Consider the following 57,671-nt stretch of genomic DNA (forward strand, 5'->3'; position numbering starts at 1 on the left):
CACCTGTTTGTGCCTCATTAGCAAGCTCACCTTTTTTTACGATGACAGAAAGCATTGTATCCGCACTAAGCTGATCGTATCCTATAAAGCTGCTTTCAGTACGGATTTCTCCAAGCACACCAGATTGAACTTGCATGGAACTGGAGTCTTGACGTGCAGAACGGGCACGGTCACGCTGCATTTCCATTTCTTTTTCGAATCCTTCGTGATCAAGCGTCATGTTCTGTTCTTCCACATATTCTTCTGTCAGTTCTACAGGGAACCCGTACGTATCATACAGTCGGAATGCGTCAGCACCGGAAACTACTGTACTTCCATCCTCTTTAGCTTTTGCAATGACAGTGGAAAGAATCGCCAAACCATCATTTAATGTTTCATGGAAACGCTCTTCTTCGGTTTTCACTACACGCTGGATAAAATCTTGTTTTTCTTTTACCTCAGGGTAGAAATCAACCATGATTTCCGCTACAACTGGCACTAATTCATACATGAATGGACGGTTGATGCCAAGTTGCTTAGCGTAACGCACTGCTCTTCTTAATAGACGGCGTAGTACATATCCGCGTCCTTCATTAGATGGTAAGGCACCATCACCAACTGCAAATGTCACGGTACGAATATGGTCTGCGATAACTTTGAATGCCGTGTCTTTTTCTGCGTTAGTACGGTATTTTTCACCGGACACATTTTCAGTCGCTTCGATGATAGGAATGAAAAGGTCGGTATCAAAGTTTGTCGGCACATCTTGAATAACGGAAACCATACGCTCAAGCCCCATACCTGTATCAATATTTTTCTTAGGAAGCGGTGTGTAAGTATGGTCTGGGTTGTGGTTAAACTCAGAAAATACAAGGTTCCAAATTTCAAGGTAGCGCTCGTTTTCTCCCCCTGGATATAGTTCTGGGTCATTTAAGTCGTTCCCATAACTTTCTCCACGGTCATAGAAAATTTCTGTATTCGGTCCACTAGGGCCTTCCCCGATATCCCAGAAGTTACCCTCTAAGCGAATGATTCTCTCAGCAGGTACACCTATTACTTCATTCCAGTACGTATAAGCCTCTTCGTCTTCTGGATGAATGGTAACGGATAATTTTTCAGGTTCAAAGCCAATCCATTTTTCGCTCGTAAGGAACTCCCAAGCCCAGTCGATGGCTTCTTTTTTGAAGTACTCTCCAATAGAAAAGTTACCAAGCATTTCAAAGAAAGTGTGATGACGCGCTGTTTTTCCAACGTTTTCAATGTCGTTGGTTCGAATTGATTTTTGTGCATTACAAATACGAGGATTTGCCGGGATGACACGGCCATCGAAATATTTTTTCAAGGTTGCTACGCCACTGTTGATCCATAGTAGGGATGGGTCTTCGTGCGGGACAAGGGATGCGCTTGGTTCTACAGAATGTCCTTTCTCTTTGAAGAAGTCTAGGAACATTTGTCGTACTTGAGCGGATGTTAGATGTTTCATTAGATTTTCCTCCTTTAAGTGTTACTGTTTCATACTCCTGTTTCCTTCCGTTCAGATGATCGCTTTCCGCGGGGCGTTGCTTGAGCCTCCTCGCTGCGCTGAAGGCCACTGAAAAAGTCTTGGATTAAGATATTGTTCAAACACGGCTATAGATTTCCGCAAATGGCTTCGCTTTCCTAAGGCTGACGTGAGCCTCCTCGGCTACGCCTGTGGGGTCTCCACCTAGCACTATCTCCCTCAGGAGTCTTCGCCTTTTGCTCCAATCCACAGCTCGAAATTACCAAATACAATATCATATCAGTTTTAACGTGACCTCCAGCGGGGTCTCAAGTCTACCGCTACCTCCCGCCGGAGTCGACCACCTTGCACTTCAGTCAACAGGGAAATTTGAAGAAAACAAAAAACTCCCGTCCCTAATAACAGGGACGAGAGTGTTCTCGCGGTACCACCCTGATTATGACAGAATAATTCTGTCATCTCTCAGATTGCTTTAACGGTGCAAACCGGCAGGATTTTACCCTGCTCTCTGGATTAGCTTTCCATTACCCTTCACCCTGGAATTCTTGCAGCCGCGGAATTCCTCTCTATGTGAGCAAATGCTCGTCTGGATGGTCTGTAACGTACTTAGATCCTTCTTTGAATTAGTTTATGTAGCTTGTATGCTTCGATTATATGCAACAGGAAGACCGTTGTCAATGTTTGATAAAATGAGCGGTAAGATGAGTTAAGGTAACTTTCATCACAGCGAATACTGGTACTGCCAAAATTAATCCTACCACCCCTGCCACCTCTCCTCCGATCAATAGCGCCAGTATAATGAACACCGGGTGGATATGGAGACTTTTCCCCACAATCAATGGCGATAAAATGTTCCCTTCAATAAATTGCAGACCAAAAATAATGATGATCACAAACAGTACCATTTTCACAGATATCGTCGCAGCAATGATTACTGCCGGAAAGGCTCCAATAATTGGGCCAAAATAGGGGATGATGTTCGTGATTCCAATGATTACACCGAGTACCAGTGGATATTTCATGCCAACCATCCAGAGGCTAGCGGTTGCCAATAAGCCTATTAATAAACAAACCGTCAACTGACCTCTTATATAACTACCCAGTGAGATGTCTACATCCTTTAAGAAGGCAATTCCTGGCTCCCTCCATTTTCGGGGCGTCAAGTACCAAACCGTTTTTTTCACCTGATCATAGTCCTTCAACAGGTAAAACACGATAAAGGGAATGACAATCAAAATAAAAAAGGAGTTCAACAAACCTTTTAATCCAGCTACAACTTTTGACAGGAGATTTGAAAGCATTGCTTCAAATTCACTAAATGTCTGATCTACCCTATCATGAATTCCATCCGGCCAACCAGATGTAGAACTATGAATCTGTTTGATCCAACCGCTGTATGTCTGGGCTAATCGGGGGAAGTTGTCTGAGAGCTCCCAAAGTTGATCAATGATAACTGGTATCCCTTTGTACCCTATGAGACCGATTCCACCAAAAAATAAGAGATAGATGATGAGGATAGCAATTGGTCTAGGCATCCCTCTGTTGTGTGTGTATTCTACAACAGGGTGTAATAGGTATGTAATGAAAATGCTGATAAAAAATGGAATACTAATAATAAACAAAACCTTCAAAACAGGCGCCCACAATGGACTTAATTTCATAAACACATACAAAATAATCATAACGAGTAGAAGTGTACCTAGGCGTAACAGCCATTTCTTCTGATTTTCCAAGAGAAACGCCTCCTACTCGTTATTCTCTATTTAGTTATCATTATTTATACAGGCCTTTTACTTCAACTCGGAAATGGCGTCTGCCACTGTTCTAATCATAAATTGCAGGTCTTCATCACTGATGCACAGCGGCGGTGACAAAGTGAGCACATTGTTAAAACCTGCGACTGTGGCTCCGTTTTTGCCAACAATTAAGCCTTTCTTTTTACAAGAGGCAATGACACCATTTATTCTATCTATTTCAATCGGCTCTTTTGTTTCCTTGTTTTTTACAAGTTCTAATCCTATTAGGAGGCCTTTTCCTCTAACATCTCCAACAAACGGATGATCAGATAGCCGGGATTTTAGTTCGCTTAATAAAACTGCCCCTTTTTCTGCAGAGCGCTCTATCAGCTTTTCATTTTCCATTATTTCAAGGTTTTTCAGTGCCAAGGCACATGAGGCAGGACTTCCCCCAAATGTATTAACATGACGCAAGTAGTCGTACTCCTCTGATCCTTTGAATTGGTCATAGATCTCTTTTTTTACAGCCGTGGCTGAAAGCGGCAAGTAGGCACTTGTAATACCTTTGGCCATGGTGATGATATCTGGTTTTACGCCATAATTCATGAATCCAAATGGCTTTCCCGTTCTCCCAAAACCGCAGATCACTTCATCGACGATTAATAGGGCACCATGCTTTTTACATATTTCAGAGACTGCTCCCATATAGTTGTCGGGCGGAGTAAGGATCCCTCCCCCTGTAATGATAGGTTCCATGATCATCGCAGCAATGGTTTCACTGAGCTCCCAAGTCATTACTTGATCCACATCTTTCACACATCTCATTCTCATAGGATCTTCTGTCTGAGGATCTTCCATTCTATATGTGTCAGGAGGCGGGATGTGTACAAACCCTGGAGCGAGGGGTTCATATTTATATTTCCGTTGTGCCTGCCCTGTTGCTGCTAGGGAACCCATTGTGTTTCCGTGATAGGAACGGTATCTGGAAACAATTTTATACCGGTTGCTATTTCCACGTTGCGCATGATACTGCCTAGCAATCTTAAAGGCTGTTTCATTGGCTTCCGATCCACTGTTGGAAAAGAAGATGACATATTCTTCTCCAAGCCACTCGTTTAGTTTTTCGGCAAGTTTAATGGCCGGGACGTGACTTTGTGTGAGTGGAAAATAAGCCAGTTCTTTCAGTTGCTCGTACGCAGCTTCTGCAAGTTCCGTTCTGCCGTAGCCAACGTTGACACACCACAGTCCTGACATACCATCCAAATAGCGGTTTCCATCAATATCCGTAATCCAAGCACCTTTGGCTTCTTTTACAACCATGGTAGAGGATGGATTGTAAGGCTTCATAGAATGCCATAGATAGCGATCATCTTGAGCCAACATGCTTTGGTCTTGCGTTTGATTTATTTTACCCAACGGAAACACCCTTTCTATGTGAGGAGCATTGCTAACCATTCACACTTAGAAATCTTTAAAACACCGCTGGTGATTTCCGCAAATGGCTTCGCTTTCCTAGGGGCGCTACTGGAGCCTGCGTGGTCTCCATCTAGTGCCATCTTCCTCAGGAGTCTTCGCCTTTTGCTCCAATCACCAGGTAGAAATCATCTCTATACTCTACACCTTATTTTAAAAATCGAATCTTGATGTGATCATTTTTTTCCGGGTGAAGAAATTGACGCCGTCTTTTCCGTTTACGTGAAGGTCGCCATAGAAAGAATCTTTCCAGCCGGAGAATGGGAAAAATGCCATCGTTGCAGGGACCCCTACATTGACACCAATCATTCCGGCATCTGCCTCTTCCCTGAACTGTCGGACTGCTTTGGCGTCTTTTGTATAAATGGTGGCCCCATTACCGAATCGTGATTTCTCAATATGCGACAATGCTTCATCAAGATCTTTTGCACGCAAAAGGCTTAGTACCGGTGCGAAAATTTCTTCCTTGGCAATCGTCATTTCAGGGGTAACATGATCAAAGATGGTTGGTCCCAAATAATGGCCTTCTGTCATTTCGTCCATTTCTTTTCGACCGTCTCGGATTAATGACGCCCCCTCAGAAACACCCTGTTTAATGTAACCGAGTACTTTTTCTCTATGACTTTCTCTAATAACAGGTGTTAATAAAACTTCCTCATCCATACCGTTTCCGATTGTCAGGGAGTTTGCTTTGTTTTTCAGCTCTTCTACAAATTGATCGTTATCTCCGACTACTACGACGGCACTGCATGCCATGCAACGCTGCCCCGCACTTCCAAAAGCAGATGTCAGAATATGCTGTGCAGCTTTTTCAATATTCGCGTCAGGCATCACGACATGATGATTCTTAGCACCAGATAAAGCCTGAACCCGCTTGCCATTCTTCGCCGCTGTCTCATACACATATTTTGCAACAGGCTGAGACCCTACGAAGGAGATCGCTTTAACATCTTCATGATCTAGTAAACCATTTACCACATCATGTGCACCGTGGACAATATTTAACACCCCATCCGGCGCTCCTGCTTCTGTAAAAAGTTCTACTAAACGATTAGCAAGCATCGGCGTCCGTTCCGAAGGCTTTAGGACAAATGTATTTCCGCATGCGATAGCGAGCGGAAACATCCAAAGTGGAACCATCATCGGGAAGTTAAAGGGAGTAATCCCCCCGACCACTCCGAGTGGATATCTATACATGCTAGAATCAATGTCTTCCGCTATGTTTGATAAAGTCTCTCCCATCATTAATGTTGGAGCACCTGCTGCAAATTCTACACATTCCAACCCTCTTTGTACTTCTCCATGCGCTTCTTTAAAAGCTTTTCCGTTTTCAAGTACAATCAGCTTTGCCAGTTCGTCATGATTTTGTGTTAATAAGTGATGGTAAGCATACATAATGCGTGCACGTTTAGGAACGGGTGTATCTTTCCAAGTTTTATAAGCAGTTTTGGCCGCCTTGACTGCTTCCACTACATCTTGTTTAGTTGAAATCGGGACCTTTGCCAAACATTCCTTTGTAGCTGGGTTTATGACTTCCATCTGTTCCGAACCTTTAGAATCCACCCATTTTCCATCTATGAAATTTTGCAATACCCTTGTGTCTTTTGAAGTAATTGTCATGTAATGTCCTCCTCATCCTTTAATAGAATTTTTAGAACTTATGACTATTATCTGACAAAATAGAAAGGCTTTCATTAGACAAAATGTAAAATGGATAAGGTTTCAGTCCTGACATTTTGCCAGAAAAAAATTGGCTCCCTAAGGAAACCAACTTTTTCCGCATATTATAGACTATACGTTTTACTATCTCCGTCCAAATAAGAATTGGTCGTATTCAAATATTCATACACCATAACCATAAATTCGATCACCAGTCTTTTTTCAGCAATCATGAAGTCTTCCCCCAGTAAGCTTTCCAGTTTTTGAATCCGGTGATAGAGAGTCTGCCTAACAATATAAAGCTTACTTGCCGTCTCTTTTTTTGAACCATTGCAGGAGAGATAGATTTTTAAAGTTTCTAAAAGCTTACCGTTATGTTTTTGGTCATATACAATAACAGGCTCCAAATATTCCATAACAAAATCACGAAGATCATGATGTTTTTGCATGAACGAAATCAAGCGGTAAATATGAAGGTCCTCAAAAAAAGAGAAAAATTCTTCTTTTAACAGTTGTTCCTGAATTTGCATAGCCTCCCAGGAAGATTGATAACTTTTGGAAAGCTGATCAAGTGGCAGCACATATTTCCCAACAGCAAAACGGAGTGAATAATTTCCTTTGTTGTCTTTATGTTTATCAATAATGCTTGCTACTCCTTCCGTTAACCTTTCCTTCCAGCCCCGTTCCTCCCTTCTATTAATGAGAATGACCGTTAGCGTATTTTTCATCTCTGTAAAGAATATCGAAAAACCATGTTGTTCAAAAATGGAGCGAAATAAAAGGGTTAGATAGGTTTTATCAAGTGCGGGGGCCTGCTGATTTTTCTTTTTACAAAGAAGTACAACTCCCCCTTTATGAAACACCGCATCATTACGACCAAGGAAATCCCTAATGGATTCTCTTTGCTGACCACCTTCAAGCCAGCTGCGGATCCATTCGCTTTCTTCTAGTCTCCTTTTCTCTTCCACATACAACCCTCTTAAAATATGCTGAGCCAGTGCTGTGATGGTTCGATCTAAAAGTAAATGATCAAACTCACTCAGTATTCGGTCTTTGGAAAAAATATGTATGATACCATGTTGCTTATCCAGTACCTGAACAGGCTCCATTAAATATTTTTCTTGAACGGAATCAGTTTTCATTGAACAAATAATTTTTTTCCGGTCATGGATAGGAACGTCAGGAATAAAGAACCTCTCTCCTGTTTTATTTTCGTAAATAATCTGAGATTCCAGGTGTTCTTGAAGATAGTGAAGTATTTCGAATTCGTGGGTAATGGTCAACAGTTTTTTGTTTAAGGTTTGAGAGTAGTTTTCTAGTTGAGAAATCATTTGATATTGCTGGTTAATCAACACAGTATGAATATCTTGCGTAATATCTACAAATGACACTTCGTGATGAAAGAGAATAAGAGGGAATGCTCTGGCATTAGCTAGATCAATGATTTCCTGTGGGATAGAGGGGATATAGGCACCTTTTTCAATACATAATCCTGCTGCCTGACAGTTAATGAGTTGCTGGACAAACGACTTGAATGTCTTGGTATTATTTCCAAAAGATACTCCGGTGGATAAAATAAGTTCTTGTCCATTCAGAAGCTTTTCGATATTGGTTATTTCCACAACATGTACCCATTTTACTTGGCGGTGTATACCTTTTTCTCCTGCTACTACTTCGGATTTTTCAAAATGTTTCCGATTCATGATCTCCTGTAGAGACAATATGGTTTTCATGTATTCACCTCTTTGTTCAAGATGGATGATCCAATTATGTACGACTAGGTCCTAAAACGATACCTTTATTATAACGTAAGCAGAACGTTTATTTAATTAAATATTCTGACAAAAACACACAAAAGAAGACATGTTGAGTACATATCAACATGTCATCTTCTTTTCTCTTAATTGTTTATTGGAAAATATAGTTGAATCTCTTGAACCATTTCCTGAAATTCACCTTCATCGTTGAAATCACTTGAATCCCAATTCTCCAAAATCCAATTTACCAGTTCTTCAGGGGAATTAAAGAACTCTCCACTTGAATCTGCTTTACGGATAGTAAACCTGTTGTTGTCCTCATCAATTGTTACTTCACAAGGATAGGCGCTTTCTTTGCATTTCAGTTGATATTCCATAAAATTCTCCTTTCACGATGCAGTTTACCAAATTTTATTCCTAGTTCATTCAAACTATGAAGCTTTCGTTAATTTTCTTGCTGTTGATGTTGCTTAATCAATAGGGAGGCAAAGTACTTCCTTGAATCAGCATGTTTAATATGCAGGGTCTCTTCATGGGAAATTTCTTTCTGGCTATCTCGTCGTTCCAGAACAAGAAAGGACCCCTCTAGATTCTCTTCTACTTCTTTAATACGAAATCCTTTATGGATGAAAAAGTCTATCTTTTCTTTTTCTGCTATATATTGTTGATAATCACTCAAAATATATTCCCTCCTTACTAATTTAGCTCGAAAGCTCTTTAGGTTCCTCAAACGCTTCTGCATCCTCCAAAATAACCCAGTCTCTTCCAACTGTAATGCCTAGGTACTTCTCATCATCTGGGTCATCTATTTCCGCCTGCTGATACTTTTTGAAGTACCAAAATTTTGCCAGGATGTAATATAATCCTCCACCAACAACAAAGCCGACAATAAAGGAGTAGTTTGCAAGATAGTAAGCGGCCGCCCCCCCTATAAACCAAGAAATAAATCCTGCTACATTGAAGCCATTTGTATACCTGAATTGCCCATTGTTCTCATAAAGGTCGTGAACATTCACACGACGTTTTCTTAAAAGATAGTAATCTGCAAACAAAATCCCCACAATAGCGGATAGAATTCCACCTACAACCAATAAAACGGGAATCAATATTCCGAACAAGTTCCACGGTTGAACAACAGAACCTACGATCCCTGCAATGACAACTCCAGCCCAGAACGGAACCTTAGGGCCTCCGACATTAGAGAAGATGGTGGCAGCCGGGATAAGATTGGCTGAAGCATTGGTGGACCACTGAGCAAAAATGATCATTAATAACAAAACACCTAGAACAATACCGCTAGCTGCCTCCTGCAGTGCGACAACAGGATCATAGTTTGATACAGCAATATATGAAACACCACCAATGGCCACCATAAACGTCTGTGTAATTGGTAAGGCAATGACGCTTCCAACAATGCTAGATTTGTTCCGTTTTAACCAGTTACGTTCATATTTAGGTGCTTTAATGAAGCGTGAGATAGATGGAATATCCGCTGCCAATGTTGCCCAAAATCCCATGTTACTGAATATTACAATTAGGAAAGCCGTTACTGCAGCACCACCTGTTACTGGACTTTCAATCCAAGACCAAACTTCCCTGCCTTGTTCCAATGCTCTGTCAGAAAGGGTGGTGTACATCCAAGCAGATATGATGATAATGATAGGGGCCGCAAGATCAGCGAAACGCTCTACCGCTTTAATGCCAAGAGCTGTATTAAGTAATTGAACAGCTGCAAAAATAAGAAAACACACAAACCAGTTATTAAATCCCGTCAAGGTAAAAAGTATGGCATTCATGGCGGTGGCACCGAAATAGGTGTTAATACCAAACCAGAAAGATGCAGCTAGGCCCCGAATAATGGAAGGGATATGTGTCCCTATCGTTCCAAATGGAGCCCTCATGTAGACCGGGAATGAGAGTCCGTGTTCAATTCCTATGTCTCCTGTAATGGTCATGAACAACCCAATGGCTACACTTCCAATAATGGTAGCAAGTATGACCCAACCTAGGGATAAGCTTTGTACGCCTGCTCCTCCTATGGCAAAAGCAGCAAGTACTACTGCCATGCCTACCCACATGACTGCAAAGCCTAGTGTGCCGATTTTTCTGTTCGAGTGAGAGATTGGCAGCAGGTCTGGCGATTTTAAGTAACTTTCATTCTTTTTCATCACAACACCCCATTTTAAAAAATTTAGTTATCTATCAACTCTTGCAGATCTCCGTTTCGGGTGATCGATTTCCGCGGGACGTGAGCTTGAGCCTCCCTCACAACGTTTTAAAGCCACAGAAAATGTCTTTGATTTAAGTTATTGTTAATACACCGCTGTTGATTTCCGCAAATGGCTTCGCTTTCCTAGGGGCGCTGCTGGAGCCTCCTCGGCTACGCCTGCGGGGTCTCCACCTAGCGCTAGCTCCCTCAGGACAAGGAAGGCATCGGCAGCGATTCATCGCTCGAAGAAAATGCGTAGCATTTTCGAGGAGTCTTCGCCTTTTGCTCCAATCAACAGCTAGGGATCATTAAGTTCATGAGATTTCCATTTTTCAGTGGCCTATAACGCTTCAGGGGTTGGTCTTAACCTACCGCTGGAGTCTCTCCCCCTGCACTCCGAACTGCAAGGGAATAACGCTTATTTTTGATATAACAAATGCTTGACCTAGGGTGATTTTGTAGGTCAAGCATACGGAGGTTGGTTGAATAGAATTGTTAGGTAAGTTGGATTAGATGGACAAGGTCTCGTTCTGTTTTAGTTGGGATGTTGCTCCATATTTGTTGCGTTTAATATACTGCCCGTTTCCTGCTTTCCCGACGAATTGCTTATCTCGAACGACAAAGTCACCACGCACCAAAACAGAAACTGGTTCACCGGTTATTTTCATTCCTTCAAATGCATTATAATCAACAGCCATATGGTGGGTAGACGCTGATATCACCCGTTCAAGGTTCGGATCAAAAATGACGATATCTGCATCAGCGCCAACAGATATAGTTCCTTTTTTCGGAAACATCCCAAAAAGCTTTGCGACTCTTGTAGAAACAATGTCAACGAACTGATTGATGGATATCCGGCCTTTTTTCACACCTTCTGAAAACAAAATGCTGACTCTGTCTTCAATCATTGGCCCACCATTTGGTATTTTGGTAAAGTCACCTTTTCCAAGCGTTTTCTGCCCTTCAAAATCAAACGAACATTGATCAGATCCCAAGGTCTGAAGCTGACCGCTCTTTAAGGCATTCCATAATACTTCTTGATGCCATTTATCACGCAATGGCGGGGACCAGACGTATTTTGCTCCTTCAAAGTTCGGTTTCTCCAAATAGCTTTTATCAAGAGCGAGGTATTGCGGACAGGTCTCGCCCCAAATTTCCACCCCTTTATTTCTTGCTTCGGCAATTTTCTCTACTGCTTCCGCACAAGATACATGAACGACATAAAGTTGAGAATCAGCTAGAGAAGTTAGTTGTGCAGCCCTTCCGGTTGCTTCTCCTTCCACTTCTGGAGGTCTTGTTAGGGCATGGTAAATTGGGTCTGTATTCCCATTTTCTAACGCTTCCTTAGTTAGATAGTCAATTACGTCTCCATTTTCAGCATGAACCATGACAAGTGCTCCGAGATCCTTTGCTGCCTTTAAGGTATGGAAAAGAGTTGCATCATCTGCCTGAAATACATTTTTATAGGCCATAAATACTTTAAAAGATGTGATACCTTCTTTCTCAATTACTTGTGGAAGCTCCTTCAACACCGTTTCGTTCATTTCACCAATCATCAAATGAAAACTGTAGTCGATAACCGCTCTATCCTTTGACTTGTCATGCCATGTTTTAATAGCATCTTGAAGGGGGCGGCCCTTTTCTGTCAGACAGAAATCAATGATGGATGTCGTTCCTCCAAAAGCTGCAGCCATTGTTCCACTTTCAAAATCATCCTTTGTCACCGTGCCTCCAAAAGGCATATCCAAATGAGTGTGAGGGTCAATTGCACCAGGAAATATATAACAGCCTTTTGCATCGATCACTTCCGCATCTGTTGAGGAAAGGTTGAGCCCGATGGAAGAGATTGTTTCTCCATCAATTAAGATGTCCGCTTCATACTGATCGCTTGCTGTTACTATTATTCCGTTCTTTATTAATTTTTTTGCTGCCATTTGTTCCATTCCCCCTTATTTAACCGTATCCACTTCACATTGCTTCAATAAACCAAGAGCTGACTGCCTGTCATTCCATGTCATCGGCGGCTGTTCATGCGGAAGCTCCACCATAGTGATAGCATCATCCACGGGACAGACTATAGAACATAGATTACATCCAACACAATCTTCTTCTCTTACCTGTAAGTATGGGTTTCCTGAAGAATCTTTCAGCATATCAATACACTGATGGGAAGTATCCTCACAGGCAATATGACATTTATTACAGTTGATACAGGTATCCTGATTGATTCTTGCTACAATTTTGTAGTTTAAATCAAGATTCCCCCAATCTGAATATTTCGGTACAGACTTCCCAACAAGGTCCATGACCCTCGCAATTCCTTTTTCATCTAAATAATTGTTCAATCCATCCAGCATGTCTTCTACAATTCGAAATCCATGATGCATTGCTGCAGTACAAATTTGAACACCTGTTGCACCCATTAACATGAACTCCACTGCATTTTGCCAGTTTGATACACCGCCCATACCGGAAATTGGCACATTTATTCTAGGATTTCGTGCACATTCTCCCACCATATTAAGGGCTATCGGTTTTACAGCAGGTCCGCAATATCCCCCATGGGCACCTTTCCCACCTACATGCGGTATCGTGTTCCAGCTATCAATATCCACACCAGCCAGGCTGTTGATCGTGTTAATCATACTGACAGCGTCCGCTCCTCCTCTGACTGCTGCTTCTGCCGTCACCGTGATGTCTGTGATATTTGGGGTCAATTTAACGATGACAGGAGTATTAGCCGCTTCTTTCGCCCAATACGTTTGCTTTTCCACAAGTTCAGGGACCTGCCCAGAAGCAGAACCCATTCCTCGTTCCGCCATTCCGTGCGGACAACCAAAGTTCAACTCTAGTCCATCCACACCAACCGCTTCCACTTTTTTCACAATTTCATGCCACTTTTCCTGTTTTGGTTCTACCATCAAAGAGGCAATGACGGCTCGATCTGGAAACCTCTTTTTTGTTTCTGCTATTTCCTTTAAGTTTACTTCCAATGGTCTGTCGGTAATGAGTTCAATATTGTTGAACCCGGCTACTCTCTGTCCATTAAAACTTACCGCTGCAAATCGAGACGACACATTGATGATTGGATCCCCAAGCGTTTTCCAAACAGCGCCTCCCCACCCTGCTTCAAAAGCACGCTGTACCTGATAACCAGAATTTGTTGGCGGTGCCGAAGCAAGCCAGAATGGATTAGGTGCTTTAATACCTGCCAAATTTATTGATAGATCTGCCAAATGCTTTCCCCCCTCTTTTACCTATTTAAGCCGTCTCCACCTTGTTTTTCACCAGTTTTTCATACAATGCATACGCCGTAAGCTTTCCTTGTTCCGCAGCAGTTACCACCATTGCCTCTCCTTGGCCCTTACCGAACACGACATCCCCGCAGGCAAATACTTTCGCATTGGATGTTTGATGTGTATGCTTATCAATCTTTACTACTCCACCATCGTGAATGAGACCAAATTCTTCAATGAGACTTGTATATCTTGTTTGACCTATCGCTTTAATTACTGCGTCTACTTGCAGTGTAAATTCGGAACCTTCCACTTTCACAGGCCTTCTTCTTCCGTCAGCATCTGGGGCACCAAGTTCCATCCTTATACATTCAATAGCCGTGACATCACCATTTTCGTTTCCGATAATTCTACTCGGTGCTGTAAGCCAGCGGAATTCTACACCATCCTGTTTTGCAAACTCATATTCAAAATCATAGGCAGTCATTTCTTCCTGGGTTCGTCGATATAATATTTTTACATTATCTGCGCCAAGCCTTACCGAACAGGTAGCACCATCAATGGCAGTATTACCTGCTCCAATGACCACGACATTTTTGCCTTTGAATTTATCTGTAATGCTATTGGTCTTTGTTTCTTTTACAAAGTCAATGGCATCAAATACTCCAGTCAAATTCTCCCCGTCAATTCCTAGCATCGGAACACTGGCCATGCCAATCGCCAAAATAACACCGTCATAGTGAGTCAGAATTTCTTTTACTGAAATGTCCACTCCCACTCTTGTATTAGTACGTATCTCCACATCCAAGCTTTTAACCTGTTCAACCTCCCAATAGGAAACACTCTTAGGTAAACGAAAGGAGACTATCCCATACGTATTCAGTCCGCCCGCTTCTTGCTCTGCTTCAAAAACAGTGACTTGGAACCCAAGTAGAGCCAATTCGCGAGCTGCAGAAAGCCCAGCTGGTCCACCACCCACAATCGCTACTTTTTTTCCATTGTATTTTCCTTTTTGGAAAAGAATTTGCTCGTTTTTGATGGCCCAATCTGTAGCATAACGCTGAAGATCACCAATGATAATCGGTTTGGTATGGTGATTCAGAACGCATGCCCCTTCACAAAGCTCCTCAGTCGGACAAACCCGCGAGCAGCTCGCTCCGACAGGGTTGGCACTCATAATTGTTTTAGCTGACCCTTTTAAATTACCGGAAGCAATTTTTTTTATAAAAGAAGGGATATCAATACTTGTCGGGCACGCTACAATACATGGTGCATCGTAGCAATATAAACAACGGTTGGCCTCTTCTACTGCTTCCCTGTCTGTTAAACCCGGTTTTGCTTCCATAAAGTTAACCGTTAAATTTTCTACATCAATTCGTTTCATGGCCCCTTTCACATACCCACTCCCCTTTATCCATTTCTCGCAAGAAAAAAAGGTAATCCATATCGACGGATGTGCCCAATATAAATACTGGTATCAGGTTCACAAACTGCGAATGAATTACCTCTTGTCCATTACGGCAAAAGTGCGGTCATTTCTTCATATGTCTCCGGTCGTCTGTCACGGTAAAATTGCCACACATCTCTCACTTCACGGATTAATTTTTTATTCATTTCACCAATAATGACTTCATCTTTGTCTCTGCTACCAATGGATACAAACGAACCTCGTGGATCAACTAAATAAGACTGTCCATAGAATTCGCCCATTTTCCAAGGGCCTTCCACCCCTACCCTGTTGATAGCACCAACATAATAGCCATTAGCCACTGCATGAGCAGGTTGTTCAAGTTTCCACAAATATTCTGATAAACCAGCCACAGTAGCGGAAGGATTAAAAACAATCTCCGCACCTTTCAAACCAAGCAGCCTTGCTCCTTCAGGAAAATGTCGGTCATAGCATATGTACACACCTACTTTGGCATATGCTGTATCAAAAATCGGATAACCAAGGTTACCAGGTTTAAAATAGAATTTCTCCCAGAAACCGTGCCCTTGATCTCCTACCCCAACTTGAGGAATATGTTGTTTCCGATATTTTCCCAGATATTTGCCGTCCGCATCAATAACAGCTGCAGTATTGTAGTACGTCGCAATTCCTTCTCTTTCATAAATGGGAAGTACAATGACAACCCCAAGTTCTTTAGCTAGGTCTTGGAACAGTTTGGTTGTGGGACCATTTGGAATTTCTTCGGCAGCCTCGTACCACTTGGCATTTTGTTCACTGCAAAAGTATGGACCGTAGAAGATTTCCTGAAGGCAGATAATTTGGGCACCTTTTGCTTTCGCTTCCCTTACAAGTTTAATGTGCTTTTCAATGGCTGCTTTTTTATGTAATTCAACAGCCTCTGAACCATCCACATCATTGGAAGCTTGAATCAAACCTATCATCACTTTGTCGGACATATATGAACCTCCTTTTGATGATTGCATGCAAAAAATAAATTATTAGAATAATTAGAACTTTATGTATATTCTACTGTCTTTAGGCTTCTATTTCACTATACATAATGTTAAATGATACAAGGGTAGGACTGTCCACAATGTAAAACGGAAATTAACTGTTTACATGAAAAAACCCGCTCCTGTTAAAGGAACGGGCTCATTTTAAGAAAACAATCGCTTGGCTTGCTTTCTCATCTTCTTCATATTGCGTTTGGAAGTCATATCTCCCAAAAAATTTTGCACATTATTATTTCGGCTTAGTCGAGTGGCAGCGGCTCCAAGGCCAATCATTAACAAGGATGTCATAGCTCTGTTCATGCGACTCACTCCCAAGTTTTAGTTACATACTAATTTGTCGATCGTCTTCATGAAATAAATCATCCAAAGAACTTAACGTCCCGTCCTCTTCCACCTGATGAGTATGGACCATTCCTTTGGATACGGACAGCTCAATAAAACAACCCCAACAATAATACTGATTCACACCGATTTTACCGATATCTTTACTTTTGCAATTAGGACAACAAAGGACCATCATTGACACCTCGCGTTAAGATAGTACAGAAACGACGACGGTATCTTTTCCAATGATAAGATCAGAAGGATTCTTTACAATTTTCTTTCCTTCCGACAAATCTGCAAAAAAACCGTCCGTTACCTCATATCCTACGATTGTGCCCGTTTCCTCTTCGAAATATACATCATCCAACAGCCCAAGCTTATCACCTTCTCCGGTTATAAAGGATTTCCCTTTTATACCGTGAAAATGATGATAATACACTTGTCCATCTTTTCTGGTTATCGGGGTAAGAGCATGGTCTCCCACCATGATCCCTTCATCACCAAAGGAGTGAATGTATGAAAAGGGTAGAAACTTCGCCCGGTGGAATATCCCTTTTCCATCGATGATCAGCCCTTTGATGCGTCCTGGTTCTTCAATGCAAAGATCCTTTACTCGGCCAACCTTATTACCAGATGCCATATCGTAAATTAGCATCCCAATTACTCGAGAAAATGTTCTCAAAGAATCCACCTCTTTTCGAACATTACTAGCTTTTGTTTGATTGGTTCTCCTAATACCGCGAAAGGTTTTCCATTTTGAAAATAGGTGTTTACATGCAAAAACAGGCCAGGTTTCTCCACCTTTGACCAAGCAGTATTTCGCAAATCGAATAGTATGTATAGAATTCGTTGGAGGGAGGTGAACATCAATGCCAAAACATTATTATTATATGAGTGAACACAAAATGACTATGGAAGAAAACGCTGCAGAATACGATTATAAACATGATAAAAAAGATCAGTGTAAGAAACATGACAAAAAAGACCGCAAGAAAGATCGTTCTAAATTAGTGGAATTTGCTTATGAAATATCAAACCCCATCGTAACATCGATACCTTTAACCTTCCCGCTAAGCACGCAGCCACAAGTCGTTGCTACAGCGACTCTAAAAGATGTTGAAAAAGGGAACGTAGTATGGCTAAATGGCCTTTACCATGTTAACAACAACTCACCGGAATTTGCAGATCTCTATACAAGAATTTATCGTGGTACCATCTCACCTGGAAACCTAATTTATCAAAGCATTGTAGAAATTGATGCAGAAGGAAACGACGATGCAACAGAATCTGTTACTCAGTTTGTGGATGTAATTCCTGCTGATGCACAGAATGTGACTTATTTTCTAACTGCTCAAAAAGGTCCGTTTTCTGAAGACCTGAATGTATTTGCATACGGCCCTATTACCTTCACTGCTACAGAAATCAAACAAGAAGACTAACTCTAAGTAAACTCCAAAGAAGCTTGCCCATAGGTGGACAAGCTTCATCCATTTACATTTTTTCGGACTAATCTTCATCCATAAAATCATATGGACTGACATTTTCCATGCCAATGTTGGCATCTCTCCAAAACGGAATCTCTTGTAGAACGGGATCTATGACGTCGTTGTCTGGTAAAACATCGGACTGTTTTATTTGTAGCCTTTCTTTTAAGGATGTTTGCCTTGCCATTTCATCCGCACGTTGCACGCCAAGCTTTAATGCTTCTTCTTCTCCACACAGAATTAAAAAGCGCTTAGCACGTGTGACAGCTGTATAGAGTAAATTCCGTCGTAACATCCTATAATAGCTTTTCACTATAGGCAATACAACAATTGGGAATTCACTTCCTTGGGACTTATGTATAGAACAGCAATAGGCATGAGTTATCTGTCCGAGATCTTGTTTGGTGTAAGTTACTTCATTTCCATCAAAGGAGACAATGACCATGTCTTGTTTTTCCGTATTTTCTTTTGCATAAAAGATGGAAACCACTTCTCCGATGTCTCCGTTGAAAACATTACTTTCTGGTTGATTGACAAGTTGCAGTACTTTATCACCCGTTCGGTACACTACATTCCCAAAACTCAATTCTCGCCGTTGGTCACTTTTGGGATTAAAAAGTTCCTGAAGCATTTCATTTAGTTTATCTATACCGGCAGTTCCTCTATACATAGGAGCAAGCACCTGTATATCACGCGCCGTATAGCCCTTGCTTTGCGCGTTTGCACATACTTTTTTTACAACGTCTAATAATTGCGACTGTCCACATTTTATAAAGGATCGGTCCTTCTGACCAGATGAAATGTCTGCTGGCACTACACCGGCTTTCATGTCGTGGGCCAACTCAATGATCGATGAACCATCTGCCTGTCTGTAAATGTCAGTCAGCTGCACGGTAGGGATTACTTTAGATGCTAGTAAATCCTTTAACACTTGTCCGGGACCAACGGAAGGAAGTTGATCTTCATCTCCCACCAATACGACCTGTATATCCTCAGGTAGTGATTTAAACAGTTGATTGGCAAGCCATATATCCACCATTGACACTTCATCCACAATGAGTAGCTTTCCTGATATGGGGTTTTCTTCGTCATGTTGAAACCCTTCAGAGCCATTCCAACCGAGTAACCTGTGAATAGTCAAAGAAGGAAGCCCAGTCGCTTCGCTCATTCGTTTGGCAGCACGGCCTGTTGGGGCGACAAGCATAATCGGAAAAGGATCATCTTTGCTGTAATCATTAGGTTCCAAGGAACAACCATGAAGGTCTGCGTACAATTCTACGATTCCTTTGATAACGGTCGTTTTACCTGTCCCTGGTCCACCCGTTAAAAGAAGCATGGGCGTCATTAATGCTTGCTGTATGGCTTCTTTTTGCGAAGGAGCATACTGAACCTTCAGTCTGTCTTCTAACTCCCCTAAAGCAAGTAAGAACTCTGACTCGGGAAATTGGTCAGCATATTGCGTCTGCTCCATTACCCTTTTAATATTCGTAACCACCCCTTGCTCTGAAAAATAGAGACTAGGTAAATAAACCTTTCCTTCTTCCGCTTTAAGTTTTCCTTCTTCTGTTAGTTGCATAATTTCCCGAGAAATGTCAGACTCTGCGACTAGGCCATGCTGCTTTTCGTTTAAAAGTCTGACGACCGCTTCCGTAAGCTGGTCTTCATGCACGTAACAATGACCTTCTTGCATGGAATGTTGTTCGAGCATATACAAGCAGCCGGCCCTGATGCGATCTGGATGATTTCCAGATATACCGAAGTGATTTCCGAGTTCATCTGCTCTGGCAAAACCAATACCCTCTACAGTTTCCACAAGCTCGTACGGGTTTTTCTGCAGCGTTTCAATCGTTTGATCCTTATAGGCCTGATAAATCTTCATCGACAATTGCGGGCCAAAACCAAACTGTGACAGGGCAATCATGACCTGTTCTAACCCTTGATGCTCCATCAACGTATCATACAGCAGTTTCGCTTTATCACCGGCAAGCTTTGGAATAGAATCAAGGACAGAAGGATTCTCCAGTATTTTGGAAATGGCATTTTCTCCAAGCCCATCTGCAATCTTCTCCGCCGTCTTTCTACCAATTCCTGAAAACAAATCACTTGAAAGATACTGGACAATACCGTGTCTTGTTTGTGGAATGTCTTTACGAAAGTGCTCCACATGAAACTGAAGACCAAACCGAGGATGTTCCTTCATCTGTCCGAAAAATATGTATGTCTCGTCTTCATGAATGCGAGGGAAATAACCAGTAACGACCGCTTCTTTTTCTTCATAGGCAACATTCGTCTCCGTCACTCTGATCCGCACTACAGAATACATATTAGATTCATTATGGAAGATAGTGACGAGATGCGATCCTTTAATAAACTTTTCATGTTCCTCGAATAAATCGAGAGAGGATTGTTGCTTTTGGTCCTTCATGGGATTTCCCTCCGTTCCCTAGTTTTCTTCTGTCAGAATTTTTTTCGCATGTGCAGCCAGCATGTGATCTGCCTGTACGTCCAATGCTTTATCCAGATTCTTCAACGCTTTTTCCCTGTTTTCTTGGTAAGCATAAGCAACACCCAAGTTGTAATAAGCATCCGCGTGCATTGGATCTAATTCTACTACCTTTTTGAACTCCATTGTCGCTTCTTTAATCAGACCTTGTCCTGCTAAGCAAAGTCCATATTGAAATCTTGCCTCTGCATCTTCAGGTTTTAGTTCCGCTGAACGCTGAAAATATGGCAGCGCAAGCTTTGGCTGTTCAAATTGCAATAAGGTCATCCCTAACATAAAGAAGATATCACTGTCATTAACTCCTTTTTTCATCGCTAGTTCAAACTGGTCTTTTGCTTCATTCCATTTTTCAAGCTGATAATAGACATTTCCAAGCCCATAATGAGCAGTTCCGATTCCATCGTCTTTTTCCAGCGCACGTTCAAAAAACTTCATCGCTTTCTCAAGTTCACCAACCGCACTTAAAACATTTCCAAAATTCACATAGGCTACCGCATTATCCGGATTTTCTTCAATCTCTTTTGAAAAAGCTGAAAGTGCCTCCTCGTATTTTCCTTCTTGAAGGTATTGAATACCTAATGCATTATTATCTTTCATATGTAATACACCTCATCCATTTAATCAGTCTTTTTAGTATATCATAGAGAAAACCTCCATTCCTTATGGAATCGAGGTTTTCACTTTTATCCTACATACCAAAGTTTTTCGTTGTTTTTGAACACATGATCAATCGTTCCCCCACCAAGACATTCGTCACCATTATAAAAGACAACTGCTTGTCCAGGAGTAATCGCTCGAATCGGTTCATCAAAGATAACCCTCACTTTATTATCTTCCAAGTGCTGAATCGTCACTTTGTTATCTGCTTGACGATATCGGAATTTAGCTGTGCATTTTGTACCATCGGCTGGTGGATTATCAGACACCCAACTGATATCTGTTGCAGTGATAGAATCGGAGTATAACAATTCGTTATGGAAGCTTTGCCCTACATAAAGGACATTCTTTTCCAAATCTTTTCCGATAACAAACCATGGGTCACCGCTACCGCCAATCCCGAGTCCTTGACGCTGTCCGATTGTATAATACATCAATCCGTCATGCTTTCCTTTGACTTCTCCATCCATGGTCAACATGTTGCCTGGTTGCGCAGGAAGGTATCCGCTCAGGAATTCTTTAAAATTGCGTTCCCCAATAAAGCAGATTCCCGTGCTGTCCTTTTTCGTAGCAGTTGCAAGGCCTGCACGTTTAGCAATTTCTCGAACTTCTGATTTTTCGATATTCCCAATCGGGAACATTACTTTAGATAATTGATCTTGGCCCAATTGATTCAAGAAATAGGTTTGGTCTTTGTTGTCATCAAGCCCGCGTAGCATTTTGTATTCACCATCGCGAAATTCCACTTGCGCATAGTGACCTGTAGCTAAATAATCAGCACCTAGGTCCAATGCATGCTCAAGGAAAGCCTTGAACTTGATTTCTTTGTTACACATTACGTCAGGATTTGGTGTACGTCCTGCTTTGTATTCATCTAAGAAATATTGGAACACTTTGTCCCAGTATTGTTTTTCGAAATTTACCGCGTAATAAGGGATACCGATTTGGTTGCAGACGCGAATGACATCATTGTAGTCTTCTGTTGCAGTGCAAACTCCGAATTCATCGGTGTCGTCCCAGTTTTTCATGAAAATACCGATTACATCGTAGCCTTGTTCTTTTAAGAGAAGGGCAGCTACGGATGAATCTACTCCACCAGACATTCCTATTACTACACGGGTATCTTTTGGTGCTTTTGTCATCTTGATCACCCCGTATTTAATTATAAAATTTGTATAACTCTGTTGCTTTACGTTTCAGGAGTTCGCTTTCCGCGGGGCGGTGCTTGAGCCTCCTCACTTCGTTGCGGGGTCTCAAGCTACCGCTTCCCCCCGCTGGAGTCTCACTCCTTACACTCCAAGCAACAGGTGAATATAATGGACTATTTTATTTATTTCGTGTTAGCCTTTTTACTACTTTGGCTGTTTCTTTGGCAGCGTGTGTGATGTCTTCGATTGTGTTTCCTAGTCCGAAGCTGAAGCGGATTGAGGAAGCAATTTTGTCTGAGTCTTTTCCGAACATGGCTACTAGGACATGGGAAGGATCGATGGAACCTGCTGTACATGCGGATCCGCTTGACACTGCAATACCTGCCAAATCCATGTTAACCAATAAGGACTCTACATTGGTCCCTGGAAAATATACATTCATCACATGCGGTAATGTTTCTTCTGAACCGCTGTTAACTTCGTAAGACACATCTTCTTCGCGCCAAACTTGTAGCATTGTTTCTTTAAAGCTGTTATACAATGCTACTTTTTCTTTTGCTTGCTCCATACTTATTTCAATCGCTGTTTTCAATCCGACAATCCCAGCTACATTTTCGGTGCCTGCACGTCGTTTGCGTTCTTGTTCGCCGCCATAGGTCAGGTTGGAGAATGTTGTCCCAGACCTTGCATATAAGAAGCCAACTCCTTTAGGACCGTTAATTTTATGGGAGGAAATGGAAAGAAAATCAATGCTTTGTTCTTCCACATGGATAGGAAGAAGCCCGAAAGCCTGTACAGCATCTGTATGAAAATAAGCTTGATGTGCCTTCAACAGATCGCCAATTTCGTTAATAGGCTGAACCGAGCCTACCTCATTATTCCCATACATGATGGTGACAAGAATGGTTTGATCGGTAAGTGCAGCTTTTAAATCAGCTAATGTAATCTGTCCGTGTTGATCGACAGGCAAATACGTTATTTCAAATCCTTCTTTTTCTAATTGTTCACATGTATGAAGAACCGCATGGTGTTCAATTTTCGTTGTAATGATATGATTACCACGCGTTCTGTTTGCTCGAGCAACTCCTATTATGGCTAAGTTGTCCGCTTCTGTTCCGCCACTTGTAAAAATGATTTCTGTCTCTCTCGCTCCGATGGAAGTGGCTGCAACGTGTCTTGCTTCATCAACAAGGTGCCTTGTTTTTCTTCCAAATGCATGGATACTAGAAGGATTTCCGAAATCCTCTCTCATGACAGGAAGCATACTATCGAGGACAGCTGGGTGCATGGGTGAAGTTGCCGCATGGTCTAAATAAATCTGTTTCAATGAGGACGCCTCCTTTCTTACTAGTTAATGTTTCCTTGTTCCACTTCTTAAATGTAGAACATGTATGCTTCTTGATCTCCGCCTTCATAATTGGCCAAATCATCAAGTGTTGTACTATCCAATACGTCTTTAACCGCATCACGGATCCGAATCCATAACTCTCGTTTGGCTGGTTCTTCGTCGTCAATTACTTCAACCGGGCTAATTGGGCCTTCGAGAACGCGAATGATATCCCCAGCCGTAATTTTCGTTGGTTCATCTGCTAAAATATAACCACCATAAGCCCCTCTTATACTCTTTACTAGTCCAGCATTACGAAGAGGTGCGATTAATTGCTCTAAATAATGCTCCGATAGGTCGTGCGTTTGGGCAATCGTTTTTAACGAAAGTGGACCTTCTCCTACATTTTTTGCGAGTTCAATCATTATCGTTAATCCGTAACGTCCTTTGGTTGAAATTTTCATCTCCGAACACCTCTACTCTTTCTATTCAATTTCTATATTTGAAAAGTTACCTCTTTATCTTTTTTATGTTGAATTTTATCAAGTAATGAGTCCGTTGCCCTTTGACAGGCAGGCAGCGTCAGGCCGACGATGCTCCCGATAGTAAGACTGAATAGTATGGTACCGATAAAGACAGGTCCACCTAACAGCCAACCTAAACATAATACTACTAATTCCATTCCTAATCTAATATATTGCACTTTCCAACCTGTCACTTCCGTCAAGGCTATCATTAGGCTATCTCTTGGCCCTGCACCGCAACGGGAGGAAATATAGACACCAATTCCAACTCCGATGATTACTACACCTAACAAGAGCATGGTAAGCTTCCCGATAAACAGGTCTGGTGTGTGCAATTGTGGGATCATCATATACAAATCAATGAAGATACCAACCATCAGCATATTCAAGAAAGCTCCTAATGGAGGCAGCTTTTTCGTAATCATAGTAGAAATCATCAAAATAAAAAAACCCACAATAATGGACCAGGTACCAATCGTGAGCCCGATTTGATAGAAAAGTCCAATGTGAAAGACATCCCATGGCGCACTGCCCAAGTCAGCACGTATCATTAAAACAATTCCAAAGGCCATAATGAACAGTCCGACAAAATAGATGGCCCATTTTGCCAAAAACAACCTTCTGACTATACTCCGCTCTCCTTGCATGCAGCCTCTACCCTTCTGTCTTTACTCGTTTCTGTCTCTTTTTAAAATCTATCCTATTATAGCATAATTTCAAAGGTTTTACATTTTGTCTGTTTTGTTTTAATGCATGATGCTAATTATGGTACAGTGGGGATAGGACACTAGATGTCATTGCACGCAGGAAGGTGTTTAAATGAACAATAAACCACTGGCCTTTCGGATGAGGCCACGCACCATAGATGAAATGGTAGGTCAAGAGCATCTTGTAGGAGAAGGGAAAATCATTCAAAGAATGGTAAAAGCAAAACATCTCTCCTCTATGATTCTTTACGGACCACCTGGGATAGGAAAAACGTCCATCGCCACAGCCATTGCCGGCAGTACACAATATGCATTCCGGACATTAAATGCGGTGGTACATAATAAGAAAGACATGGAAATAGTGGCAGAAGAAGCGAAGATGTCAGGCAAGGTCATCCTTATCTTAGATGAAGTACACCGACTTGATAAGGCAAAACAAGACTTCCTGTTGCCTCACCTTGAAAATGGACGAATTGTCTTAATTGGGGCAACCACGAGCAACCCCTATCATGCCATTAATCCTGCCATTAGAAGCAGATGCCAAATTTTCGAGCTCCATCCTTTGTCTGTAGCGGAAATCAAACAAGTCATCACGCAGGCGTTGAAAGACGATGAACGAGGTTTAGGTGACTATCAAGTAGAACTGCATGACGGAGCATTGGAGCATTTTGCGAATGGTTGCGGGGGAGATGTTCGCTCTGCGTTAAATGCATTGGAGCTAGCCGTACTTTCTACTACTCCAAATGATGATAGAAAAATACTGATTGGGGTTGAAACAGCTGAAGAATGCCTGCAAAAGAAAAGCTTCTATCATGACAAAGACGGGGATGGGCATTATGACGTTTTATCTGCGTTTCAAAAGTCCATTCGCGGCAGTGATGTGGATGCAGCTCTTCATTATTTAGGCCGTTTGATTGAAGCTGGCGACCTGGTTAGCATAGGAAGAAGGCTGCTTGTCATTGCTTATGAGGATATTAGTCTTGCGAATCCACAAGCAGGTGCACGAACTCTCTCTGCTATAGAAGCGGCAGAAAGACTTGGATTTCCAGAAGCAAGGATCCCTTTGGCAAATGCGGTTATTGAACTTTGCCTCTCTCCCAAGTCAAACTCCGCCTATAAAGCCCTGGATGAAGCCTTGACTGACATCAGAAAAGGATTAGTAGGCGAAGTTCCTGCCCATCTGAAGGACGCACATTATAAAGGTGCAGCCGCATTAGGCAGAGGGGTTGAATATAAATATCCACATGACTACCCTAGCGGATGGGTTGCTCAGCAATACTTACCAGACAAACTGAAACATAAATCCTATTATAAACCTAAAGACACGAGCAAATTCGAAACTGCCCTTGGTCAAATATATGAAAAAACGAAGAAGAAAAGATAAGGGGGACGCGTTTCCCCCTTATTTTTTATGTTAATCTAGTAAACTTTGTATATTCTTCGTCTTTTCTGGAAAAGATGGTAGAAAACGACCGTTTTAAGGAGTGGATTTGAATGAAAGTAAGACAAGATGCATGGTCCCATGAAGATGATTTATTGCTTGCTGAGACTGTTTTACGATACATAAGAGATGGTGGTACACAACTTGCAGCTTTTGAAGAAGTAGGGGATGCCTTAAATAGAACATCGGCAGCATGTGGATTCAGATGGAATGCAGAAGTCAGAAAAAAATATGAACCTGCTGTAGCTATAGCAAAGAAACAACGAAAAGAGAAAAAGCGTGCGCAAGAAAAGCTAGCAAAACAACAACAAAAAAGCGAATCTGTTACAGAAAAGAAAGCTAGCAATCAACCAATAGAAATGGAATGGCTCCCTGCACCAAAATTAGATGCTAATGAAAAGGTTAGCCTGCCATTTGAATACGAAATGGAAGAAGATGAAGAATACGCACCGCTTCCAGTGCGAAAAGAAAAAGCAACTGTAGCGGCACCTCCTTCCATTACTCTTGAGGAATGTATTCACTTTTTGCAACATTTCCATCAACACCAGAATTCCGATTATCGGTTGCAGTTGGAAAGTGACAGGCTTCAAAAAGAGAATCAATTACTCAAACAGAAAAACCAATCCCTTGAAAAGCAGCTTAAGAATTTAGAAGAACAACAAGTTGCGATAAACGAAGACTATGAAATGCTTGTCCAGATCATGGACCGGGCAAGAAGATTGACCGGCAACAGTGTGCAAGATGAAGTGATGTGAAACTGAAAACAAGGCCTCGTCATGAGTTGACGAGGCCTTGTTCTTTTTATTATTGTTTTCCACCGACACGTTGAATTTTTACATCTTTCAATATGTCATTGATTACGTACCCGCCAAGGATAAGTCCCGCTACAGAAGGAACAAATGCATTGGAGGAAGGTGGCATTTTTGCTTTGCGAATTTCTGCATTATCATTTCCTACCGTTTTACGAACATCCTCACGAATGACAATTGGGCTTTCATCTGAAAATACTACTTTGATTCCACGGTGTATACCTTCTTTACGAAGGCGTGTGCGGATGACTTTTGCAATTGGATCTGTATGCGTTTTAGAGATATCCGCCATTTTAAAGCGTGTTGGATCCATTTTGTTTGCCGCTCCCATACTGGAGACCATTGGAATCTTGCGTTTTAAACACTCTTTCATTAGATGAATTTTATAAGAAATTGTATCTGACGCATCAATCACATAATCCAAGCCGTAGCTGAAAAACTCCTCGTACGTTTCTTCGGTGTAAAACATTTTCAATGCAATTACTTCACAGTCAGGATTGATATCTTGAATACGTGCTTTCATTAGGTCCGCTTTTGGTTGACCCACCGTGGACATAAGTGCATGAATCTGACGGTTTACATTGGTAATATCCACATCATCTTTATCTACCAAAATTAGGCGGCCGACGCCAGAACGTGCTAACGCTTCTGCTGAGAAAGAACCTACCCCGCCTATTCCTAAAACTGCAACCGTGCTATTTTTAAGGGTTTCTAAACCTTCTTTTCCTATTGCTAATTCGTTACGTGAAAATTGGTGTAACACTGCATATCAACTCCATTTATCGCTTGTTTCATTTTTATCATCTTTTAAAGATTGTACCCGAAATCGAATATAACATACTTTGCGTGAAAAGCAAGTAGTCGGATAGGAATTTTTCTTTTTTACGAATTGGGTTTCAATACCTTATAATGAAGGGAATAGTAACTGAATATTATTTTTTATTGAAAGAGGGGAGTTTGTATTGAAGAATCTTTTAAAGGCCTTATCTTACTTCTTAGTTATTGGCAGTGGTTTAGTAACAATCTTTCGCTTAAACAAAACGAATAAACAGTTAATGGCAAGGGAAACAACATCTTTTCAAGTAAAGCAAACATTGGAAGCGATTGCTGCTACATTGGAGAAAACACAAGAAAGTGAGCGCAGTACTTCAGCAGAAGCCAAACAAAGCTCGTTGGATTCTGTTGAAAATGAAGATCTGACTTCAAAAGATGAGTTGAAACGAGAAGTAAAGGAAGAGGCTCCCCCATTAATAAAAGCAAACAAGAATGCTCGTGGTGAATACATTTATCACGTTCCAGGCGGCGTTTTCTATGACCGCACGACTCCAGTCGAATGGTTTCATACAGAAGAAGAGGCGCAGGCAAAGGGGTACAGAAAGTCGGCGAGATAAAAGTTAAATGTGGTACAACCTTCATTTGGAGTGAGGGTTGTTTTTTTTGTTCGTTTTGGAAATTTAAGACAATGATGATGAGGTTACTCCTTATCAGGGAGTCATACGATACCTATTGGGACAATGTTGACGGGATTTCATCGTCTCGGGGAGTCATAAGATACCTATGAGGACAATGTTGATGGGTTCCCACCTTCTCAGGGAGTCATACGATACCTATGAGGACAATGTTCACGGGATTTCATCGTCTCGGGGAGTCATACATCACCTATGAGGACAATGTTGACGGGGTTCCTCCTTATCAGGGAGTCATACGATACGTATGAGGACAATGTTGACGGGTTGCCACCTTATCAGGGAGTCATACAACACCTATGAGGACAATGTTGACGGGCCCCCACCTTATCAGGGAGTCATACGGCAATTAACTCTTCATTATAATAGACACAAAAAAACCGGCATCCCGCAATAAAGCGAAATACCGGTTTTTGATCCGTATGTAGGCAAGTCCCAATCGTGCCGTCGTCGATGCCTTCGTTTTGATCCCCGCTCACAGCAGGTGGGTGCTCTGTTTCATGCGTGTAGTAAGTCCTCAACAAGGAAGGCATTTACGCAGCGACGAAAACTCTGAGCTCCCGTATAATCTATTGTTCGGTCAAAACAATAGGTTATACGACGAACACATCAGGACTTGCGACTTCTTGAAGTAATATTAACACACACGGTATTGATTTTCAACTTCTACCGTATAGGAAAATCTACTCTTTTTTATCAGCTAGCGATAAATGTAACTCGTCTAATTGCGCACCGGCAACTGGACTTGGCGCTTCTGTTAGGATGCAGCTTGCACTTGCCGTTTTAGGGAATGCAATTGTATCACGAAGGTTTGTTCTTCCTGCCAACAGCATCACCAATCGGTCTAATCCAAGCGCGATCCCACCATGTGGAGGAGTTCCATACTCAAATGCTTCTAGAAGGAAACCAAACTGCTCTGTTGCCTCTTCTTTACTGAAACCAAGAACTTCAAACATTTTTTCTTGGATATCACGTTCGTAAATACGTAAAGATCCTCCGCCTAGCTCATATCCGTTCAAAACTAAATCGTAGGCTTGAGCACGAACTTCCGCTGGGTTTGTTGCAAGCATTGGAAGATCTTCACGAACTGGCATCGTGAATGGATGGTGAGCAGCAAAGTAGCGGCCTGCTTCCTCATCGTACTCTAGTAACGGCCAGTCCGTTACCCATAAGAAGTTAAATTTGCTTTCGTCTATCAGACCAAGCTCTTTTCCAAGCTTCAAGCGAAGAGCGCCTAATGCATCCGCAACAACAGATTTTTTATCTGCTACAAATAGGATCAAGTCCCCTTCTGCGGCGTCTAGAGATTGGCTGAATCCTTGTTGTTCTTCTTCATTGAAGAATTTTGAAATCGGTCCCTTCAAGCCTTCTGCTTCTACTTTTAACCATGCCAGACCCTTAGCCCCGTAAACAGCAACAAATTCAGTTAAGGCATCAATGTCCTTACGGGAATATTTGCTTGCTGCACCTTTTACATTAATTGCTTTTACTTGACCTCCATTATTAACAGCTGCGCTGAACACTTTGAATCCACAGTCAACAACTTGCTCGGACAGGTCAACAAGTTCCATTTCAAAACGAGTATCAGGCTTGTCAGATCCATACCTGTTCATGGCTTCCTGATACGTAATACGAGGGAATTTTTCTGGAACTTCCACACTCTTCGTATTTTGCATTACCATTCTCATCATATCTTCCATCATGCCGATAATTTCTTCTTGTGATAAGAAGGAAGTCTCAATGTCGACCTGTGTGAATTCGGGCTGTCTGTCAGCACGAAGGTCCTCGTCACGGAAGCAACGGGCGATCTGATAATAGCGTTCCACGCCGGAAACCATTAATAGTTGTTTAAAGATTTGCGGAGACTGAGGCAACGCGTAGAACTCACCTGGGTGTACTCGGCTTGGTACCAGGTAGTCACGAGCTCCTTCTGGCGTACTTTTCGTTAAAATAGGCGTTTCTACTTCCATGAATTGCTGCTCGTTCAAGAATTCACGTATGGAACGCGTTACATCATGACGCATTTTCAACGTGTCAAACATAACAGGGCGGCGAAGATCCAGGTAACGATATTTCAGGCGGATGTCTTCGTTCACTTCGGTCTTGTTATCCAATACGAATGGTGGTGTTTTCGCGGCATTCAAGACTTCCATTGCTTCTGCATGCACTTCGATAGCACCTGTTTTTAAGTTAGGGTTCACTGTTGCTTCGTCACGTGCAACCACTTTTCCTTTAATATATAAAACGTACTCGTTACGTACACTTTCAGCAGTTTTCAAAGCTTCAGCGGAAACGTCTGGATTGAAAACGATCTGCACAAGTCCTGTACGGTCACGTAAGTCTAAGAAAATAAGACCCCCAAGGTCACGGCGCTTTTGTACCCAACCTTTTAATTCAATTGTTTCACCGATGGATGTTTGTGGTACTTCGCCACAGTTATATGTTCTACCTTGCATCATTTATCTCTCCCCACTTTTCTTTGCTGATAGGTATGCTACCGCTTCTGCAAAAGCAACTTCCTGTTGTTCGCCTGTTTCCATTTCTTTGATAGAGACAACGCCTTTTTCTAACTCATCATCACCAAATACGATGGTATATTTTGCTTGCAGGCGGTCCGCCGATTTGAATTGTGCCTTTAACTTTTTATCTTGATAGTCTTTTTCTGCTACAACCCCTGCTTTTCTTAAATCAAAAAGCAACTTTACTGCAGTGTCTTTTGCTTTGTCTCCAAGTGCGACCACATAGCAATCAATGGAATCTTCAAATGGAAACTTCACATTTTCTGCTTCCATAGCAGATATTAAGCGCTCAATGCTTAATGCAAATCCTATACCAGGTGTTTCTGGTCCACCAATTTCTTGAACGAGCCCGTTGTAGCGTCCTCCACCACATAAGGTTGTGATGGCACCGAAACCTTCTGATGTGCTCATGATTTCAAATGCTGTGTGGTAATAGTAATCAAGTCCTCGTACCAAGTTTGGGTCGATTTCATATTGAATGCCAAGAGCAGAAAGATAAGCTACCACTTTATCAAAATAGGCTTTGGACTCTTCATTCAAATAATCAAGAATAGATGGTGCTGTTGCCATTAATTCATGATCTCGGTCTTTCTTGCAATCAAGGATTCTGAGAGGATTTTTCTCGAGACGTCCTTGGCAATCACCACAGAACTCGTTGATTCTTGGTTGGAAGTGATTGATCAACGCATCTCTGTGAGCCTGACGACTTTCCTTATCACCTAAGCTGTTGATCACAACTTTTAAGTTTTTAAGACCTAAACTTTTATATAATTCCACTGCTAGAGCAATTACTTCTGCATCAATGGATGGGTCATTGCTTCCAAGCGCTTCGACACCGAACTGAACAAATTGACGGAAACGCCCTGCCTGTGGACGTTCATAACGGAACATCTGGCCAATATAATAAAGTTTTGTCGGTTGCGTAGGTGAACCGAACATTTTGTTGTTTATATAAGAACGCGCCACTGCAGCTGTTCCTTCTGGACGAAGCGTAAGACTTCTGCCACCTCGGTCTTCAAAAGTGTAAACCTCTTTCTGAACTACATCCGTCGTATCCCCAACACCTCTTAAAAACAACTCCGTGCTCTCAAAAATCGGCGTCCTAATCTCCTTATAATTATATAACTCACAAATCTCCTTCGCCTTCGCCTCAATATACTGCCACTTCTCCACCGTACCAGGTAAAATATCCTGTGTACCACGCGGTATCTGAATCGCCATTTACGGTTCCTCCTTATAAAGGGGTCAGACCCCTCTTTCGTTATTTAAAGTGGTAAAGAGGGGTCTGACCCTCTCTACGTTAATTCGTTACAACAATAAAGCGTTTTACATATAAAAAACTCCCGTCCCTTGTTTAGATTCTAAACAAGGGACGGGAGTTGTATGTCCCGTGGTGCCACCCTAATTGAAGTAGTTTGAAGGCTTAGCATGTTATGGAGATGCTGTGTGCCTATGGTTTACTTCCACTCAAGCAGTTAACGCCTGCAACGTCCATCTCCTAATAGAGCACTATCATGGTCTGCTGCTTTAGTTTTGCAGCAAACACCTGTTTTCATGCTTTTTCAGAGCGGATCCTACGGAGTGTTCATTCATTAGGTCATCAAGGGGAAATGCTTTCAGCCCAGGGCATCTCTTCTCTTTCCAAGTGTTTCCCAACTACTGTTCTCCATCATCGGTATCTAGTATTTTAGTCCATTAACGCGACTAGTTGTTATGTAAGATACTTGCTAGTATATATACTTTCAAATCAAATTGTCAAGGCTTTATTGAATTCGGTTCAATTGTTTTTTTAATGACTTAACATCGCGCATCGTAATACCGAACTCTGATGCGAGTTCCACGTATGTAGAATCTTTCTCTTTTTCAATGAAATCATGAAAACTCACCCCAAAAACATCTCTACTTCCATATGCACGATTATGTTTTTCACTAAATTTCATCTTTTTACGCTCCTTTTTTGCTACACTAGTATCTATCCTGTCCCTTTTTTGGCTGTTTCTTTCAAAAATAGCAGGAATTTTTTTCACTTTTGTAGAAAAAGACGTTTGAACTATAAATGAGGAGGACAAAATTTGGGTCACAAAGTACATATTTTTCTTATTGCACTTTTATTATTTTCTACCATCTTTTCGTTTTTGGACCCTTCCGATGTACAAGCAAACAGGACGGTCGTAGTTGCGACCGATGTATTGAACGTGAGGGAAACACCGGATGCAAATAGTACCATCATTTCCAAAGTCCAACGTGGTGAATCCTACCCTGTTGTAGAGAGCCAAGGGGAATGGCTGAAGATTCAAATCACTTCATCCAAAACTGGGTGGGTGGCATCCTTTCTTGTAACAGAAAGCAGTGAGGGCGCTCGCTCTACTGCATCAAGATCAAGCGATGAGGCCAATGTACAAGTTCTGACCGATGACCTTCGAGTCCGATCAGGTCCTGGTACAAATTTCTCTGTAGTCGGTTTCCTGCATGCAAATGCGACAGCCGTGCAATATCTTGAGGAAAATGAAAACTGGGTAAAAGTACATTCAGACGGAGTAGAAGGTTGGGTAGCAAAAGAATTTGTAACCATTCTTGCTAAAAAGAAGAAAGAACAGGCTGAAACTCCAGAAGAAACAGAACAAACGGAAGAAACGGGAGGCCAAAGTGCCACAATCACAACAGACGGGTTGAACATTAGGAGTGAACCTACGACCCAAAGCAAAGTGCTTGGCACATTATCAAGTGGTCATCAGGTAGAGGTAATTGCCATTCGTGGAGATTGGCTGAATATCTCATTCAACGGGACGGTAGGCTGGATACATAGTGATTACGCAAACATCATAAAATCCCCTTTAGACACACAAAATTCAGGTTCTCCAAAAGTGGAAGCAACCATTAAAGTTGCCGGCCTTAATGTAAGAAGTGAGCCCACTCTTAACGGTAAAGTGTTAGAGCAACTTCCAGAAGGTACAATTGTTATGATCATCAGTGAGAGAAATAATTGGTGTGAAATAGAATATGACAACGGGAAGACAGGATGGATTGCTGGTTGGTTTCTTGAAAAAAGCGGTGTTTCATCCCCGCCCTCATCTACAAGCAGCGACGGAACCATTGTAATCGTTGATGACGCTACCAATATTAGAAGTGCGCCTTCCACTGACTCCAAAGTGATATTGCGAGCAGACGAAGGAGAAGAATTCTCTATAGTAGGATTGGAAGATAACTGGTATAAAATAAAGCTGCAAGACGGTTCGGAAGGCTATGTCGCTGGCTGGATTGTGGCAACCAAAGGAAACGCGACCAGCGTAAAAAGAGCTGGTGCTGAACAATATTTATCCAATAAGGTAATAGTCATCGATCCTGGTCATGGGGGACGAGATGTGGGAGCAATAGGTGTGCAAGGTACGTATGAGAAGGACCTGACACTTCGAACTTCTCTTCTTTTACAAGACAAACTCAAAGCTGCAGGCGCCACAGTGTATATGACTAGAATGTCCGATACATCGGTCCCTTTGCATTCTAGACCACAAATGGCGAACTATCATGGCGCAGATGTCTTTTTGAGCCTCCATTATGATAGTATTGATGATTCAAGCGTTACTGGAACCACTACGTACTATTATGCCCCTTCTGATCAGGATCTTGCGGATAGTGTACATTCCTCTCTTGTATCATTTACAAATTTACGAGACAGAGAGACACGACAAGAAAACTATTTGGTATTGAGGGAAAGCATGCAACCTTCCCTACTTTTAGAACTTGGGTATATCAGTAACCGAGGAGAGGAAATAACTGTCCTTTCCGGTGATTTCCAAGAACGTGCATCCACTGCTATTTATCAGGGGTTGGCTCAGTATTTTAGAGGGAATTGACTAGTTATAAGTATATAATGTAAGAGGACCTCTAGAGTCAGAGGTCCTCTTTTTTGTTACTGTGACTTTTTGATGGACTATTGTAACTTTTATGTAGGTTATTGTGACTTTTACAGCTGCTATTATAACTTTTTTATCGCTTATTGTGACTTTTACAGCAGTTATTGTGATAATGGTACAATTTGACTAACAACTTTCCCATATTTCCACAAAAAAAAGCCGGCCACACACCTCCATAGATAGGCATGTACCCAGGCTTCGAACTATTATTTACTTTCCACTATAAACGTAACAGGTCCGTCATTGACAAAATCTACGTCCATCATGGCGCCGAACCTACCTGTCTCCACCGTCACACCTTTGCCACGCAATTCCTCGTTAAACGCTTCATAAATGGTTTCTGCATGATCAGGCTTTGCAGCGTCCATAAAATTAGGACGTCTCCCCTTCCGGCAGTCCCCATATAAGGTGAATTGAGAAACGGAGAGAATTTCCCCTTTCACATCAAGTAAGGAAAGGTTCATTTTGTCCTGTTCATCTTCAAAAATACGGAGGTTGGCCACTTTTTCCGCAACGTAGGCCGCATCTTCGTTAGTATCCTCATGTGTGACACCAACGAGTAGCATTAATCCTCGATCAATTTTCCCCACTACGTCGCCATCCACACGTACTTCCGCTCTTTTTGCTCTCTGTAAAACAACCCTCATACTAACAATACCTCGCTAACTTACTGCATTATTCTTCGAACAGCATAAATATCGGAAATCTGTTTGATCCGCTCCACGACTTTATGCAAGTGGTTAATATTATGAATCGCAATAGCCATATGGATGGTTGCCATTTTATTACGATCAGAACGGCCGGAAACTGCCGTAATATCGGTCTTCGTTTCGTTAACCGCCTGCAACACTTCATTTAACAACCCTCTGCGATCGTAACCTGTTATTTCAATTTCTACATTATACTCGCGGTTGTCTTTTACATCGCTTTCCCAGTCGACATCAATAAGTCGATCGTTCGTACCTTCCGCTTCAACGTTCGCACAATCTGCACGGTGAACAGACACACCACGTCCTCTAGTGATAAAACCTACGATATCGTCTCCAGGGACAGGATTACAACATTTAGAAAGGCGCACCAGTAAGCTGTCAATCCCTTGTACGACAACACCGGCGTCTTTGCGCTTTTTGACTGGAGCAGTTTTCTTTTTCTCGGCATTTTCTGTGATATCTGTAATTTGTTGTTCTTTATCACGCTGACGACGTTGTTTTTCAGACAGACGGTTTGCTACTTGAAGTGCAGTGATTCCGTTATAGCCGACTGCGGCAAACATATCATCTGCTGTCATAAAGTTAAACTTTTCTGAAACGCGGGTAATGTTTTCAGTGTTCAGAATTTCTTTTAAGTCAAAATCCATTGCCTTGATTTCTTTTTCAACAAGGTCACGGCCTTTTTCCACATTTTCTTCACGACGTTGCTTTTTGAAGAATTGACGGATTCTGTTTTTCGCCTGGGATGTTTGAGCAAGCTTCAGCCAGTCCTGACTTGGTCCATAGGAATGTTTGGACGTCAGGATCTCAATGATGTCACCAGTTTTCAACTTATAATCCAATGTAACCATTTTCCCGTTCACTTTAGCACCGATTGTCTTGTTCCCAATTTCCGAGTGAATACGGTAAGAGAAATCTATCGGCACAGATCCGCTAGGAAGTTCAATAACATCTCCTTTTGGCGTGAAAACGAACACCATATCAGAAAATAAATCAATTTTTAAGGACTCCATGAATTCTTCTGCATTCGTGGCATCATTTTGCCACTCGAGGATTTCGCGGAACCATGTTAATTTTTCCTCAAATGATGCACGGTCGTCTGCTTCTTTGTCCTCTTTATACGCCCAGTGCGCGGCAATCCCGTATTCTGCAATCTGGTGCATGTCACTCGTGCGGATTTGCACTTCTAATGGATCTCCCTTGGGACCAATGACGGTGGTATGCAAGGATTGATACATGTTCGGTTTTGGCATGGCAATATAGTCTTTAAAGCGTCCAGGCATCGGTTTCCAGCATGTGTGAATTATTCCAAGGACCGCATAACAGTCCTTAATGCTGTTCACAATGATTCGCACAGCTAATAAATCGTAAATCTCGCTAAACTGCTTGTTTTGTTTAGCCATTTTACGATAGATGCTATAAATATGCTTTGGACGGCCAGAAAGCTCAGCAGTGATTTCTACTTCTTCGAGACGTTCGTTTACTTCATCCATCACTTCTGAAATATACTGCTCACGCTCTGCACGCTTGCGTTTCATCAGGTTCACGATGCGATAGTATTGTTGTGGGTTCAAATAACGCAATGCGGTATCCTCAAGTTCCCACTTAATCTTACTGATCCCCAAGCGGTGGGCAAGCGGCGCAAAAATTTCAAGGGTTTCGTTTGAGATCCGTCGTTGCTTTTCTTGCGGAAGGTGCTTTAATGTCCTCATATTATGAAGACGGTCTGCAAGCTTAATCAAAATAACGCGGATATCTTGAGCCATCGCTACAAACATTTTCCGATGATTTTCGGCTTGTTGCTCTTCTTGAGACTTGTACTTAATTTTCCCAAGCTTTGTCACACCGTCCACTAGCATTGCAACTTCCGCATTAAAGGCTTCCTTGATCTCCTCCAAGGAGACAGATGTATCTTCCACAACATCATGAAGAAACCCAGCCGCAATGGTTGATGGATCTAGATCAAGGTCTACAAGGATTCCTGCGACCTGTATAGGATGTATAATATAAGGCTCACCGGATTTTCGATACTGTTCTGCATGAGCGTTTTTCGCAAACTCATACGCTCTCTCTAAAAAGGCAATATCGTCACCCTTTAGATAGCGTCTTGCATTATCTATCACCTGGTCTGCAGTTAATACTTGCTCATTTGCCATATTTCTACTCACCTTTTTGACTTCTTTTTTTATTTTTACCAAATAAATCCTATTTAAAAGCGCAAGCGCCTACTGTAATCATCTTAATTTTTCTTACCATTATGGACAGATTTCTTTCATTCTTTACTTGAATAGAACAAAAAAGTATATTGTTTTTATTATCGTGAAATTTTATGTAGATGTAAAGAGATTATGAGGGAAAAATAAAGATTTGTCGACAGATTTTTCAGGAATTGGTGTAAAAAATATACTTTTCTAATAAAAGCAGTCTATTTTCCTATCTTTTCATATTATTAATGAAAGCAGAAAATAGTACTAGGCCGTTATCACCATATATAAAAAAACTAGAGCAATGATTGCCCTAGTCATTTAATAAAGATTAGTATTTCATTAATGTAAGAATATCAAATCCGTCTAGTTTGTCGCGTCCATCTAAGTAAGACAGCTCGATAAGGAAAGCAATACCTGCAACTACTCCGCCTAGCTCTTCCACAAGCTTAATCGTTGCTTCAATTGTACCACCTGTTGCCAGCAAGTCGTCTGTAATCAATACGCGTTGACCCGGCTTGATTGCATCTTTATGGATAGTCAGTACATCTTTGCCGTACTCTAAACCGTATTCTACACGTGCTACTTCACGAGGAAGTTTCCCTTCTTTACGAACCGGCGCAAAGCCTACTCCTAGAGAATATGCTACCGGACAACCAATGATAAATCCACGTGCTTCCGGTCCAACAATTAAATCTACTTCTTTATCACGAGCATATTCAACGATTTGGTCTGTTGCATAACGGTATGCATCACCATTGTCCATTAACGTTGTAATATCCTTGAACTGTATACCAGGTTTTGGCCAATCAGGAACGATTGTTACGAATTTCTTTAAATCCATCTTCTATTTTCCTCCTATGAATGAACAGTGCATTGCTTGGTTAGATGCTGATCAAACCACGCTTTCAATTGTTTATATGATGAGTATAAAAACAAGTTTTCAAGCATCACTTGCTGTTGCTTTTTACGATAAGTTGGAGACTCTTCAAAGTCCCTTTTTTTCGCTGCATGGTTTAAAGCGATAAAACCCTTGTCTATTGTAACAAATTCTAAGTCAAAAAACACCTGTGATATAAAATCCACTGTTTCTTTTGACCAGCCGCGGTGCTTGGCTATATCTTCAGCATGTTTCCTCAAGTCAAAAGATCCTTTTTTTGCTAGTAATGCGTAGAACCATTTAAAGTGTTCTCTTGTCGGAATGGTAGAGAAGAAATGATTCTCCTTTTGATAGAAGGAGGCATAGATGCGTTCAGGTGTACTTTTGTGTAATAAATGGGACAGGTGCGTTTCTTCCGATGGGATATCCAAAATGACAACGTACTTTTCAGTCAAATCTACATTAGTATCCTCTGTAACCATGCTTGCATATGGACGTAATTCCGAGTGCAGATTTATTTCTTCCAAAGTATTTTCATTAAAATATAGGATGTGGAGTTTCGTTTTATCTATTCCATTTAAGGTTTGATTTAACTGTTTAATGGAACGGATATCGAAAAGCTGCCAATCTGTCACTCTTATATCTTTCAGGAAAAGTTGAGGCTTGCGGAAATTGTTCCACTCATTGATAGAGAGTTCTCCTAATACGTCAAGGGATGCTCCAGGGGAAACGTGATGATAGGTTTCTCCAAAGCCAAAGCCAACGCAATCCAGGGAACTTCCTTCCTGTTCAATGACCAGTTTGAGATGGTTGCTCTTGTTTCCAATCTGGCGAATCTGCTGAGGCAAGACACCTTTAACAAGCACTTTCGGTTTCGGATTGGCCACCCCGAATGGAGAAAGCATTTCCAACTGCTCGATTGTCCCCAGTGTAACCTCTTCCACCTTGCACTCAATATCCACCTCTGTAATGGGAGTGAAATCTTCCTTTGTCAGGATCTCTAACGCCTTTTGATTCATTTTTTGTCTGAGTTCTGCTACATCTTCTATTTTTAACGTCATGCCCGCCGCCATTGGATGACCACCAAAATGAGGCAAAATATCCCGGCATTCCGAAAGATTCTCAAAGAGATCAAAGCCAGCAATGGAACGGGCAGATCCTTTTGCCAACCCTTTATCCTCGTCAAGGCTTAATACAATAGTCGGTCTGTAAAAGCGATCTACCAGACGGGATGCGACAATTCCTATTACTCCTGCATTCCAATTGTTCCCCTCGACTATAATAAAACCATTATCTTCAGGCGGGTATTTCTCTTCCACTTGAAGGATCGCTTCTTCGGTTATTTGGGTCACAATTTGCTGTCTCTCTTTGTTATAACTTTCCATTTCGTCTGCAAGCATTTTTGCTTCTTCTGGATCATTTGTCATAAGGAGATGAACCGCCGGGTCAGCATTATCCAGTCTTCCTACCGCATTAATTCGCGGTCCGATAGAGAACCCTACCGTCTCTTCTGTTACCGTATGCAATTCTACTCCGCATTTTTGCAAAAGTGCTTTCAGTCCGACACGTGTGGTCTGTTGCATCTTTTTAATTCCTTTAGAGGCAAGCAATCTGTTCTCCCCTACTAATGGGACCAAGTCTGCAATGGTACCAATAGCAGCCACATCCAGCAGGTGCTCTGGGTTTTTACCCAGGAGTGCATGTGCTACCTTGTAGGCAACCCCTACACCAGCGAGATCATCAAATGGATAAGGGCAGGTTTCTTTTTTAGGATGAATAATGGCAAAAGCATCAGGCAATTGTGGTCCTGGCTCATGGTGATCGGTGATGATTAAATCCAAGTCTAGTTCTTTCGCCACTTTTGCCTCATAGATGGCAGAGATACCTGTGTCGACTGTAATAATCACAGAATACCCATTGTCTTTTGCTTGTTTAAAGGCATTTTCATTTGGTCCGTATCCTTCTGTAAAACGGTTGGGGATATAGAAATCTACCAGCGCCCCGACTTCTTGAAGGGCAGTAACCATAACGGTCGTGCTGCTGACTCCATCTGCATCATAGTCACCAAACACAAGGATTTTCTCTTCTTTTACAATCGCTTGATTTACCCTCTCCACGAGCTTGTCCATATCCTCCATTAAAAAAGGATCATGAAAATCTTGATCATTTGTATATAAAAATTCTTTTGCTGCATCTATTGTGTCAAACCCTCTATTCACCAAAAGGGAAGCAATAAGAGGGGCAATATTTAAAGACTGTGCTAATTGATCAACTTGTTCCATTCTTGATTGATTAATATTCCACCTAGATTTAGAAGCTAACAAACTAATTCCTCCCTTAGCCTTTCTAATTATACAAGAGAGTTGTTGTTGCTTCAATGGGTCTACAAAGGGTATCTGACCCCAAAAAACCAACAACCTATGTAACGTACCACACACACTGCTCGGGTTTGGTACCGCACTGAAGCTCTTAAGTCTATTTTTCAAAGTTATTTTTGATGCCTTTGAGCAAATGTCCGAAGTTTTCGGAAAGTTGACCGAAGTTTTCGGAAAGTTGTCTAAAGATTCCGCATAAATGTCCAAAGATTTTAAATTTCAAATGGCCGAACCACTAGCATTCTTGACCGAACCTCCCCATTCAAATGTCCGAAGAATCCCAAAATCTCAGCAATTTTTGACCGAACAAAGAACATAATTGTCCGAACCATTTTTCCACAACAAAAAAAGATGTATTTTTTTTAAAAAAAACACACCTTTTTTGCACCCCAGAGGTACCTGACCCCAATAACAAACACTTAAGAATCTTTTCAACCCAATGCTGGGATCTGGTACCGCAAAAACTAAAAACTACCGCGACCTGCGTCTCTCCCCAACTGTCTCCACCTTATTTTCTTCGTCTGTTACTTGCTTAGAAGATACTTGTTTTTCCACCGATGCCCCGGCATGCTTCTGCTGCATCCTTCTTTTTACCATAACCACCTGGTAAATCCCGATAGATCCAGCAATTACAATTCCCATTAAAGTTGAGAACAATATAACTAACACAAGCGGCCATTCTGCTGTCCCGAATAAATAGTTCACTTCAACTGGTGCAACATTTAAAACTGCAAAAATAGCAACAACGATAGTGAAAAGTACTCCTGCTAATAGGTACCATTGCGACTTCATCTTAATCTCCCCCTATAGGTCTTATTCAGAGTATGGATTGATATGCACAAACACATCCTGAACTTCTTTATTTTCAATAAGTTTTTCCTTCACGTTTTTACCTATTTTATGACCATCTTCCACGGTAATGTATGGGTCCACGGAAATTTTTAAATCAATAATGACATAGTGGCCATGTTCCCTTGCATGCAGACTGTCAATTTTCAAAACACCTGGTACAGTTAAGACAACATCTCTAAACTCTTCTGTGTCTTCCTCATGCATCACATGGTCCATTGTATTATGTATAGACTCAGACCCAAGCTGCCAAGAAATCCTGATAATCATGAGAGCTACCACAATTCCTGCTACAGGATCGAGATATACTAGCCAATCAACTCCGATGTAACCGCCTAATACTGCTCCACCAATTCCTACTAACGCTGCGATAGAGGAAAAGACATCTGATCGATGTTCATATGCATTGACAATAATGGCATCGCTTTTTATTCTTTTTCCCAAATTATACTTATATCGAAACATTATTTCTTTTACGATGATGGAAAAGACAACTACGTAAATGGCTAGAGCTTTTGGTGCCTTAATCGGTTCAAAGAATGCTTGAAAAGATGATTTACCAATTTCAAACCCGACAATCAATAAAAGGACCGCCACAATTATTGCAGCAATATTTTCTGCTTTCCCATGACCATATGGATGATCTTCATCAGGGGGCTGCTTTGCCGCCCTCAAACCTATGTATACAGCCAAAGACCCTGCAACATCAGATGCAGAGTGAACAGCGTCTGCAACGAGCGCCCGACTGTTAGCGACAATTCCAGCCCAAGCTTTCAATGCAGCTAATACGACGTTTCCGACTACCCCGACCAATGCTGCAAACTCGGCTTTTTTAAACCGCTCATTATGTTCCATAACCTACACCCCTTTGCATTCTCTTCTTCTATTGTACCCGAAATAGAGCATATCCTTCTCAATTAGTTAAGAAATAAAAATGCCACAGCACCGTAAACAGGCACTGTGACAGCAATAATTATACTTCTGGCTCTGGATCTTCTACAGGAGACTTCTTTGGTTTACTGATTTGTTTATATTTCCAGTTCATCCATAGCTGTGCGGCAATAAAAAGGGAAGAATACGTACCAACAATCAACCCTACCAACAGTGCAATAGAGAAATTAGTAATCGATTCACTGCCGAAAATAAGCAAGGCGATGACGGCGATTACTACAGTCCCAACTGTATTTAGGGATCTTACGAAGGTTTGCTGTAAGCTTTTATTCACAATATCTTTTAAATCTTCATATGTCTTAACCCGTTTTTTCTTTTTCAGATTTTCACGGATACGGTCAAACGTAACAATTGTATCATTGATAGAGTAACCAACAATCGTCAACAACGCCGCGATGAAAGTAATATCCACTTCAAGCCTTGTTAAACTGAAGAACGCAACGATAAAGAAGGCGTCATGGAACAATGCAACGATGGCAGCGAGTGCGAACATCCATTCAAAACGGATGGTTACATAGATGATGATTCCTACGGCAGCTATGAGTATAGCAAAGAATGCATTTCTTGCTAGCTCTTGTCCGACAGTAGGAGAGACCGTACTAACACTTGGCTCCGACCCATACTTATTCTGGACATATTCTTTCACTTCCGCTATCTCTGCCTGAGAAAAATCATCCACATATCTTGCAACGGCAATTTCATTATTATTTCCTGCAAGCACCACATCTTTTGGTTTCAAACCGATGGATGACAATTCTTCTGTTATTCCCTCTGCTGTCAGGCTTGTCTCACTTAGTATTTCCACCCTTGTCCCGGCTGCAAAATCAATACCAAGGTTTAAGCGGAAAACGGCAAGAACGATGATTCCTACCACCACTAAAGCACCTGATAGCATAAAGAATTTTTTGCGATGCTTTAAGAAATCCCAGTTTTCAAATCTGTTCGGTGGCTCTGTATTTTCATCTGTCATATTGATATCAAGGATATCCTCTTTTTTCACACCGAATAGATGTGGCTTATTATTCATAAACCTACTGTTCACCCACAGGCCAAGCAAAAGTCTTGATCCGAAAACAGCGGTAATAAAGCTCAACAGGATACTGACAATTAACATGGTAGCAAAGCCTTTAACAGAACTAGTTCCGTAAACAAACATGACTCCAGCTGCGAGAAGCGTAGTCAGGTTTGCATCTAGAATAGTTGAAAACGAGTTTCTGCTTCCTGCTCGGAAAGCTGACATAGCAGATCTCCCAAGCTTTAATTCTTCTTTTATACGTTCATAGGTAATGATATTGGCATCCACCGCCATACCAACCCCAAGGATCAACGCTGCGATACCCGGTAAGGTTAGAACCCCGTTCATCAATTCGAATACAAGGAGAATTAAGAATACATACGTACTCAAAGTTACAACCGCTACCAACCCTGGCAAACGGTAATATACAAGCATGAAAATCAGGATTGCACTAATCCCAATAATCCCTGCTAACACTGTTTTTTGAAGTGCTGTTTCACCAAATTTAGCTCCAACCGACGTGGAATAGATCTCTTCCAGCTCCACAGGTAAAGAACCTGCATTAAGAAGTTCTGCTAACTCCTTAGCAGATTCAATGGTGAAGTTCCCCGTAATTTGTACGTTCGTGTCATTAAATACACGATCTACACCGGCAGCAGAAAGATATTTAGGATCTTCTTTTCCTGCTTCCGCTTCATAGGAGTCCACACCTTCTTCAAAATCCAACCAGATAACCATCAGATTTTGTCCGATTCCCATATCTTTTACCTGACGGGTAACGTCTGCAAATTGTGAAGCAGAACGAAGTGTCAGTGCAACACTAGGAGCATTATTTTGGTCAAATGACTGGCTTGCCCCTCCCTCTGCCAAGGCTGAACCATCCATGAGTAGCTTGTCATTTACATCACGGAAGGTTAACTTTGCTTCGGTGGATAAAAGTTCTCTCGCCTTGGATTGGTCTTCCACTCCGGCAAGCTGGACACGGATACGGTCATCGCCCTCAATTTGGATGTTTGGTTCACTAACACCCAAAACGTTGACCCGTTTATTCAATGCACTGACCGTACTTACTAGTAACTCACGGTCCACTTCACTATTTTCATTGATAGGTTTTACTTTATAAAGGACCTCAAAGCCCCCTTGGAGATCAAGACCAAGTTTAATATCTTTTGTAATTGGGTTCGTAAACACTCCAATAGTACTTCCAATTAAAATAAGAAGTAAAAAGAATGCTACGATCCGTCCTCTTTTGACCATGCGTGAAAAATCCTCCTTCTGCACTTACAATCGATGAAATAACTTCCGTAGTATGGACACTAGGGCTTCATTCAAGTTTCAAGAATAATTATGTAAAATGTTTAATAAAAGCCGTTTGAATGCCATCATGTACCATTATGATTCATCCATTAATGCCTGTCAATTTTTGCTGAAAATTTAATCTTTTTCCGTTGTAAAATAGTTTGGAGCTTTGTACGCTTCAATGGTAATGTAGCTCATGTAGTCGGTGACCGATAAGCTGTACACATCATTGACTAATTCAAACAGTTTTTTGGTTTCGGGGCGCTTCCACTTCTTTTTTGTCAAGCATTCCCACAATTCATTTTCTGAAACGGTGTCATAGCCGAAAAGCTGAAATTCCTCGAGCTTGCTTTGCAGTATTGGCCCGAGATCGTACCGGAAAAGGTCATAAGCATGTTCAGTTGTTTCCTTTTTCATTGTTCATTGAACCCCCATTCCATTCACTCTTTCATTGTAATGCTTATTTCTAAAAACCTTCTTGTGTTCTCATTATCATCTTGATAATACTTGTCATGCTTGGCCTACTCTTGTGCATATAGATAATTGTATATGATAAGTCTGTAATTGAGAAGGCAGGGAATGGGATGACAAAGCAAACATTTTTAAGAGGGACCTTGATTTTAATAATTGCCGGATTGATCACAAGGGTTTTAGGTTTTGTCAACCGGATCGTGGTAGCAAGGTTTATCGGAGAAGAAGGCGTAGGACTGTATATGATGGCGGTTCCTACACTTGTACTTACCATAACCATTACCCAACTTGGCTTGCCTGTTGCCATTTCTAAATTGGTCGCAGAGGCCGAGGCCCAAGGGAATCACCGGAAAATTAAAAAGATTCTAGTCGTATCCCTTGCCACGACAGGAGCGCTCAGCATTGTGTTCACTCCCGCCATGATTCTCCTCGCTCCTTACTTATCCAATCATTTATTTACAGACCCAAGAACCTATTATCCATTGATGGCTATCGCACCAGTTGTTCCGATTATTGCCATCTCATCTGTTCTTCGGGGCTATTTCCAGGGTAGGCAGAATATGAAACCGTCCGCCATTTCACAAGTCATTGAACAGGTGGTGCGGATTTCATTAGTTGCCGCTTGTACAAAAGCATTACTTCCATACGGGATTGAATATGCAGCAGCTGGAGCCATGCTTTCCGCAGTTGTAGGGGAACTGATGTCCTTGCTTTATATGCTTTTTGTTTTCAAAAATAAAAAGTCCTTCCGTTTGCGTCGAAAGTTTTTTAACTATGTTGGTGAAGGAAAAGAAACATTCCGTGATTTAATGCGTATAGCCCTGCCTACTACAGGAAGCCGAATGATTGGATCTGTTGCTTGGTTTTTTGAACCAATAGTCGTTGCACAAAGCTTGGCTATTGCCGGTGTGGCTACATCTATGGCTACCAAACAGTACGGGGAACTAGTCGGATTTGCCCTTCCGTTGATGATGTTACCGTCCTTTATTACTTATTCCTTATCCACGGCGCTCGTTCCTGCCATTAGTGAAGCCGCAGCTAAAAAAAACAGCATCCTAATTGAGCATCGTCTGCAACAAGCATTGAGGCTTTCCTTTGTAACAGGTGGACTAGCAGTGGTCCTTCTCTTCGTTTATGCAGAGCCTATCATGTTATTGATGTATGGCAGCAGCAAAGCCGCTATTTATATAAAAGTGATGGCCCCATTCTTTTTATTCTACTATTTCCAAGGACCTCTGCAGGCGACATTACAGGCATTAGATCTCGCAAAAGCAGCCATGATCAACAGTTTCATTGGTGCCGCGGTGAAAACAGCTGTTATCTTTGTTTTGGCCAGTAAGCCTGTTTTTGGGATAATGGGAGCGGCACTTGGAATTGTTATTGGAATGATGCTTGTCACCTTATTGCATATGGCAACCATCATGAAGGCTCTTAACTACTCCCTTTATATCCGTGATTATGTAAAAAGCTTCATTACCATGGGAATATGCGTAATCGCAGGATTGTGGATGGTCGACCATTTCATGCTTGGCCTTGGCGTGGGACAACGGAGTGGTTTGATGATACTACTGACATGTCTTTTGTATTTGGTTCTTTTATTGGCTTTTGGATTAGTAAAAAGAGAAGAACTTGCAAGGCTGCCATTGTTAAAAAAGTGGCTGGCGAGGTAACCGGTATACGACTTGGGGGTGTCTGGATCTTATTTCTGGACACCCCCATTGCTTATTCATCAATCAAATCAATAAAAAACACTCCATTATCATAGCTACAGTAGGAAATTTTTTGAATATCTTTGTATCCAAGCGCTCTGAGTTGTTGTCTAAGCCAAAGATTCGTTTTGCCTATATTTTGTATATGTTCTTCCTGGATGACTCCATCCATAATTAGCGGCAGATTCATGGAGTCTTCTTCTCCTGCCAAGGCCCCCTCTTCCTTCTTTTTTTCAAATACTGATAGTTTCCCCGAATGTTCAAGAATGGCAAACTCAACATCAGCCACGTTTTTCACATTCTTCTCTCTTAGCTGGACCAGGAGGTCATCAAAGTTATATCTTTGTTTCCTCATGGCTTCTTCATCAATCTTGCCGTTATTGATAATGACACTGGGTTTCCCATCAATCAGATCTCGGACTCGTTCGCTTTTCAGCGATACAAAGGCGAGCATAATCTGTATACCCATTAATAAAAACATGGGAAGCAACGAATGGATTAGTGGGTCTTTCGGATTTTCAATTGCCATGACAGCCATTTCCGCAATCATGATAAACACGACCAAGTCCAAGACACTCAATTCTCCTATTTCTCTCTTTCCCATCACACGGAAAATGAAAAGGATAAGGAAATATAGAAAAATGGTTCTTGCAATGATCAATATGTATTCTTCCATCACATCCACTCCCCTTGAAATTAGACAATAGTCTCTTTAGTTTCCACGCAAAAAATATTTATATTCTATAATGACTCTTTGGTGAATATGCTTGTATTACTTAGCATGTACTATGAAAGGGGAAGAGTACGCATGGAATCAAAACGACTTAGTTTAGCTATCATGTATGGCTTGATTACCGTTTTTATGTTGGCAATTGTCATCAGTTTTATATTTTCTTTACTTTTGCGGTTCACCTCGCTTCAAGAAACTAGCGTGGCATGGATCATTTTGACCTTATCATTTATTACACTGTTTATTGGTGGGTTTATTTCCGGAGGGAGAGGAAAAGAAAAAGGATGGCTGCTTGGCGGAGCAACAGGAGGAGCTTACACGCTTGTCATTTTTCTTTTTCAGTATTTAGGGAATGATTCCTTGTTTACCATGCAGCAAATGTTGTTTCATCTTGGGTTTATCGGGATTGCCGCTCTTGGGGGTATTATCGGAGTGAATATCAGCGGTGGATATACATCAAAGGCCTAGCAAGTAAAACCGGGTTAAAACCGCCCGGTCTTTTTTTAGTTGCTTGGTTATTCTCCGCTGTTGATTACTGGAACCAAACGTTAGAAATGTGAGTCCCTCAACGGAGAAGGCTACGGAAAAAGTTTATGACTTCATTTTTTCTTAAACACCGCTGGTGATTTTCTCAAATGGCTTCGCTTTCCTAGGGGCGGTGCTTGAGCCTACTCTCAAACGCTATGGCCACTGAAAAAGACCTTGATTTTTAAATTTTATTAAGCACCGCTGTTGATTTCCGCAAATGGCTTCGCTTTCCTAGGGAAGGTGCTTGAGCCTGCTCGCAACGCTTGAGGGGTCTCAAGCTACCGCTATTTCCCTCAGGAGTCTTCGCCCTTTGCTCCAATCCACTACTAGAAATAGTAAAAAAAACTTTACGTTATCATTTTTTAAATGACCTCCAACGTAGTGAGGAGGCTCACGGACCGCCCTAGGCAATCGAAGCGCCTGGAACGGAAATCAACTGAATTTTTCACTTTCTTATTCTTAAAAAAAGAGCATGAACCCAATCGGGCACATGCTCTTTATTCATTAGTCTTGAACTACATCTCTAACCGCTTGACGGTCGTATGTAAGACGAGATCCGTCACCTGCTTTGATAACAATCTTGTCCTCATCCAATGCATCCACGATACCGTGTAATCCACCGATTGTAACAACTTTGTCCCCTTTTTGCAGGCTAGTCTGCATTTCACGAACTTGCTTTTGACGCTTTTGTTGTGGGCGAATTAACAAGAAGTAAAAAATAGCAAACATTAATACTAAAGGTAAAATAGCACCAGCCATTCCTTCCATGTTGTAACGCCTCCTTTCTCATCAGTCATGTATGGGAAGAGATTTTAGAAGTTCTTAGCATTCGGTTTATTGAATCCATATTTCTCAAAAAACTCTTCTTTGAAGTCCCCCAGACGATCTTCGCGGATCGCTTGTCTGACATTCTCCATTAATTTTACCAGAAAATAAAGGTTATGGTAAGTTGTAAGCCTAATTCCCAAAGTTTCGTCACATTTGATTAGGTGACGGATGTAAGCTCTGGAATAATTTGTGCAAGTGTAGCAATCGCACTCAGGATCAAGTGGTCCAAAGTCACGTGCAAACTTCGCATTTTTTACAACCAATCGGCCTTCACTTGTCATTAATGTCCCATTTCGGGCAATTCTAGTCGGCAATACGCAGTCAAACATATCAATGCCGCGAATCGCTCCATCAATTAGGGAATCAGGAGATCCAACACCCATGAGGTAACGCGGTTTGTCTGTCGGCAACCAAGGGGTCGTAAATTCTAGCGTGCGGTTCATGACATCTTTCGGCTCTCCTACAGATAAGCCCCCAACTGCATATCCAGGGAAGTCCATGGATACGAGGTCTTGTGCACTTAACTTACGCAGATCTTCATATTCCCCACCTTGAACAATACCGAAAAGGCCTTGGTCTTGTGGACGCTGATGTGCTTCTAAGCAGCGTTCCGCCCAGCGAGAAGTACGTTCTACTGATTTTTTCATGTATTCATGTGTGGCAGGATATGGCGGACACTCGTCAAATGCCATCATGATATCTGATCCAAGGTCGTTTTGGATGTGCATCGCTTTTTCCGGTGATAGGAAAAGCTTGTCTCCGTTCATATGGTTGCGGAAGTGTACTCCTTCTTCTTCAATTTTACGCAGGTCGCTCAGACTGAAAACCTGGAAGCCGCCGGAGTCAGTGAGAATCGCGCGATCCCAGTTCATGAATTTATGGAGCCCACCCGCTTCTTTCACAATTTCATTACCTGGACGCAGCCATAGATGATAGGTGTTGCTCAGGATGATTCCGGCACCCATTGCTTTGACGTCTTCTGGAGACATTGTTTTTACTGTCGCAAGGGTTCCTACTGGCATAAACACTGGTGTTTCAAAGCTTCCGTGTGGTGTGTGGACAATACCAAGGCGTGCGCCTGTCTGTTTACATGTTTTGATTAGTTCATATCTGATTGCTGTCATTGTATTCTCCTTAGAATTTCTATATAGCTCATTGTTTTGGTTGTTCGCTTCTCGCGGGCAATATGTAAGCTTTAGATGTCATAGGTTGGTGAAACTAAAGCGTTACTTCCAGTTGCAGATCCCTCGGCTCTCGATTAAAAATAGGCAGATGAATTTCTTGAGCAGGCAAACAGCCCATTTTTTTGTAAAAATGCTGCGTTTCAACTGCAGGATGAGCACCAATATAAAGTTTGTTCGCCCCCATCTCTCTCGCTTTTTCCATTGTTTTTCGGAAAAGCTTTTCTCCTATCTTTTGCCCTCTATAGGCTGCTGAAACATGGATAAACGATAGTTCGAGATAGGTTGATTCCTTCCCAAATTGGTCTGGTTCAATGACAGAAAACCCTAGTAGCTTCCCGTCTTCTTTCACACAGATTACTGCTCCACCTTTTTCGGCTGTTTTTTTGAGATGCGATGTGATGTTCTGTTTCTGTTGCTCGTTCCAATCATCTACAAAAGCATCCTCTTTTTTCAAAAGTTGATTGTTATCCAACACATAAACATCCTTCGTTTGCTGATACCGTTTAAAGCCTGATAGAAAATCTTCTGAAATCTCTTGTGGATCAAGGATAAATATGTTCATTCTTCTGCTCCTTTTCAAGAGAGTTCCATTATAAAATCAGCATTGCATCGCCAAAGCTGAAGAAGCGATATCTTTGTTTAACGGCTTCCTCATATGCATGCATAACGTGCTCACGGCCCGCAAGTGCGCTTACGAGCATGATTAAAGTGGATTTTGGAAGGTGGAAATTTGTTATCATGCCGTCAATGGCCGCAAAATTATAACCCGGGTATATGAATATGTTTGTCCATCCGTTCGCCTCTTTAAACTCTCCATGATCTCTTGCAATCGTTTCGAGTGTTCGTGTCGATGTGGTGCCGACAGTGATGATTCTTCCACCATTGCTGCGAACCTCGTTTAAAAGTCTTGCAGTGCCTTCTGACATCTGATAGAACTCTGCATGCATATCATGCTCTTCTACCGAATCCACACTAACTGGTCGGAATGTTCCAAGACCTACATGAAGGGTAATGAAAGCAGTGTGTACTCCTTTAACCTTCAATGCATCTAGCAGTTCTTCTGTAAAATGGAGACCTGCTGTCGGAGCTGCAGCTGAACCAGTTTCCCTTGCAAAGACAGTCTGATAACGGTCACGGTCTTCTAGTTGTTCTTTGATATATGGAGGTAGCGGCATTTCTCCTAAGCTATCTAATACTTCGTAAAAGATGCCTTCATATCGGAAATCAAGTTTTCTACCGCCATGCTCGCTTTCGCCGGTGCAAATGGCAGTTAAACGACCATCACCGAAGGATACCACCGTTCCTTCTTTTACACGTTTAGCAGGCTTGATGAGGGTTTCCCATGTGTCACCTTCTATTTGTTTCAATAGAAGTACTTCAATTTTTGCTCCTGTCTCACTTTTCACGCCAAAAAGACGTGCAGGCAATACTCTTGTATCATTTAGAACAAGGCAATCGCCTTCCTTTACGTAGTCCAAGATGGAGCGGAATGTGGGTTCGTGTGTTAGCTCCCCGGTTTGTTTGTTTAGAACCATTAGGCGTGATGCTTCTCTTTGTTCTAGTGGCGTTTGTGCGATCAGTTCTTCTGGTAAATGGAAATCAAATAAATCTATCTTCATAGTGTCACCTTTTCTTGTTTGCTTTCTTATATCATAGAGTCTACTTTAACTTTGTATCCTTCCGTTCCAGGTGTTGGCGTGTCCAGAGGGCGGTGCTTGAGCATCCTCGCCTAGATGGAAGCCACTGAAAAATTTCCCGAAATAAAGTGTTGTACAGACACCGCTGTGGATTTCCGCAAATGGCTTCGCTTTCCTAGGGGCGGTGCTTGAGCATCCTCGCTGAGTTGGAAACCACTGAAAAAGTATCTAAAATTAAGGTGTTGTTCAGACACCGCTGTGGATTTCCGCAAATGGCTTCGCTTTCCTAGGGGCGGTGCTTGAGCCTCCTCACTGCGTTGCGGGGTCTCAAGCTACCGCTATCTCCCTCAGGAGTCTCCGCCTTTTGCTCCAATCCACAGCTAGAAATCACTTAGTACATGAATATTCAGTTTTTCAGTGGCTTCCTTCGCCTGCGTGGTCTCAACCTACCGTTACGCCCCCGCTGGAGTCTCACACCTTGCTCTTCAGTCTACAGGTAGAATATTATTATCTAAACCGTCCAATAAAGTAAAATATAAGACTGAGTACGATGCTGATGATGATGGAAGTTACGATTGGGAAGAAGAAAGTTACATTGCCTTTTTTCACGACGATGTCTCCTGGGATTTTTCCAACGACTTGCCAAAGAAATCCTATAATTAAAAGTACTGCTCCAATTACCATCAACATTTTAGGCAGTTCCATTATTCTTTTGGCACCTCCATATGGAAGTGACGGTACACTAAGTCTGTCACGACCCGGCCACGTGGAGTGCGTTGGAGAAAGCCAATTTGCAAGAGGTATGGCTCATATACATCTTCTATGGTATGGGATTCTTCTCCGATGGTTGCGGCAATTGTATCCACTCCTACAGGCCCACCTCGGAACTTTTCAATGATGCCCATTAGTAGCTTATGGTCGATATGATCTAATCCAAGTTTATCTACCTGTAAGCGATCTAACGCTTCTTTTGCTAAAGAAGCACTAATGGTATCTTTTCCTAATACTTGGGCAAAATCCCTCACCCTTCTGAGTAACCGATTAGCAATACGCGGGGTCCCCCTTGCTCTTCTGCTTATCTCGGTTGCTGCGTCCTGCTCTAATCCAATCTCAAGTATTTGAGCAGTGCGCAGACAGATTTCCGTTAACTGTTCTTCGTTATAATACTCCAACCGGCTCAGTACCCCAAAACGGTCTCTAAGAGGCGCTGTTAGTAATCCTACTCTTGTAGTAGCCCCAACAAGCGTGAAAGGAGGAAGATCAAGACGGACAGACTTTGAGGTTGGTCCCTTCCCTATCACGATATCCAAGCAATAATCCTCCATCGCAGGATAAAGAACTTCTTCAATAGAACGATGAAGCCGGTGAATTTCATCAATAAAAAGGACGTCCCCAGGTTCTAACGCAGACAAAATGGCTGCAAGGTCTCCTGGACGCTCAATAGCAGGTCCTGCTGTAGTACGAAGTTGCACCCCCATCTCATTTGCTATGATGGCTGCAAGTGTCGTTTTCCCAAGTCCAGGAGGTCCGTAAAGTAAGACATGATCCAAGGTTTCCTGGCGCATTTTTGCCGCCTGTATAAACACTTCCAGGTTTTCCTTCACTTTATCTTGTCCAATATATTGCTGCAGGGTTTGTGGCCTTAAACTATATTCTAAAGAATGCTCCTCCAAGGTTGCATCCTGTGAAACCATGCGATCATCCATCAAGTGGTTCCCCCTTTCCTAAGTCAGCTGTTAAGTCCCATTATTTCAACAAGAGCTGTAATGCTCTTTTAACGTATTGATCTGTAGATAGATCTTCTTTTTTTAATGCAGGGACAATTTTCTTGATTTCCCGGTCACCATATCCTAATACTTTCAATGCCTCTAATGCTTCATCCAACGCAGAGCTGGAAGTTGACGTGACATTTACTTCTACATCAGGCTGAAAAAGATCTGGAAAAGCACTTGGTACAAGGTCGTTGAGCTTGCCTTTTAAATCTAATATAATTTGCCTTGCTGTTTTCTTTCCCACACCTGGGAATTTGACGAGGAATTTTTCATCTTCATTTTCTATGGCATGTACCACCTGTGCCGGCTGACCTGATGCTAAAATGGCAAGTGCCCCTTTAGGACCGATGCCTGTAACGTTTAAAAGCTTCATAAACAGATTTTTATCTTCTCTCGTTTTAAAACCATATAGGGCCAATATATCTTCCCTGACATGTTGATATGTATAAATGGTCACTTCTTTGTCGCGGTCGACTTGATAGATGAATGGATTTGGTGCATTCACTTGATATCCTACTCCCATCACTTCCACCACAACATATTCCGGTGACACGTATTCGACAAAACCTCTAATAAAATCGATCAACGTAAAAATACTCTCCTTTTTCGTTCAGCTTCTACTCTCCATTTTACCATGAATAGAAGAAACTATCGGCTCAAAAGAAAAAGATAGCATATTTTAGTACAATTGTTAAGGTAAATTAACCTCGGAATAGACCAATGCGAAAAACAGACCAGCAAGATGCCGGCCTGTTTATTGTTTTTTGGTCGTATAAGGCTTGAAGGTCTCCAATACCTGAACATAATCATCTTTGGTTCCCACTTTTATTCCACCTTTTAATTGCTCGTGCTGGTGGCTTTCCAATTTTCCTACATCAATTTGGAAAAAAGATTGGATAATCTTGGATGCCTCTGTTGGCTTTCCTTCATATATGGTTAGAATTCCTTCATTGGAGATTCCAAAGTATCCATTGGATTTCAATAAAGGTGATATGTCATCAATGTATTGTTGAAACACAACTTGTTCTCCATCGAGGTCGATAACCTGCCAATCCTCGTATTGAGCCCAAAAGTCTTCCATTGCCCAAACGGTCTCATCCAAAATTTCCTCACTGACCTCGCCATCGAGATAGATTCGTTCCAACACGACCTTCAATGTCAATGGACCGTTTACTTCAAACGCATCCTCAAGTACTTCTTCATCCACATATTCATTCTCATCTGCTGCACCTTCATAAGTGGCAAACGTATAAAGCAATCCAGATGCGGCAACGAAGACAACTACCAGTAGGATCCACTTTTTAAGTATGATGGGTTTCATTGTTACATTGCCCCCTCACATTCTCATTAGTTTAATTTCTATCCCAACAATTTATTGGTCTTATCTTTTTTAGTTTGACCATATTTAGGAATATTAACCATGAGAAGGGGAAAATTTCTACTTAAAAAAACAGCCCCTATCCTTAGAGGGGCTGTTCCTAAAAAGTTATCTTGTCATGGTGCGATAAATACCACGCATTGTTTGGTCCAAATCTTGCAAATGCCATTCTCCATTACGCAAATCATTGTCCACACTTCTGACTGTACTGTACACACTTGCATCAACGGCAACGCGTACATCTTTATTTTTCAAAAGCGGTTTAACTGCTTGACGCACTTCACGTTTTAGCTGACGGGTATCATCTGCTCCATTTTCCGGATTTACCGCAACAAGCACTTCATCCCCATTGATTAAAACACGGGCATCATCGACTCCATCCACCTTAGAAGCACGTTTAACGATTGAGTTAGCAAGGTTGCCATCATAATTGTTGTAATACGATGGGTTCCCAACATTCTCAATCCCGTTAAGATGTCCGTGATAGTTTTGATCTGTCCGACTATAATGTGGCGTATCATATCCAATATTTAAATCCCCGCCACCATAGTTACGGTTTGTTGCATTTCTGACTCCATTTTCTTTGTTACGTCTTACTCTTTTTTCGTCGTAGATCACAGAACGGTCCAGAATTTCATTTAAAGGACCATCATTATCCTCCAGAAGACGGGCATTTCCCCTTTCTTCCGGTTCGCGACGTGTACGGTCATTGTTTACATAAGGATTGTGTTCGCTTGTATAATACCCAATAGGTCTTGTTTCCTCATAGTACCTATTGTCTGTTGCACTTTCCTTTTGACCGCATCCCGACAGACCGCCAACTAAAAGTGCCGCAGAGGTTACAGTGAATAGTGACTTCCTCAATGTAAAAACCCCCTAACGAGTCAGTTGAGTACAAAGATGTACTCTCCATTAGGGTGACAAGTTAAGGGGTGTTTTATTTTGTTAGTTCTCTCCAAGCTTTTAAAATTTTGGAGGTCCGTATGCCAATTGACGTTTATGCTCTGTACGTTTATGCATTCTATCAATGATCTGCTTATCTTTTTCAGGAATTTCCTCGCCCTTAAGATAGCTGTCGATCATGTTGTAAGTTGTACCCATCTCATTTTCATCCGTCTGGCCTTCCCATAAACCTGCACTTGGCGGCTTACTGATGATGCTTTCCGGTACTCCAAGAACTTTCGCCATTTCACGAACTTCACCTTTGGTTAAATTCACAAGTGGAACTAGGTCTACTCCACCGTCTCCGAATTTAGTAAAATAACCAGTATGCCATTCTGCCGCATTATCAGTACCCACTACCAAATAACCATAATTGTTGGCGACTGCATAAAGGGTCGTCATACGAAGACGTGCACGTGTATTTGCATCACCAAGTCTAGAAGTTTCCTCATTCCATTCGCCTTTTTCCTTTAGCTGTTTTTCCATTGCAGAAAAAAGAACCGTGTGTGTCTCAGAAAGGTCGATGGTAGTATGGGAAATCCCACAGCTCTCAATCACTTCTAGCGCATATTCTTGATCTTTCGGGTCACTTTTACAAGGCATAATGACACCTAGAGAATCTTCAGGGAATGCTCTTTTGATTAGATGAGCGACAACAGCGGAATCGATTCCACCACTTACTCCCACAATTGCTCCATTCAGTCCTGCATCTTTTACTTTTTCTTGAATCCATTGTACCAACTTGGAAATTTTTTCTTCCATTACGTATTCTTCCCTCCAATTAGCTATATAAATTATTGTATCAGATTGTTGTAATACGTCAAAAATTGTTTGCGCAATTCCCAAGTAGAAACAAAGTAGGAAAGGTTGGCAAAGCTGCTAGGCATCTTTTTATCGCCGCTTGTATGTGAAAACTGGTTCCCTTCTCGTAAAATGTCCATAGGAAAAGATAACGCCGTCCTAAACCAAGGCTGTCCTTTGCCCGATTCAATCAAAAAGGAATGGGTCTGAAATAAACTGCTATTCCATTTGATAAAAGGAAGTATCCTGCTTGCATATTGGACATAATCCCACTCCTCATTTCCAATTGAAAGCAAATCATAATCAATTAAATACACCTTATTATCTGCAGCTCTAATAAAATTATGACTCGCCACATCACCGTGAAGAATCACTTTCTCTGTTTCCACATAATCTTTCATCAGCCCATCCAGTGCCAAGTGACTATAGTATACAATTTCACTGATTACTTGAGGGTTAAACCACTTTGATAAAAAGGGTACATGACTTTCAAAAATTTTAAGTCGGTTTTGCCATTTGACAACCGTGCTTTCCTGGGGTAAACCAGATGGCAGAATGGGTAGGAGTGCTTT

The 57,671-nt window shown here is 41.7% G+C and carries 52 protein-coding genes, 1 other RNA gene and 1 other annotated feature (2 of these 54 cut by a window edge); of the genes, 7 read left to right on the forward strand and 46 right to left on the reverse strand.

Annotated features, from left to right (window positions below; translation table 11 throughout):
- The 15 genes from alaS to AAV98_RS08535 all read right to left on the reverse strand — a co-directional run.
- Positions 1 to 1,462 carry the 5' portion of an alanine--tRNA ligase gene (gene alaS / locus AAV98_RS08470; protein ID WP_060665128.1) on the reverse strand. The gene continues 1,172 nt to the left of window position 1, outside the view, so the window shows 1,462 of its 2,634 coding nt (coding positions 1-1,462); its start codon is at positions 1,460 to 1,462; the stop codon falls past the left edge of the window.
- Between the two features lie 418 nt (positions 1,463 to 1,880).
- Positions 1,881 to 2,108 (reverse strand) — a binding site (T-box leader).
- 46 nt (positions 2,109 to 2,154) lie between these two features.
- A complete protein-coding gene (locus tag AAV98_RS08475; RefSeq protein ID WP_060665178.1) occupies positions 2,155 to 3,162 on the reverse strand; it encodes an AI-2E family transporter in 1,008 nt (335 codons plus the stop codon).
- Between the two features lie 108 nt (positions 3,163 to 3,270).
- Positions 3,271 to 4,632: an aspartate aminotransferase family protein gene (locus tag AAV98_RS08480; protein ID WP_269433453.1), complete on the reverse strand. Its 1,362-nt coding sequence runs from the start codon at positions 4,630 to 4,632 to the stop codon at positions 3,271 to 3,273.
- Positions 4,633 to 4,842: 210 nt separating this feature from the next.
- Positions 4,843 to 6,309, reverse strand: a complete 1,467-nt coding sequence (locus AAV98_RS08485) for a CoA-acylating methylmalonate-semialdehyde dehydrogenase (protein WP_060665129.1) — start codon at positions 6,307 to 6,309, stop codon at positions 4,843 to 4,845.
- Positions 6,310 to 6,473: 164 nt separating this feature from the next.
- Positions 6,474 to 8,081 carry a PucR family transcriptional regulator gene (locus AAV98_RS08490; RefSeq protein WP_060665130.1) on the reverse strand — a complete coding sequence of 536 codons (1,608 nt, stop codon included), beginning with the start codon at positions 8,079 to 8,081 and terminating at the stop codon, positions 6,474 to 6,476.
- A gap of 167 nt (positions 8,082 to 8,248) precedes the next feature.
- Positions 8,249 to 8,482, reverse strand: coding sequence for a hypothetical protein (locus AAV98_RS08495; protein WP_010196066.1), 234 nt, complete (start codon positions 8,480 to 8,482; stop codon positions 8,249 to 8,251).
- A 68-nt stretch (positions 8,483 to 8,550) separates the two neighbouring features.
- The gene (locus AAV98_RS08500) at positions 8,551 to 8,784 is read right to left on the reverse strand and encodes a hypothetical protein (RefSeq protein ID WP_060665131.1); all 234 of its coding nucleotides are present in this window, start codon (positions 8,782 to 8,784) and stop codon (positions 8,551 to 8,553) included.
- Between the two features lie 22 nt (positions 8,785 to 8,806).
- Positions 8,807 to 10,273 (reverse strand): NCS1 family transporter, encoded by a 1,467-nt coding sequence (locus tag AAV98_RS08505; protein WP_060665132.1) that lies wholly within the window; start codon positions 10,271 to 10,273, stop codon positions 8,807 to 8,809.
- Between the two features lie 550 nt (positions 10,274 to 10,823).
- Positions 10,824 to 12,248: a dihydropyrimidinase gene (hydA, locus tag AAV98_RS08510; RefSeq protein WP_060665133.1), complete on the reverse strand. Its 1,425-nt coding sequence runs from the start codon at positions 12,246 to 12,248 to the stop codon at positions 10,824 to 10,826.
- Positions 12,249 to 12,263: 15 nt separating this feature from the next.
- Positions 12,264 to 13,550, reverse strand: a complete 1,287-nt coding sequence (gene preA, locus AAV98_RS08515; protein WP_060665134.1) for an NAD-dependent dihydropyrimidine dehydrogenase subunit PreA — start codon at positions 13,548 to 13,550, stop codon at positions 12,264 to 12,266.
- Positions 13,551 to 13,575: 25 nt separating this feature from the next.
- Complete coding sequence (locus tag AAV98_RS08520; RefSeq protein ID WP_060665180.1) at positions 13,576 to 14,934, reverse strand: NAD(P)-dependent oxidoreductase; 1,359 nt, start codon at positions 14,932 to 14,934, stop codon at positions 13,576 to 13,578.
- A gap of 131 nt (positions 14,935 to 15,065) precedes the next feature.
- The gene (locus tag AAV98_RS08525) at positions 15,066 to 15,956 is read right to left on the reverse strand and encodes a nitrilase-related carbon-nitrogen hydrolase (RefSeq protein WP_060665135.1); all 891 of its coding nucleotides are present in this window, start codon (positions 15,954 to 15,956) and stop codon (positions 15,066 to 15,068) included.
- Between the two features lie 201 nt (positions 15,957 to 16,157).
- Entirely contained in the window at positions 16,158 to 16,313 is a 156-nt protein-coding gene (locus AAV98_RS19930; RefSeq protein WP_082380834.1) for a YrzQ family protein, read from the reverse strand.
- A 22-nt stretch (positions 16,314 to 16,335) separates the two neighbouring features.
- On the reverse strand, positions 16,336 to 16,530 hold the full coding sequence (locus AAV98_RS08530; protein ID WP_047969446.1) for a hypothetical protein: 195 nt from the start codon (positions 16,528 to 16,530) through the stop codon (positions 16,336 to 16,338).
- Between the two features lie 15 nt (positions 16,531 to 16,545).
- The gene (locus AAV98_RS08535; protein WP_060665136.1) at positions 16,546 to 17,019 is read right to left on the reverse strand and encodes a PRC-barrel domain-containing protein; all 474 of its coding nucleotides are present in this window, start codon (positions 17,017 to 17,019) and stop codon (positions 16,546 to 16,548) included.
- Positions 17,020 to 17,206: 187 nt separating this feature from the next.
- On the opposite strand from AAV98_RS08535, the gene AAV98_RS08540 reads away from it, so the two are divergent.
- Positions 17,207 to 17,776, forward strand: a complete 570-nt coding sequence (locus AAV98_RS08540) for a hypothetical protein (RefSeq protein ID WP_060665137.1) — start codon at positions 17,207 to 17,209, stop codon at positions 17,774 to 17,776.
- Between the two features lie 67 nt (positions 17,777 to 17,843).
- Here AAV98_RS08540 and recD2 read toward each other — a convergent pair whose 3' ends face one another.
- From recD2 to AAV98_RS08570, 6 genes are all read right to left on the reverse strand, one after another.
- Positions 17,844 to 20,246, reverse strand: a complete 2,403-nt coding sequence (recD2, locus tag AAV98_RS08545; RefSeq protein ID WP_060665138.1) for an SF1B family DNA helicase RecD2 — start codon at positions 20,244 to 20,246, stop codon at positions 17,844 to 17,846.
- An 18-nt stretch (positions 20,247 to 20,264) separates the two neighbouring features.
- Positions 20,265 to 20,921 (reverse strand): tetratricopeptide repeat protein, encoded by a 657-nt coding sequence (locus tag AAV98_RS08550; RefSeq protein WP_060665139.1) that lies wholly within the window; start codon positions 20,919 to 20,921, stop codon positions 20,265 to 20,267.
- Between the two features lie 86 nt (positions 20,922 to 21,007).
- Positions 21,008 to 22,123, reverse strand: a complete 1,116-nt coding sequence (gene mnmA / locus AAV98_RS08555; protein ID WP_060665140.1) for a tRNA 2-thiouridine(34) synthase MnmA — start codon at positions 22,121 to 22,123, stop codon at positions 21,008 to 21,010.
- Between the two features lie 184 nt (positions 22,124 to 22,307).
- Positions 22,308 to 23,456 (reverse strand): cysteine desulfurase family protein, encoded by a 1,149-nt coding sequence (locus tag AAV98_RS08560; RefSeq protein ID WP_060665141.1) that lies wholly within the window; start codon positions 23,454 to 23,456, stop codon positions 22,308 to 22,310.
- Positions 23,457 to 23,503: 47 nt separating this feature from the next.
- Positions 23,504 to 23,920 (reverse strand): cysteine metabolism transcriptional regulator CymR, encoded by a 417-nt coding sequence (cymR, locus tag AAV98_RS08565; protein WP_047969452.1) that lies wholly within the window; start codon positions 23,918 to 23,920, stop codon positions 23,504 to 23,506.
- Positions 23,921 to 23,952: 32 nt separating this feature from the next.
- Entirely contained in the window at positions 23,953 to 24,627 is a 675-nt protein-coding gene (locus AAV98_RS08570; RefSeq protein WP_060665142.1) for a YczE/YyaS/YitT family protein, read from the reverse strand.
- 172 nt (positions 24,628 to 24,799) lie between these two features.
- Between AAV98_RS08570 and AAV98_RS08575 the strand changes: the two genes are divergently transcribed.
- Entirely contained in the window at positions 24,800 to 26,071 is a 1,272-nt protein-coding gene (locus AAV98_RS08575; protein WP_060665143.1) for a replication-associated recombination protein A, read from the forward strand.
- 110 nt (positions 26,072 to 26,181) lie between these two features.
- A complete protein-coding gene (locus AAV98_RS20820) occupies positions 26,182 to 26,883 on the forward strand; it encodes an RsfA family transcriptional regulator (protein WP_060665144.1) in 702 nt (233 codons plus the stop codon).
- A gap of 49 nt (positions 26,884 to 26,932) precedes the next feature.
- On the opposite strand, the gene AAV98_RS08585 is transcribed toward AAV98_RS20820, so the two are convergent.
- Positions 26,933 to 27,700 (reverse strand): tRNA threonylcarbamoyladenosine dehydratase, encoded by a 768-nt coding sequence (locus AAV98_RS08585; protein WP_060665145.1) that lies wholly within the window; start codon positions 27,698 to 27,700, stop codon positions 26,933 to 26,935.
- Between the two features lie 199 nt (positions 27,701 to 27,899).
- Between AAV98_RS08585 and AAV98_RS20565 the strand changes: the two genes are divergently transcribed.
- Positions 27,900 to 28,328: a sunset domain-containing protein gene (locus tag AAV98_RS20565; RefSeq protein WP_060665146.1), complete on the forward strand. Its 429-nt coding sequence runs from the start codon at positions 27,900 to 27,902 to the stop codon at positions 28,326 to 28,328.
- Positions 28,329 to 28,831: 503 nt separating this feature from the next.
- Here AAV98_RS20565 and ssrS read toward each other — a convergent pair.
- The 4 genes from ssrS to AAV98_RS08610 form a co-directional block, all read right to left on the reverse strand.
- Positions 28,832 to 29,022, reverse strand: a non-coding RNA gene (gene ssrS, locus AAV98_RS08595) — 6S RNA.
- 64 nt (positions 29,023 to 29,086) lie between these two features.
- Complete coding sequence (aspS, locus tag AAV98_RS08600; protein WP_060665181.1) at positions 29,087 to 30,859, reverse strand: aspartate--tRNA ligase; 1,773 nt, start codon at positions 30,857 to 30,859, stop codon at positions 29,087 to 29,089.
- Between the two features lie 3 nt (positions 30,860 to 30,862).
- The gene (gene hisS / locus AAV98_RS08605) at positions 30,863 to 32,143 is read right to left on the reverse strand and encodes a histidine--tRNA ligase (protein WP_060665147.1); all 1,281 of its coding nucleotides are present in this window, start codon (positions 32,141 to 32,143) and stop codon (positions 30,863 to 30,865) included.
- A 542-nt stretch (positions 32,144 to 32,685) separates the two neighbouring features.
- A complete protein-coding gene (locus tag AAV98_RS08610; protein ID WP_060665182.1) occupies positions 32,686 to 32,862 on the reverse strand; it encodes a hypothetical protein in 177 nt (58 codons plus the stop codon).
- 132 nt (positions 32,863 to 32,994) lie between these two features.
- On the opposite strand from AAV98_RS08610, the gene AAV98_RS08615 reads away from it, so the two are divergent.
- Positions 32,995 to 34,776 (forward strand): SH3 domain-containing protein, encoded by a 1,782-nt coding sequence (locus AAV98_RS08615; protein WP_060665148.1) that lies wholly within the window; start codon positions 32,995 to 32,997, stop codon positions 34,774 to 34,776.
- A gap of 266 nt (positions 34,777 to 35,042) precedes the next feature.
- On the opposite strand, the gene dtd is transcribed toward AAV98_RS08615, so the two are convergent.
- The 8 genes from dtd to AAV98_RS08655 form a co-directional block, all read right to left on the reverse strand.
- A complete protein-coding gene (gene dtd, locus AAV98_RS08620) occupies positions 35,043 to 35,483 on the reverse strand; it encodes a D-aminoacyl-tRNA deacylase (protein ID WP_060665149.1) in 441 nt (146 codons plus the stop codon).
- Between the two features lie 20 nt (positions 35,484 to 35,503).
- Positions 35,504 to 37,702: a RelA/SpoT family protein gene (locus AAV98_RS08625; RefSeq protein WP_060665150.1), complete on the reverse strand. Its 2,199-nt coding sequence runs from the start codon at positions 37,700 to 37,702 to the stop codon at positions 35,504 to 35,506.
- Between the two features lie 379 nt (positions 37,703 to 38,081).
- On the reverse strand, positions 38,082 to 38,594 hold the full coding sequence (locus tag AAV98_RS08630) for an adenine phosphoribosyltransferase (RefSeq protein WP_060665151.1): 513 nt from the start codon (positions 38,592 to 38,594) through the stop codon (positions 38,082 to 38,084).
- 14 nt (positions 38,595 to 38,608) lie between these two features.
- A complete protein-coding gene (recJ, locus tag AAV98_RS08635; RefSeq protein ID WP_060665152.1) occupies positions 38,609 to 40,954 on the reverse strand; it encodes a single-stranded-DNA-specific exonuclease RecJ in 2,346 nt (781 codons plus the stop codon).
- A 522-nt stretch (positions 40,955 to 41,476) separates the two neighbouring features.
- Entirely contained in the window at positions 41,477 to 41,797 is a 321-nt protein-coding gene (locus AAV98_RS08640; protein WP_060665153.1) for a LapA family protein, read from the reverse strand.
- A gap of 21 nt (positions 41,798 to 41,818) precedes the next feature.
- Positions 41,819 to 42,709, reverse strand: a complete 891-nt coding sequence (locus AAV98_RS08645; RefSeq protein WP_060665154.1) for a cation diffusion facilitator family transporter — start codon at positions 42,707 to 42,709, stop codon at positions 41,819 to 41,821.
- A gap of 118 nt (positions 42,710 to 42,827) precedes the next feature.
- Positions 42,828 to 45,077, reverse strand: coding sequence for a protein translocase subunit SecDF (secDF, locus tag AAV98_RS08650; RefSeq protein ID WP_060665155.1), 2,250 nt, complete (start codon positions 45,075 to 45,077; stop codon positions 42,828 to 42,830).
- Between the two features lie 177 nt (positions 45,078 to 45,254).
- Positions 45,255 to 45,536 (reverse strand): post-transcriptional regulator, encoded by a 282-nt coding sequence (locus AAV98_RS08655; protein WP_060665156.1) that lies wholly within the window; start codon positions 45,534 to 45,536, stop codon positions 45,255 to 45,257.
- 167 nt (positions 45,537 to 45,703) lie between these two features.
- On the opposite strand from AAV98_RS08655, the gene spoVB reads away from it, so the two are divergent.
- Positions 45,704 to 47,260, forward strand: coding sequence for a stage V sporulation protein B (spoVB, locus tag AAV98_RS08660; protein ID WP_060665157.1), 1,557 nt, complete (start codon positions 45,704 to 45,706; stop codon positions 47,258 to 47,260).
- Between the two features lie 52 nt (positions 47,261 to 47,312).
- Here spoVB and AAV98_RS08665 read toward each other — a convergent pair whose 3' ends face one another.
- Positions 47,313 to 47,975, reverse strand: coding sequence for a DUF421 domain-containing protein (locus AAV98_RS08665; protein WP_060665158.1), 663 nt, complete (start codon positions 47,973 to 47,975; stop codon positions 47,313 to 47,315).
- A gap of 132 nt (positions 47,976 to 48,107) precedes the next feature.
- Here AAV98_RS08665 and AAV98_RS08670 point away from each other — a divergent pair, with 132 nt between their 5' ends.
- Positions 48,108 to 48,497 carry a TIGR04086 family membrane protein gene (locus tag AAV98_RS08670; protein ID WP_060665159.1) on the forward strand — a complete coding sequence of 130 codons (390 nt, stop codon included), beginning with the start codon at positions 48,108 to 48,110 and terminating at the stop codon, positions 48,495 to 48,497.
- 564 nt (positions 48,498 to 49,061) lie between these two features.
- Here AAV98_RS08670 and yajC read toward each other — a convergent pair.
- The 11 genes from yajC to AAV98_RS08725 form a co-directional block, all read right to left on the reverse strand.
- The gene (gene yajC / locus AAV98_RS08675) at positions 49,062 to 49,325 is read right to left on the reverse strand and encodes a preprotein translocase subunit YajC (RefSeq protein ID WP_010195975.1); all 264 of its coding nucleotides are present in this window, start codon (positions 49,323 to 49,325) and stop codon (positions 49,062 to 49,064) included.
- A 44-nt stretch (positions 49,326 to 49,369) separates the two neighbouring features.
- Positions 49,370 to 50,509, reverse strand: coding sequence for a tRNA guanosine(34) transglycosylase Tgt (gene tgt / locus AAV98_RS08680; RefSeq protein ID WP_047969770.1), 1,140 nt, complete (start codon positions 50,507 to 50,509; stop codon positions 49,370 to 49,372).
- 94 nt (positions 50,510 to 50,603) lie between these two features.
- Positions 50,604 to 51,131 (reverse strand): GNAT family N-acetyltransferase, encoded by a 528-nt coding sequence (locus tag AAV98_RS08685; RefSeq protein ID WP_060665160.1) that lies wholly within the window; start codon positions 51,129 to 51,131, stop codon positions 50,604 to 50,606.
- A gap of 28 nt (positions 51,132 to 51,159) precedes the next feature.
- Positions 51,160 to 52,188 (reverse strand): tRNA preQ1(34) S-adenosylmethionine ribosyltransferase-isomerase QueA, encoded by a 1,029-nt coding sequence (queA, locus tag AAV98_RS08690; protein WP_060665161.1) that lies wholly within the window; start codon positions 52,186 to 52,188, stop codon positions 51,160 to 51,162.
- 525 nt (positions 52,189 to 52,713) lie between these two features.
- Positions 52,714 to 52,914: a DUF2905 domain-containing protein gene (locus tag AAV98_RS08695; RefSeq protein WP_060665162.1), complete on the reverse strand. Its 201-nt coding sequence runs from the start codon at positions 52,912 to 52,914 to the stop codon at positions 52,714 to 52,716.
- The gene (ruvB, locus tag AAV98_RS08700) at positions 52,911 to 53,912 is read right to left on the reverse strand and encodes a Holliday junction branch migration DNA helicase RuvB (protein WP_060665163.1); all 1,002 of its coding nucleotides are present in this window, start codon (positions 53,910 to 53,912) and stop codon (positions 52,911 to 52,913) included. The genes AAV98_RS08695 and ruvB overlap by 4 nt, the downstream gene beginning before the upstream one ends.
- 40 nt (positions 53,913 to 53,952) lie before the next feature.
- Positions 53,953 to 54,564 carry a Holliday junction branch migration protein RuvA gene (ruvA, locus tag AAV98_RS08705; RefSeq protein WP_060665164.1) on the reverse strand — a complete coding sequence of 204 codons (612 nt, stop codon included), beginning with the start codon at positions 54,562 to 54,564 and terminating at the stop codon, positions 53,953 to 53,955.
- A gap of 168 nt (positions 54,565 to 54,732) precedes the next feature.
- Positions 54,733 to 55,299 (reverse strand): intercompartmental signaling factor BofC, encoded by a 567-nt coding sequence (locus tag AAV98_RS08710; RefSeq protein WP_060665165.1) that lies wholly within the window; start codon positions 55,297 to 55,299, stop codon positions 54,733 to 54,735.
- A 165-nt stretch (positions 55,300 to 55,464) separates the two neighbouring features.
- Entirely contained in the window at positions 55,465 to 56,220 is a 756-nt protein-coding gene (locus AAV98_RS08715; RefSeq protein ID WP_060665166.1) for a YhcN/YlaJ family sporulation lipoprotein, read from the reverse strand.
- Positions 56,221 to 56,319: 99 nt separating this feature from the next.
- Positions 56,320 to 57,060 carry an NAD(+) synthase gene (gene nadE / locus AAV98_RS08720; protein ID WP_060665167.1) on the reverse strand — a complete coding sequence of 247 codons (741 nt, stop codon included), beginning with the start codon at positions 57,058 to 57,060 and terminating at the stop codon, positions 56,320 to 56,322.
- Positions 57,061 to 57,092: 32 nt separating this feature from the next.
- A protein-coding gene (locus AAV98_RS08725) for a phosphotransferase (protein ID WP_197284271.1) crosses the window boundary here: on the reverse strand, positions 57,093 to 57,671 show its 3' portion. 399 nt of this gene lie beyond the right edge of the window; only the last 579 of its 978 coding nucleotides appear in the window; the start codon falls outside the window, past its right edge; it ends in the stop codon at positions 57,093 to 57,095.

It is taken from the genome of Bacillus sp. CHD6a (assembly GCF_001293645.1).
Classification (GTDB): Bacteria; Bacillota; Bacilli; order Bacillales; family Bacillaceae_I; genus Sutcliffiella_A.

Excerpts from the sequence above, each read along its gene's own strand:
- AAV98_RS08475 (WP_060665178.1), bottom strand. The coding sequence starts at position 3,162 with ATGATTATTTTGTATGTGTTTATGAAATTAAGTCCATTGTGGGCGCCT.
- AAV98_RS08485 (WP_060665129.1), bottom strand. The coding sequence starts at position 6,309 with ATGACAATTACTTCAAAAGACACAAGGGTATTGCAAAATTTCATAGAT.
- AAV98_RS08490 (WP_060665130.1), bottom strand. The coding sequence starts at position 8,081 with ATGAAAACCATATTGTCTCTACAGGAGATCATGAATCGGAAACATTTT.
- AAV98_RS08495 (WP_010196066.1), bottom strand. The coding sequence starts at position 8,482 with ATGGAATATCAACTGAAATGCAAAGAAAGCGCCTATCCTTGTGAAGTA.
- AAV98_RS08505 (WP_060665132.1), bottom strand. The coding sequence starts at position 10,273 with ATGAAAAAGAATGAAAGTTACTTAAAATCGCCAGACCTGCTGCCAATC.
- hydA (WP_060665133.1), bottom strand. The coding sequence starts at position 12,248 with ATGGCAGCAAAAAAATTAATAAAGAACGGAATAATAGTAACAGCAAGC.
- AAV98_RS08520 (WP_060665180.1), bottom strand. The coding sequence starts at position 14,934 with ATGAAACGAATTGATGTAGAAAATTTAACGGTTAACTTTATGGAAGCA.
- AAV98_RS08525 (WP_060665135.1), bottom strand. The coding sequence starts at position 15,956 with ATGTCCGACAAAGTGATGATAGGTTTGATTCAAGCTTCCAATGATGTG.
- AAV98_RS19930 (WP_082380834.1), bottom strand. The coding sequence starts at position 16,313 with ATGAACAGAGCTATGACATCCTTGTTAATGATTGGCCTTGGAGCCGCT.
- AAV98_RS08530 (WP_047969446.1), bottom strand. The coding sequence starts at position 16,530 with ATGGTCCTTTGTTGTCCTAATTGCAAAAGTAAAGATATCGGTAAAATC.
- AAV98_RS08540 (WP_060665137.1), top strand. The coding sequence starts at position 17,207 with ATGCCAAAACATTATTATTATATGAGTGAACACAAAATGACTATGGAA.
- recD2 (WP_060665138.1), bottom strand. The coding sequence starts at position 20,246 with ATGAAGGACCAAAAGCAACAATCCTCTCTCGATTTATTCGAGGAACAT.
- AAV98_RS08550 (WP_060665139.1), bottom strand. The coding sequence starts at position 20,921 with ATGAAAGATAATAATGCATTAGGTATTCAATACCTTCAAGAAGGAAAA.
- mnmA (WP_060665140.1), bottom strand. The coding sequence starts at position 22,123 with ATGACAAAAGCACCAAAAGATACCCGTGTAGTAATAGGAATGTCTGGT.
- cymR (WP_047969452.1), bottom strand. The coding sequence starts at position 23,920 with ATGAAAATTTCAACCAAAGGACGTTACGGATTAACGATAATGATTGAA.
- AAV98_RS08570 (WP_060665142.1), bottom strand. The coding sequence starts at position 24,627 with ATGCAAGGAGAGCGGAGTATAGTCAGAAGGTTGTTTTTGGCAAAATGG.
- AAV98_RS08575 (WP_060665143.1), top strand. The coding sequence starts at position 24,800 with ATGAACAATAAACCACTGGCCTTTCGGATGAGGCCACGCACCATAGAT.
- AAV98_RS20820 (WP_060665144.1), top strand. The coding sequence starts at position 26,182 with ATGAAAGTAAGACAAGATGCATGGTCCCATGAAGATGATTTATTGCTT.
- aspS (WP_060665181.1), bottom strand. The coding sequence starts at position 30,859 with ATGCAAGGTAGAACATATAACTGTGGCGAAGTACCACAAACATCCATC.
- hisS (WP_060665147.1), bottom strand. The coding sequence starts at position 32,143 with ATGGCGATTCAGATACCGCGTGGTACACAGGATATTTTACCTGGTACG.
- AAV98_RS08610 (WP_060665182.1), bottom strand. The coding sequence starts at position 32,862 with ATGAAATTTAGTGAAAAACATAATCGTGCATATGGAAGTAGAGATGTT.
- dtd (WP_060665149.1), bottom strand. The coding sequence starts at position 35,483 with ATGAGGGTTGTTTTACAGAGAGCAAAAAGAGCGGAAGTACGTGTGGAT.
- AAV98_RS08625 (WP_060665150.1), bottom strand. The coding sequence starts at position 37,702 with ATGGCAAATGAGCAAGTATTAACTGCAGACCAGGTGATAGATAATGCA.
- AAV98_RS08630 (WP_060665151.1), bottom strand. The coding sequence starts at position 38,594 with ATGGATTTAAAGAAATTCGTAACAATCGTTCCTGATTGGCCAAAACCT.
- AAV98_RS08640 (WP_060665153.1), bottom strand. The coding sequence starts at position 41,797 with ATGAAGTCGCAATGGTACCTATTAGCAGGAGTACTTTTCACTATCGTT.
- AAV98_RS08645 (WP_060665154.1), bottom strand. The coding sequence starts at position 42,709 with ATGGAACATAATGAGCGGTTTAAAAAAGCCGAGTTTGCAGCATTGGTC.
- secDF (WP_060665155.1), bottom strand. The coding sequence starts at position 45,077 with ATGGTCAAAAGAGGACGGATCGTAGCATTCTTTTTACTTCTTATTTTA.
- AAV98_RS08655 (WP_060665156.1), bottom strand. The coding sequence starts at position 45,536 with ATGAAAAAGGAAACAACTGAACATGCTTATGACCTTTTCCGGTACGAT.
- spoVB (WP_060665157.1), top strand. The coding sequence starts at position 45,704 with ATGACAAAGCAAACATTTTTAAGAGGGACCTTGATTTTAATAATTGCC.
- AAV98_RS08665 (WP_060665158.1), bottom strand. The coding sequence starts at position 47,975 with ATGGAAGAATACATATTGATCATTGCAAGAACCATTTTTCTATATTTC.
- AAV98_RS08670 (WP_060665159.1), top strand. The coding sequence starts at position 48,108 with ATGGAATCAAAACGACTTAGTTTAGCTATCATGTATGGCTTGATTACC.
- yajC (WP_010195975.1), bottom strand. The coding sequence starts at position 49,325 with ATGGAAGGAATGGCTGGTGCTATTTTACCTTTAGTATTAATGTTTGCT.
- tgt (WP_047969770.1), bottom strand. The coding sequence starts at position 50,509 with ATGACAGCAATCAGATATGAACTAATCAAAACATGTAAACAGACAGGC.
- AAV98_RS08685 (WP_060665160.1), bottom strand. The coding sequence starts at position 51,131 with ATGAACATATTTATCCTTGATCCACAAGAGATTTCAGAAGATTTTCTA.
- queA (WP_060665161.1), bottom strand. The coding sequence starts at position 52,188 with ATGAAGATAGATTTATTTGATTTCCATTTACCAGAAGAACTGATCGCA.
- ruvB (WP_060665163.1), bottom strand. The coding sequence starts at position 53,912 with ATGGATGATCGCATGGTTTCACAGGATGCAACCTTGGAGGAGCATTCT.
- AAV98_RS08710 (WP_060665165.1), bottom strand. The coding sequence starts at position 55,299 with ATGAAACCCATCATACTTAAAAAGTGGATCCTACTGGTAGTTGTCTTC.
- nadE (WP_060665167.1), bottom strand. The coding sequence starts at position 57,060 with ATGGAAGAAAAAATTTCCAAGTTGGTACAATGGATTCAAGAAAAAGTA.